Origin of the sequence: Aestuariivirga litoralis, assembly GCF_015714715.1 — a bacterium.
Lineage (GTDB): Bacteria > Pseudomonadota > Alphaproteobacteria > Rhizobiales > Aestuariivirgaceae > Aestuariivirga > Aestuariivirga litoralis_A.
Genome location: NZ_WAHS01000002.1, coordinates 673,458 through 727,759, shown reverse-complemented (window position 1 = coordinate 727,759; position 54,302 = coordinate 673,458). Strand labels below are relative to the sequence as shown.

The 54,302-nt window shown below is 58.4% G+C and carries 61 protein-coding genes and 1 riboswitch (2 of these 62 cut by a window edge); of the genes, 45 read left to right on the top strand and 16 right to left on the bottom strand.

Annotated features, from left to right (window positions below):
- The 4 genes in view from rpsP to rplS are tightly spaced (at most 56 nt apart) and all read left to right on the top strand, a layout consistent with a single transcriptional unit that may run on beyond the window.
- Positions 1-368, top strand: the 3' portion of a protein-coding gene (rpsP, locus tag F8B91_RS15295; RefSeq protein ID WP_196504709.1) for a 30S ribosomal protein S16. It extends 61 nt beyond the left edge of the window; only the last 368 of its 429 coding nucleotides appear in the window; the start codon falls outside the window, past its left edge; the stop codon is at positions 366-368.
- Positions 265-861 (top strand): ribosome maturation factor RimM, encoded by a 597-nt coding sequence (gene rimM / locus F8B91_RS15290; protein ID WP_196504708.1) that lies wholly within the window; start codon positions 265-267, stop codon positions 859-861. The genes rpsP and rimM overlap by 104 nt, the downstream gene beginning before the upstream one ends.
- Positions 858-1,550 carry a tRNA (guanosine(37)-N1)-methyltransferase TrmD gene (trmD, locus tag F8B91_RS15285; RefSeq protein ID WP_196504707.1) on the top strand — a complete coding sequence of 231 codons (693 nt, stop codon included), beginning with the start codon at positions 858-860 and terminating at the stop codon, positions 1,548-1,550. Before rimM ends, trmD begins: the two co-directional genes overlap by 4 nt.
- 56 nt (positions 1,551-1,606) lie before the next feature.
- Positions 1,607-2,212, top strand: a complete 606-nt coding sequence (rplS, locus tag F8B91_RS17105; RefSeq protein WP_196504706.1) for a 50S ribosomal protein L19 — start codon at positions 1,607-1,609, stop codon at positions 2,210-2,212.
- 53 nt (positions 2,213-2,265) lie between these two features.
- Here rplS and F8B91_RS15275 read toward each other — a convergent pair whose 3' ends face one another.
- Positions 2,266-2,940 carry a heavy-metal-associated domain-containing protein gene (locus tag F8B91_RS15275; RefSeq protein WP_196504705.1) on the bottom strand — a complete coding sequence of 225 codons (675 nt, stop codon included), beginning with the start codon at positions 2,938-2,940 and terminating at the stop codon, positions 2,266-2,268.
- A 227-nt stretch (positions 2,941-3,167) separates the two neighbouring features.
- On the opposite strand from F8B91_RS15275, the gene leuC reads away from it, so the two are divergent.
- Both leuC and F8B91_RS15265 read left to right on the top strand, forming a co-directional pair.
- Positions 3,168-4,574, top strand: coding sequence for a 3-isopropylmalate dehydratase large subunit (gene leuC, locus F8B91_RS15270; protein ID WP_196504704.1), 1,407 nt, complete (start codon positions 3,168-3,170; stop codon positions 4,572-4,574).
- 212 nt (positions 4,575-4,786) lie between these two features.
- Positions 4,787-4,942 carry a hypothetical protein gene (locus F8B91_RS15265; RefSeq protein WP_196504703.1) on the top strand — a complete coding sequence of 52 codons (156 nt, stop codon included), beginning with the start codon at positions 4,787-4,789 and terminating at the stop codon, positions 4,940-4,942.
- Positions 4,943-5,038: 96 nt separating this feature from the next.
- Here the strand turns inward: F8B91_RS15265 and F8B91_RS15260 are convergent, their stop codons facing one another.
- Positions 5,039-5,329: a hypothetical protein gene (locus F8B91_RS15260; RefSeq protein ID WP_196504702.1), complete on the bottom strand. Its 291-nt coding sequence runs from the start codon at positions 5,327-5,329 to the stop codon at positions 5,039-5,041.
- Between the two features lie 166 nt (positions 5,330-5,495).
- Here F8B91_RS15260 and argC point away from each other — a divergent pair, with 166 nt between their 5' ends.
- The 6 genes from argC to F8B91_RS15230 are packed head-to-tail and all read left to right on the top strand — an operon-like array spanning position 5,496 to position 10,808.
- Positions 5,496-6,455: an N-acetyl-gamma-glutamyl-phosphate reductase gene (gene argC, locus F8B91_RS15255; protein WP_196504701.1), complete on the top strand. Its 960-nt coding sequence runs from the start codon at positions 5,496-5,498 to the stop codon at positions 6,453-6,455.
- A gap of 11 nt (positions 6,456-6,466) precedes the next feature.
- The gene (gene leuD, locus F8B91_RS15250) at positions 6,467-7,072 is read left to right on the top strand and encodes a 3-isopropylmalate dehydratase small subunit (RefSeq protein ID WP_196504700.1); all 606 of its coding nucleotides are present in this window, start codon (positions 6,467-6,469) and stop codon (positions 7,070-7,072) included.
- Positions 7,073-8,023 (top strand): AEC family transporter, encoded by a 951-nt coding sequence (locus tag F8B91_RS17100; RefSeq protein WP_196504699.1) that lies wholly within the window; start codon positions 7,073-7,075, stop codon positions 8,021-8,023. It begins immediately after the preceding gene.
- Positions 8,023-9,189 carry an NAD(P)/FAD-dependent oxidoreductase gene (locus tag F8B91_RS15240; RefSeq protein ID WP_196504698.1) on the top strand — a complete coding sequence of 389 codons (1,167 nt, stop codon included), beginning with the start codon at positions 8,023-8,025 and terminating at the stop codon, positions 9,187-9,189. Before F8B91_RS17100 ends, F8B91_RS15240 begins: the two co-directional genes overlap by 1 nt.
- Positions 9,189-10,115, top strand: coding sequence for a bifunctional 5,10-methylenetetrahydrofolate dehydrogenase/5,10-methenyltetrahydrofolate cyclohydrolase (locus F8B91_RS15235; RefSeq protein WP_196504697.1), 927 nt, complete (start codon positions 9,189-9,191; stop codon positions 10,113-10,115). The genes F8B91_RS15240 and F8B91_RS15235 overlap by 1 nt, the downstream gene beginning before the upstream one ends.
- Positions 10,116-10,118: 3 nt before the next feature.
- A complete protein-coding gene (locus tag F8B91_RS15230; RefSeq protein ID WP_196504696.1) occupies positions 10,119-10,808 on the top strand; it encodes a DUF429 domain-containing protein in 690 nt (229 codons plus the stop codon).
- On the opposite strand, the gene htpG is transcribed toward F8B91_RS15230, so the two are convergent.
- On the bottom strand, positions 10,805-12,673 hold the full coding sequence (gene htpG, locus F8B91_RS15225) for a molecular chaperone HtpG (protein WP_196504695.1): 1,869 nt from the start codon (positions 12,671-12,673) through the stop codon (positions 10,805-10,807). The two genes, F8B91_RS15230 and htpG, sit on opposite strands and share 4 nt — an antisense overlap.
- Before the next feature lie 346 nt (positions 12,674-13,019).
- On the opposite strand from htpG, the gene F8B91_RS15220 reads away from it, so the two are divergent.
- The gene (locus F8B91_RS15220; RefSeq protein WP_246715283.1) at positions 13,020-13,367 is read left to right on the top strand and encodes a DUF2794 domain-containing protein; all 348 of its coding nucleotides are present in this window, start codon (positions 13,020-13,022) and stop codon (positions 13,365-13,367) included.
- 85 nt (positions 13,368-13,452) lie between these two features.
- On the opposite strand, the gene F8B91_RS15215 is transcribed toward F8B91_RS15220, so the two are convergent.
- The 4 genes from F8B91_RS15215 to F8B91_RS15200 form a co-directional block, all read right to left on the bottom strand.
- Positions 13,453-14,181 carry a Bax inhibitor-1/YccA family protein gene (locus F8B91_RS15215; protein ID WP_196504694.1) on the bottom strand — a complete coding sequence of 243 codons (729 nt, stop codon included), beginning with the start codon at positions 14,179-14,181 and terminating at the stop codon, positions 13,453-13,455.
- 51 nt (positions 14,182-14,232) lie between these two features.
- The gene (locus F8B91_RS15210; protein WP_246715281.1) at positions 14,233-14,490 is read right to left on the bottom strand and encodes a 4a-hydroxytetrahydrobiopterin dehydratase; all 258 of its coding nucleotides are present in this window, start codon (positions 14,488-14,490) and stop codon (positions 14,233-14,235) included.
- Positions 14,483-15,022 carry an RNA 2',3'-cyclic phosphodiesterase gene (gene thpR, locus F8B91_RS15205; protein WP_196504692.1) on the bottom strand — a complete coding sequence of 180 codons (540 nt, stop codon included), beginning with the start codon at positions 15,020-15,022 and terminating at the stop codon, positions 14,483-14,485. Before thpR ends, F8B91_RS15210 begins: the two co-directional genes overlap by 8 nt.
- 96 nt (positions 15,023-15,118) lie before the next feature.
- On the bottom strand, positions 15,119-15,733 hold the full coding sequence (locus F8B91_RS15200) for an arylesterase (RefSeq protein ID WP_196504691.1): 615 nt from the start codon (positions 15,731-15,733) through the stop codon (positions 15,119-15,121).
- A 35-nt stretch (positions 15,734-15,768) separates the two neighbouring features.
- Here F8B91_RS15200 and F8B91_RS15195 point away from each other — a divergent pair, with 35 nt between their 5' ends.
- The 13 genes from F8B91_RS15195 to F8B91_RS15135 all read left to right on the top strand — a co-directional run bounded on the left by F8B91_RS15195 (position 15,769) and on the right by F8B91_RS15135 (position 28,231).
- Positions 15,769-16,446 carry an ABC transporter ATP-binding protein gene (locus tag F8B91_RS15195; RefSeq protein WP_196504690.1) on the top strand — a complete coding sequence of 226 codons (678 nt, stop codon included), beginning with the start codon at positions 15,769-15,771 and terminating at the stop codon, positions 16,444-16,446.
- Positions 16,443-18,935: an ABC transporter permease gene (locus F8B91_RS15190; protein WP_196504689.1), complete on the top strand. Its 2,493-nt coding sequence runs from the start codon at positions 16,443-16,445 to the stop codon at positions 18,933-18,935. Before F8B91_RS15195 ends, F8B91_RS15190 begins: the two co-directional genes overlap by 4 nt.
- A gap of 9 nt (positions 18,936-18,944) precedes the next feature.
- The gene (locus F8B91_RS15185) at positions 18,945-19,532 is read left to right on the top strand and encodes a cob(I)yrinic acid a,c-diamide adenosyltransferase (RefSeq protein WP_196504688.1); all 588 of its coding nucleotides are present in this window, start codon (positions 18,945-18,947) and stop codon (positions 19,530-19,532) included.
- Positions 19,533-20,138: a LysE/ArgO family amino acid transporter gene (locus F8B91_RS15180; protein ID WP_196504687.1), complete on the top strand. Its 606-nt coding sequence runs from the start codon at positions 19,533-19,535 to the stop codon at positions 20,136-20,138.
- A 90-nt stretch (positions 20,139-20,228) separates the two neighbouring features.
- Positions 20,229-20,975 carry an electron transfer flavoprotein subunit beta/FixA family protein gene (locus F8B91_RS15175; protein WP_196504686.1) on the top strand — a complete coding sequence of 249 codons (747 nt, stop codon included), beginning with the start codon at positions 20,229-20,231 and terminating at the stop codon, positions 20,973-20,975.
- Positions 20,975-21,901: an electron transfer flavoprotein subunit alpha/FixB family protein gene (locus F8B91_RS15170; RefSeq protein WP_196504685.1), complete on the top strand. Its 927-nt coding sequence runs from the start codon at positions 20,975-20,977 to the stop codon at positions 21,899-21,901. The genes F8B91_RS15175 and F8B91_RS15170 overlap by 1 nt, the downstream gene beginning before the upstream one ends.
- A 69-nt stretch (positions 21,902-21,970) precedes the next feature.
- Entirely contained in the window at positions 21,971-22,375 is a 405-nt protein-coding gene (locus tag F8B91_RS15165) for a DUF3224 domain-containing protein (RefSeq protein WP_196504684.1), read from the top strand.
- 76 nt (positions 22,376-22,451) lie between these two features.
- Entirely contained in the window at positions 22,452-23,330 is an 879-nt protein-coding gene (locus F8B91_RS15160) for a 3-hydroxybutyryl-CoA dehydrogenase (protein ID WP_196504683.1), read from the top strand.
- Positions 23,331-23,369: 39 nt separating this feature from the next.
- Complete coding sequence (gene dapF / locus F8B91_RS15155; protein WP_196504682.1) at positions 23,370-24,212, top strand: diaminopimelate epimerase; 843 nt, start codon at positions 23,370-23,372, stop codon at positions 24,210-24,212.
- Positions 24,209-25,453 carry a tRNA (N(6)-L-threonylcarbamoyladenosine(37)-C(2))-methylthiotransferase MtaB gene (gene mtaB / locus F8B91_RS15150; protein ID WP_196504681.1) on the top strand — a complete coding sequence of 415 codons (1,245 nt, stop codon included), beginning with the start codon at positions 24,209-24,211 and terminating at the stop codon, positions 25,451-25,453. Before dapF ends, mtaB begins: the two co-directional genes overlap by 4 nt.
- Positions 25,453-26,856, top strand: a complete 1,404-nt coding sequence (gene ftsY, locus F8B91_RS15145) for a signal recognition particle-docking protein FtsY (protein ID WP_196504680.1) — start codon at positions 25,453-25,455, stop codon at positions 26,854-26,856. The genes mtaB and ftsY overlap by 1 nt, the downstream gene beginning before the upstream one ends.
- Positions 26,853-27,404 (top strand): inner membrane-spanning protein YciB, encoded by a 552-nt coding sequence (locus F8B91_RS15140; protein WP_196504679.1) that lies wholly within the window; start codon positions 26,853-26,855, stop codon positions 27,402-27,404. Before ftsY ends, F8B91_RS15140 begins: the two co-directional genes overlap by 4 nt.
- Before the next feature lie 308 nt (positions 27,405-27,712).
- Entirely contained in the window at positions 27,713-28,231 is a 519-nt protein-coding gene (locus tag F8B91_RS15135) for a MarR family winged helix-turn-helix transcriptional regulator (RefSeq protein WP_196504678.1), read from the top strand.
- A 29-nt stretch (positions 28,232-28,260) separates the two neighbouring features.
- Here F8B91_RS15135 and ccmD read toward each other — a convergent pair whose 3' ends face one another.
- From ccmD to F8B91_RS15105, 6 genes are all read right to left on the bottom strand, one after another.
- Entirely contained in the window at positions 28,261-28,398 is a 138-nt protein-coding gene (gene ccmD, locus F8B91_RS15130) for a heme exporter protein CcmD (protein WP_196504677.1), read from the bottom strand.
- Entirely contained in the window at positions 28,398-29,120 is a 723-nt protein-coding gene (locus F8B91_RS15125) for a heme ABC transporter permease (RefSeq protein WP_196504676.1), read from the bottom strand. Before F8B91_RS15125 ends, ccmD begins: the two co-directional genes overlap by 1 nt.
- Before the next feature lie 21 nt (positions 29,121-29,141).
- Positions 29,142-29,810: a heme exporter protein CcmB gene (gene ccmB / locus F8B91_RS15120; protein WP_196504675.1), complete on the bottom strand. Its 669-nt coding sequence runs from the start codon at positions 29,808-29,810 to the stop codon at positions 29,142-29,144.
- Positions 29,810-30,412: a heme ABC exporter ATP-binding protein CcmA gene (gene ccmA, locus F8B91_RS15115; protein ID WP_432432044.1), complete on the bottom strand. Its 603-nt coding sequence runs from the start codon at positions 30,410-30,412 to the stop codon at positions 29,810-29,812. The genes ccmB and ccmA overlap by 1 nt, the downstream gene beginning before the upstream one ends.
- A 110-nt stretch (positions 30,413-30,522) precedes the next feature.
- Complete coding sequence (phbB, locus tag F8B91_RS15110; protein ID WP_196504674.1) at positions 30,523-31,248, bottom strand: acetoacetyl-CoA reductase; 726 nt, start codon at positions 31,246-31,248, stop codon at positions 30,523-30,525.
- Between the two features lie 115 nt (positions 31,249-31,363).
- Positions 31,364-32,545 (bottom strand): acetyl-CoA C-acetyltransferase, encoded by a 1,182-nt coding sequence (locus F8B91_RS15105; RefSeq protein WP_196504673.1) that lies wholly within the window; start codon positions 32,543-32,545, stop codon positions 31,364-31,366.
- Between the two features lie 128 nt (positions 32,546-32,673).
- Between F8B91_RS15105 and phaR the strand changes: the two genes are divergently transcribed.
- Positions 32,674-33,291, top strand: a complete 618-nt coding sequence (gene phaR / locus F8B91_RS15100; RefSeq protein ID WP_196504672.1) for a polyhydroxyalkanoate synthesis repressor PhaR — start codon at positions 32,674-32,676, stop codon at positions 33,289-33,291.
- A 5-nt stretch (positions 33,292-33,296) separates the two neighbouring features.
- Here the strand turns inward: phaR and F8B91_RS15095 are convergent, their stop codons facing one another.
- Positions 33,297-35,360, bottom strand: a complete 2,064-nt coding sequence (locus tag F8B91_RS15095) for a GGDEF and EAL domain-containing protein (RefSeq protein WP_196504671.1) — start codon at positions 35,358-35,360, stop codon at positions 33,297-33,299.
- 393 nt (positions 35,361-35,753) lie between these two features.
- Between F8B91_RS15095 and F8B91_RS15090 the strand changes: the two genes are divergently transcribed.
- From F8B91_RS15090 to F8B91_RS15055, 8 genes are all read left to right on the top strand, one after another.
- Positions 35,754-35,903, top strand: coding sequence for a DUF1127 domain-containing protein (locus F8B91_RS15090; RefSeq protein WP_196504670.1), 150 nt, complete (start codon positions 35,754-35,756; stop codon positions 35,901-35,903).
- Between the two features lie 4 nt (positions 35,904-35,907).
- Positions 35,908-36,048 carry a hypothetical protein gene (locus tag F8B91_RS15085; protein ID WP_196504669.1) on the top strand — a complete coding sequence of 47 codons (141 nt, stop codon included), beginning with the start codon at positions 35,908-35,910 and terminating at the stop codon, positions 36,046-36,048.
- Positions 36,049-36,234: 186 nt separating this feature from the next.
- A complete protein-coding gene (locus F8B91_RS15080; protein ID WP_196505000.1) occupies positions 36,235-36,777 on the top strand; it encodes a F0F1 ATP synthase subunit delta in 543 nt (180 codons plus the stop codon).
- 1 nt (position 36,778) lies between these two features.
- A complete protein-coding gene (atpA, locus tag F8B91_RS15075) occupies positions 36,779-38,308 on the top strand; it encodes a F0F1 ATP synthase subunit alpha (protein WP_196504668.1) in 1,530 nt (509 codons plus the stop codon).
- 16 nt (positions 38,309-38,324) lie between these two features.
- Positions 38,325-39,203 carry a F0F1 ATP synthase subunit gamma gene (locus tag F8B91_RS15070; protein WP_196504667.1) on the top strand — a complete coding sequence of 293 codons (879 nt, stop codon included), beginning with the start codon at positions 38,325-38,327 and terminating at the stop codon, positions 39,201-39,203.
- Positions 39,204-39,229: 26 nt separating this feature from the next.
- Positions 39,230-40,696 (top strand): F0F1 ATP synthase subunit beta, encoded by a 1,467-nt coding sequence (gene atpD / locus F8B91_RS15065; RefSeq protein ID WP_196504666.1) that lies wholly within the window; start codon positions 39,230-39,232, stop codon positions 40,694-40,696.
- A 15-nt stretch (positions 40,697-40,711) separates the two neighbouring features.
- A complete protein-coding gene (locus F8B91_RS15060; protein WP_196504665.1) occupies positions 40,712-41,101 on the top strand; it encodes a F0F1 ATP synthase subunit epsilon in 390 nt (129 codons plus the stop codon).
- 90 nt (positions 41,102-41,191) lie between these two features.
- Positions 41,192-42,406, top strand: a complete 1,215-nt coding sequence (locus tag F8B91_RS15055) for a trans-sulfuration enzyme family protein (protein ID WP_196504664.1) — start codon at positions 41,192-41,194, stop codon at positions 42,404-42,406.
- A gap of 4 nt (positions 42,407-42,410) precedes the next feature.
- Here the strand turns inward: F8B91_RS15055 and F8B91_RS15050 are convergent, their stop codons facing one another.
- Both F8B91_RS15050 and F8B91_RS15045 read right to left on the bottom strand, forming a co-directional pair.
- Entirely contained in the window at positions 42,411-42,779 is a 369-nt protein-coding gene (locus F8B91_RS15050; RefSeq protein ID WP_196504663.1) for a GIY-YIG nuclease family protein, read from the bottom strand.
- Positions 42,780-42,917: 138 nt separating this feature from the next.
- Entirely contained in the window at positions 42,918-44,945 is a 2,028-nt protein-coding gene (locus tag F8B91_RS15045; RefSeq protein WP_196504662.1) for a DEAD/DEAH box helicase, read from the bottom strand.
- Positions 44,946-45,253: 308 nt separating this feature from the next.
- Between F8B91_RS15045 and F8B91_RS15040 the strand changes: the two genes are divergently transcribed.
- From F8B91_RS15040 to F8B91_RS14995, 10 genes are all read left to right on the top strand, one after another.
- Complete coding sequence (locus F8B91_RS15040; RefSeq protein ID WP_196504661.1) at positions 45,254-46,102, top strand: MurR/RpiR family transcriptional regulator; 849 nt, start codon at positions 45,254-45,256, stop codon at positions 46,100-46,102.
- A gap of 57 nt (positions 46,103-46,159) precedes the next feature.
- Positions 46,160-48,073, top strand: coding sequence for a bifunctional 5-dehydro-2-deoxygluconokinase/5-dehydro-2-deoxyphosphogluconate aldolase (locus F8B91_RS15035; RefSeq protein ID WP_196504660.1), 1,914 nt, complete (start codon positions 46,160-46,162; stop codon positions 48,071-48,073).
- Positions 48,073-48,870: a 5-deoxy-glucuronate isomerase gene (gene iolB, locus F8B91_RS15030; RefSeq protein WP_196504659.1), complete on the top strand. Its 798-nt coding sequence runs from the start codon at positions 48,073-48,075 to the stop codon at positions 48,868-48,870. The genes F8B91_RS15035 and iolB overlap by 1 nt, the downstream gene beginning before the upstream one ends.
- Positions 48,871-48,970: 100 nt before the next feature.
- Positions 48,971-49,378: a hypothetical protein gene (locus F8B91_RS15025; RefSeq protein WP_196504658.1), complete on the top strand. Its 408-nt coding sequence runs from the start codon at positions 48,971-48,973 to the stop codon at positions 49,376-49,378.
- A 73-nt stretch (positions 49,379-49,451) separates the two neighbouring features.
- Positions 49,452-49,648, top strand: a riboswitch (cobalamin riboswitch).
- Between the two features lie 111 nt (positions 49,649-49,759).
- Positions 49,760-50,998, top strand: coding sequence for an aromatic ring-hydroxylating oxygenase subunit alpha (locus F8B91_RS15020; RefSeq protein WP_196504657.1), 1,239 nt, complete (start codon positions 49,760-49,762; stop codon positions 50,996-50,998).
- On the top strand, positions 50,998-52,074 hold the full coding sequence (locus F8B91_RS15015; protein WP_196504656.1) for a hybrid-cluster NAD(P)-dependent oxidoreductase: 1,077 nt from the start codon (positions 50,998-51,000) through the stop codon (positions 52,072-52,074). The genes F8B91_RS15020 and F8B91_RS15015 overlap by 1 nt, the downstream gene beginning before the upstream one ends.
- A 40-nt stretch (positions 52,075-52,114) precedes the next feature.
- Positions 52,115-52,546, top strand: a complete 432-nt coding sequence (locus F8B91_RS15010; RefSeq protein ID WP_196504655.1) for a VOC family protein — start codon at positions 52,115-52,117, stop codon at positions 52,544-52,546.
- 116 nt (positions 52,547-52,662) lie between these two features.
- Complete coding sequence (locus F8B91_RS15005; RefSeq protein WP_196504654.1) at positions 52,663-52,962, top strand: ArsR/SmtB family transcription factor; 300 nt, start codon at positions 52,663-52,665, stop codon at positions 52,960-52,962.
- Positions 52,962-53,570 carry a GNAT family N-acetyltransferase gene (locus F8B91_RS15000; RefSeq protein WP_196504653.1) on the top strand — a complete coding sequence of 203 codons (609 nt, stop codon included), beginning with the start codon at positions 52,962-52,964 and terminating at the stop codon, positions 53,568-53,570. The genes F8B91_RS15005 and F8B91_RS15000 overlap by 1 nt, the downstream gene beginning before the upstream one ends.
- Positions 53,571-53,637: 67 nt before the next feature.
- Positions 53,638-54,302, top strand: partial view of a metalloprotease gene (locus F8B91_RS14995; RefSeq protein ID WP_196504652.1) — the 5' portion only. 538 nt of this gene lie beyond the right edge of the window; the window shows 665 of its 1,203 coding nt (coding positions 1-665); the start codon lies at positions 53,638-53,640; its stop codon lies beyond the right edge, outside the window.

Below are 54,302 nucleotides of genomic sequence, written 5' to 3'. Positions count from 1 at the left end.
TGGTTGCCGCTGCGACTTCGCCGCGTGATGGCAAGTTCATCGACATCATTGGCGCTTTCAACCCGATGCTGCCGAAGGATTCGGCTGAGCGCGTGAAGCTCGACACCGCCAAGGCCGCTGAATGGCTGAAGAAGGGCGCACAGCCGACCGACCGCGTGCTGCGCTTCCTCGACAAGAACGGCGTTGCCAAGCGCGATGCCCGCAACAATCCGAACAAGGCCAAGCCGGGCAAGAAGCGCACCGAGCGCGAAAAGGCTGCTGCTGATGCCGCTGCCAAGGTTGCCGCTGCTGCTGAAGCCGCACAGGCCGCTGCGGCTGCAGCTGCTGCAGCTCCGGCCGAAGCTCCGGCTGAAACGCCTGCCGCTTAAGACGAAGGTGGCTGGTGACAACATGATTCACGTTGCCACCATTGTTGCGGCCCATGGCATCAAGGGCGAAGTGAAGGTCAAAAGCTTCACGTCTGACCCAAAGGCTTTTTCATCCTACGGCCCTTTGCAATCCGCAGAGGGCCGTGTGTTTGAGATCACCAAGGCCAAGTTCGCCAAGGATGAATTCATCTGTACACTAAAGAATGTTCCGGATCGCAATGCGGCCGAGGCGCTCCGGGGTACGGAGCTGTTCATCGCGCGGGAGAAATTGCCGGCGCTGAAGGAGGGTGAAGTCTATCTCTCCGACGTGCAGGGCAAGGAAGTTGTTGCAGGCGAGCACCGATTGGGCCGCATCACCGGTTTCCAGAATTTCGGCGCGGGTGAGTTGATGGAACTTGAGGGAGGGATGCTGATCCCGGTGTCCTTCATTGATTCCGTTGCCGATAATGTGACGCTGAATTTGCCTGATGGTTATCTGAGCGACGAAGAATGAGCTTCCACGCTTCCATATTGACGCTGTTTCCGGACATGTTTCCGGGCACGCTGGCGCATTCGCTGGCGGGTTCGGCGTTGAAGGATGGCAAGTGGTCCTTTGATGCCGTTGATATCCGCTCCTTCGCCACTGACAAACACCGCACGGTGGATGACCATGTGGCGGGTGGCGGGGCTGGCATGGTGCTGAAGCCCGATATTCTGGCCAAGGCCATTGATGGCACGTCCCACAAGGGCCCGCGCCTGCTGATGTCGCCCCGCGGTGCGCCGCTCACCCAAAGCTTTGTGCGGGAACTGGCCCAGGGCGAGGGTTGCATGATCATCTGTGGGCGTTTTGAGGGGATTGACCAGCGGGTAATCGACGCTAGGAGCCTGCAAGAGGTTTCGGTAGGCGATTATGTGCTCTCCGGCGGTGAACCAGCCGCACTCGTCATGCTGGATGCCATTGTGCGGCTTCTGCCGGGCGTGATGGGCCATGACCAATCCCATGCCGAGGAAAGCTTCGAGGACGGGCTTCTGGAGCACCCGCATTACACCAAGCCCCGCCTATGGGAAGGGCTTGAAACGCCTGAGATTTTAGGCTCTGGCGATCACAAGGCCATAGCCGCATGGAAGCATGCCCAGCGCGAAGCCCTCACCAAGGCCCGAAGACCTGACCTTTATGACAAATACACGAAGCGCAAAGGTTGACTTTTCCACACCTTTGCAGTTTAAGCCCCACAACTCTGAGATTTAGGACATTTCCCATGAATATTATCCAGCAGCTTGAAAAAGAGCAGATGGCCGTTGTTGCCGCCAAGCGCCAGCTTCCCGATTTCGCCCCGGGCGATACGGTGATCGTCAATGTGAAGGTTGTTGAAGGCGAGCGTTCGCGCATCCAGGCCTATGAAGGCCTGGTGATTTCGCGCAGCGGTGGCGGCCTCAATGAAAGCTTCACGGTGCGCAAGCTGTCTTACGGCGAAGGCGTGGAACGTGTGTTCCCGATGTATTCGCCGCTGGTTGATTCTGTGAAGCTGGTTCGCCGTGGCAAAGTGCGCCGCGCCAAGCTCTATTACCTCAAGGGCCTCACCGGCAAAGCTGCCCGCATCGTCGAGAAGCAGGATAGCGGTCCGATCGCCGTTGAAGAAGTGCATCACAAGGCTGCTGTTGCTGCCGATGACGTGTCGCGCATCAATTCGATCGGCCCGAAGGTCAAGGAACAGCTGGCTGCCGAGGGCATCACCTCGACCAACCAGATCGCCGAAATGAGCGACGAGCAGATTTTCGCCCTCGACGAAAAGCTCGGCCTCAAGGGCAAGAGCAAGAAGGAAAGCTGGATCGAGCAGGCCAAGAAGCTGGCTGCTGCGAAGTAAGCTTTTCCAATTTGGAATTCAGAAGGCCGGTCCTAGTGACCGGCCTTTTTGTTTCAGACCGCCAGCATCCATACCGCCATGGCGGCCATCCCTAAGCTTTCCACGATGGTGACGACGGACATGGGCAGCTGGAACACAGTGCCCAGGCAGGCGCATTGGATGGTCTGCTTGTTGAGGTTGGCCTGGATCACGCCGATGGCACCGATGAGGCTCAAAGCGAGTGCCACCCACAGCATGGCCGGGATTTGGAAGCGGAACAGGAAGGCAAAGCCCAATGCGGTTTCCACAAAGGGATAGGCCATGCCCCAGGGCTTGAACGCCTTGGCGATCACATCATAGCGGGCATAGGCATTGGCGAAGGCCGGCACATCGAGCAGCTTGAAGGCGCCGAAGACAACGAAAAAGCCACCCATGAAGTTCAGCATCCAGCCGGGGCCTGCCGCAGCGCCCAAAGCGATCAGGCCGACGATGAGCAGCAAGGGATAATAGGTTTTGATCCAGGTTGGGGCCGCGGCCTCGACCGCTTGTGTATTGGCTTCCGCGCTGACGCGGTATTTTCCAACTGCGGCCAAAGCCGCGTTCAAGGCCTGCTCACCCACCGGCTCATCCAACACGGCGCGAGGCGGCTCAAGCGTCACCGTGGCCGAAGGGGCCAGAGACTTGAGGGTCGCTTCAACTTTGCGGGCACAGCCCGCACAGGTCATTCCGGTGATCGCAAAAGTGTTCATGACTGGAATTTAAGAACAGCACCTGCGACTTGCAACAGGGGGAGGCGGGTTGCCGCCCAATATGTTCTCAGTGCATGGCTTGCCTCCGCTCCGGGCGGGCGAATGCCAGACCTGCGCAGCGTAGGCTTTGACTCAGGCGTCGTAATCGCTAAATACGCCGCAAAAGCCCTTTAAGGCCGCCCTATCTGTCAGTGAAAGACGAGGGGCGGTGAGAGACGAGAAGAGACATGGCAAAAGCACGCACGCTCTATGACAAGATCTGGGATGACCATGTGGTCCATCAGGCCGAAGACGGCACGTGCCTTTTGTATATTGACCGCCACCTTGTGCATGAAGTGACGAGCCCCCAGGCTTTTGAAGGCCTGCGCATGACGGGGCGCACCGTGCGCCATCCGGAAAAGACGCTGGCGGTTGTCGATCACAACGTGCCGACCACTGACCGTTCCAAGGGCATTGCCGAGCCAGAAAGCCGCATCCAGGTGGAAACCCTGGCGCAGAATGCCAAGGATTTCGGCGTTCCCTATTTCAATGAGCTCGACAAGCGCCAGGGCATTGTGCACGTCGTGGGGCCTGAGCAAGGCTTCACGCTGCCAGGCACCACCATTGTGTGCGGCGACAGCCACACCTCAACTCATGGCGCCTTCGGGGCTTTGGCGCATGGCATCGGCACGTCGGAAGTGGAGCACGTGCTCGCTACCCAGACGCTGATCCAGAAGAAGGCCAAGAACATGCTGGTGCGGGTGGATGGCAAGCTGGCGCCACACTCGACCGCCAAGGACATCATCCTGGCGATCATCGGCAAGATCGGCACGGCCGGCGGCACCGGCCATGTGATCGAATTTGCTGGTGAAGCCATTCGCGACCTTTCGATGGAAGGCCGCATGACCGTTTGCAACATGACGATTGAAGGCGGCGCGCGCGCTGGTTTGATTGCGCCCGACGAGAAGGCCTTTGCCTATCTCAAGGGCCGACCCATGGCGCCGCAGGGCGCGGCCTGGGATGAAGCTGTGGCCTATTGGAAGAACCTGCAGACGGATGAAGGCGCGCATTATGACAGCGTGATCACGCTTGACGCTGCAAACCTGCCGCCGATTGTCTCCTGGGGCACATCTCCGGAAGACGTGGCTTCCATTGATGGCACGGTACCGAACCCGGATCTGATCGAGGAAGAAGGCAAGCGCCAGTCGAAGTGGCGTGCGCTGGAGTATATGGATCTGAAGCCGGGCCAGAAGATCACCGACATTGGCCTCGACGTTGTGTGGATCGGCTCCTGCACCAATGGCCGCATCGAAGACATGCGTGCTGTCGCCGAAGTGGTGAAGGGCAAGAAGGTTTCCGACAAGCTGGCCTATGCGATGATCGTTCCGGGCTCTGGGCTGGTCAAAGAACAAGCGGAAGCCGAGGGCCTCGACAAGATTTTCAAGGCCGCTGGTTTTGAATGGCGTGAGCCGGGCTGCTCCATGTGCCTGGCGATGAATCCGGACCAGTTGAAGCCGGGCCAGCGCGCAGCCTCAACCTCGAATCGCAATTTCGAAGGCCGCCAGGGCTATAAGGGGCGCACACATCTTGTGAGCCCGCAAATGGCTGCGGCGGCGGCTATTGCCGGGCATTTCGTTGATATCCGCTCGAACTGAGCGAACGAATCAAGTGTTGCAACTTAAGATATAAAGTGCTGAGCAGATTGAAAGCGTGTGCGCAAATTTTGCATGGCGGAACAGCGACATTTAACTTGTTAAGGTTTTAGGGCTTCATTAAGGCAACCTTCACGTTAATGAAGCGATTCTGGGTTTAACGCCTATGATCGCAAGACTGGGGAATGGCCTTCGAGGCCGGGGAGACGACCATAATGAATTCTGTATCTGTAAAGGCTGACGCCAAGTTTCTGCGCCGCGTTATGTTCGCACTGGTTGGCCTGACTCTGATCAGCGGTGCGGTTGCCGGTTTCACCACGGTGCAAGCCATGAATAATGGCGGGATAAGCTGCGCCCAAGGCTGCAACTAAGCGCCTTTCATCAATTAAAAAAAACAAAAGCCCAGCGTCACGCTGGGCTTTTGCTTTGCAGGGGACCCTCTTTGGGAGAAGTCCTTCAGGGATTGCTTAGTAGCAAGACCAAACCTTCTTGAAGGTCTTGTACTTGAAGGTGTGGTTGTAGTTCCACTTCCACACTTTCACGATCTTCGGGCCGCAATCATCGCCGTCCCAGCCGGCATTGTAGTAGCCATGGTGATGGCCGTAGCCGTAGCCATAACCGTCATTGATGCTGATGCCGAAGTTGGGCTGGCCACCGGCGCCTACGCCGAAATAGAGGCCGTCAGCCTTGGCGGCGGTTGCGGAAAAGCCGATGGCCAGGGTGGCAGCGGCGGTGAGAGCAATCAGGGTCTTTTTCATGATGTTATTCCTTTGGTTGGGTTGAGCGTTTCAGTTTGTTTGTCGTTGGTGTTGTGCACCGTTGATGTCACCCTTCTACGTGTGCATGGCTGAACCCACTCTGAGGCAGGCATTCATTTTCGGTTCAGGTTGAAAACCCCGGCCCAGAGGCTTAAGAGCCCCGGTCATGAGCCAGAAAACCACCATCTTCATCGACGGCGAGGCCGGAACCACCGGGTTGCAGATCCGTGACCGGCTGAAGGCACGCACTGATATTGAATTGGTGTCGATCGCCGCCGACAAGCGCAAGGATGCGCAGGCGCGGGCTGATCTGCTGAACGGCGTGGATGTGGCCATTCTCTGCCTGCCCGATGACGCGGCGATTGAAGCGGTGTCGCTGATCAAGCCATCGTCGAAAACGCGGGTGATCGACGCTTCAACCGCATTCCGGATCAACCCGGATTGGGCTTATGGTTTTCCGGAAATGGACAAGGCGCAAGGCGCCAAGATTTCTAAGGCCAAGCGCGTGGCTAATCCCGGCTGCTGGCCGCAGGGGTTGATCGCTTTGGTGAAGCCGCTGCTCGATGCCGGGCTGATGCCGAAGACCTATCCTGTCTCCTATCACGGCGTGTCGGGCTATACCGGCGGTGGCAAGAAGATGATCGAGGATTATGTGGCCAAGGGTGAATCTGCGCCGCAGTATTTTCCCTACGGGCTGACTTTCCATCACAAGCACCTGCCGGAGATGAAGGCCTATACCGGGCTCTCGCGTGATGTGCTGTTTGAGCCCAGTGTGGGCCGTTTCGCACAAGGCATGCTGACCTCGGTGCCGCTGTTTACCGATTTGCTTTCGCGCAAAACGTCCGCTGCGGAAATTCACGGCTTGCTGGCCAAGCATTTTGATGGCGCACGCTTCATTGAAGTTGCTCCACTGCAGCACATCGCGAGTGCAGCCGATGTTGAGCCGGAAGTACTGAACAACACCAACCGCATGCGCCTGCATGTTTTCGCCAATGAAGCGATTGGCCAGGTGCTGCTGATGGCGATCTATGACAATCTCGGCAAGGGCGCTTCGGGTGCCGCCGTGCAAAATCTCAATCTGATGATCGGCGCGGACGAAGCATCCGCTGTTGATCTGGCTGCGTAAGGAAAAGACCGATGCAAAAGTTTGAAGTGCTGACCGGTGTGGCTGCGCCACTGAACATCGTCAATGTCGATACCGACATGATCATCCCGAAGCAGTTCCTGAAAACGATCAAGCGCACGGGATTAGGCAAGTCGCTGTTCTTTGAAATGCGCTTCACGCAAGAGGGCAAGGAATTGCCGGACTTCGTGTTGAACAAGCCGGCTTATCGCAAGGCCGAGATTTTGGTGGCGGGTGATAATTTCGGCTGCGGGTCGAGCCGCGAGCACGCGCCGTGGGCGCTGCTGGATTTCGGGATTCGCTGTGTGATCTCCACCAGCTTTGCCGATATTTTCTACAACAATTGCTTCAAGAACGGCATCCTGCCGATCAAGGTTTCGCCTGATGATCTGAAGAAGCTGATGGATGACGCCTCGCGCGGCGCCAATGCCACGCTGACCGTCGATCTGCCGAACCAGGAAATCCGCGGCCCCGATGGCGGCAGTGTGAAGTTCGATCTCGATGCCTTCCGCAAGCATTGCCTGCTGAACGGCCTCGATGACATCGGCCTCACCATGGAAAAGGCATCCAGCATTGATGCCTATGAGAGCAAGCTGGGCGCTGCACGCCCCTGGGCTTAAGTGCCCACCGCGATCCTCACGACTGTCATTCCCGTCTTCGGCATGATCGTGCTGGGTTACGGTTTTGCGCGCATCAATGTGATCGATGCGGGTGCCGTGCGCGGGCTTTCGCTGTTCGTGTTCAATGCGGCGCTGCCGGCCTTCCTGTTCCAGAGCACGGCGACGATGGACATGGCGGATGTGGCACCGTGGAGCATGTGGTTTGCCTTTTTCGGCGGGGCCGCCATCACTTTCTTTCTCACCTGGATCGTGGCGCGCAAGATCGAGGGACTGAACCAGTCGGGCAGTGCGGTGATGTGCACGGCGGCGATCTACGGCAATCTTGGCCTGCTCGGCGTGCCGCTGGCGCTTCAGCATTTTGGCGATTCAGTCGGCGTGCCGCTGGCCCTGATCCTGTCGGTGCATGCGCCGCTGATGTGGACTCTGGCCACCGTCCACCGTGAGATGGCGCGCAATGCCTCCAACCTCAATTGGCGCGCGCTGGGCTGGGAGCTGACCAAAAGCCTTGGCACCAATGCCATCGTCCTGGCGCTGATCTTTGGTGGCCTCTACCGCGCGCTGGGCCTCAGCCTGCCGCCCATACCGATGAAGATGTTGCAGATGCTGACTGATTCTTCGGTGCCAACCTCGCTCATCGCCCTTGGCGCGTCGCTTGCCGCCTATTCGCTGCGCGGCTCATGGGGCGGCATGTTCCTGCTGATCGCCATGAAAATGGTGGTCATGCCGCTCGCCGTGTTTGTGCTGGCGCATTATGTGTTTCCGCTGCCGCCGCTTTACGCCAAGATTGCCGTGCTGTTTGCCGCCATGCCAGCCGGGGCCAATGCCTTTCTTTTCGCACAACGTTACGATGAGGCAGTGCCAGCGGTTTCGGGCGCAGTTGCATTGGGCACGGGGCTTGCCGCCATCACGGCTTCTGTGCTGCTCTATCTTGCTGATGCCGGAGTGATTTGATGACAAACTATGACGTGGTGATTGTGGGCGGGGGCATTGTGGGTTCTTCCACAGCGTATTTCCTGCGCAAGAACGGGTTCAAGGGATCGATCGCCGTCATTGAGAAAGACCCGACCTATGCCAAGGCCTGCACACCCTTGTCCTGGGGCGGCATCCGCAAGCAATTCTCCAATGCGGAGAATGTTCATCTTTCGACTTTCGGGCTCAACCTCATCCGCAATCTGAAATCAGAATTCGGGCCTGAGTCTGACATCAGCTTCCGTGAGACGGGCTATCTGGTGCTGGCCAGTGAGGCTTCGGTGTCGGTGCTGGAAGAGAATGCCAAGCTGCAGAATTCTTTGGGCGCGGATACGGTGCTGCTGTCGCAAAGCGAACTGACCGCGAAATATCCCTATGCGCAGTTTGAGGGCATCGCCATGGGCTCCTTGGGCCGCACGGGTGAGGGCTGGTTTGATCCCTACGGATTACTCACGCTGATCCGCAAAGGCGCGATTGCCAAGAATGTCACTTATCTGGCTGATGAAGTCGTGGCGATTGATGCGGGCAGGGAGGCCAAATCCGTGACTCTTCAAGCCGGCGGCAAAATTGGTGCCGGCGTTGTCGTTAATGCCGGTGGCGCATCGGGCGGTGCCATTGCTGCGATGGTGGGTTTCGATCTCCCCGTCTCTGCCGCCAAGCGTTACGTCTATATCGTCGATTGCCCCAAGGCGCCGGAGGAATTCCGTAAAGGACCTGCCTGGTTCAATACTGATGGCGTCTATTGGCGGCCCGAAGGGCGCAACTTCCTGTTCGGCTTTACGCCCGGAGAGGACGAAGAACCGAAGCCAGACTGGGAGATGGAGCATCACTGGTTCGAAGAACGCCTGTGGCCCTCGGCTGCCGAACGCATTCCGGTGTTTGAAGAAGCGAAGGTCGTGAGTTCATATGTCGGCCACTATGACTACAATTGGTTTGACCAGAATGGCATTATCGGCCGCCATCCCAGCCTGCCCAATTTCTATTTCGGCAATGGATTTTCCGGCCATGGCATCCAGCAGGGCCCGGCCACCGGCAATGCCATTTCAGAGCTCATTATCCATGGTGAGTACAAGACAATCGATCTGAAGCGTTTGGGTGTAGAGCGCATTGCTGCCAACCAACCGCTTTTCGAGAAGAACATTTTCTAATGACATCTGCCCATGCTGCGCTGCTGGGGAAACCAGTCGCGGATGATATTTATGCTGAAGTGAAAAACGGTGTTGTAGCCTTGCAGGAGCAAGGCTGGAACCCGAAGCTGGTGTCGATCAGCATCGGCAATGTGTCTGCCGTGCAGCTTTATGTGCGCAACCAGGCCAAGGGTGCGGCGCGTGCTGGGATTGCCTTTGAAGAGCGCAATCTGCCGGAGACAATTTCGCGCATCGAAATGCTGGGACTGCTTCAGGCGCTGAACACTGATCCGCGCGTCACCGGCATCATCATACAGCGCCCGGTGCCTGCGCATCTGGCGATCCGCGAATTGCAAGCCGCCGTGCATCCGCTGAAGGATGTGGAGGGCATGCATCCCGCATCCATTGGCAATATTGTTTACAAGGACGTGGCTCTGGCACCCTGCACAGCGGCAGCTTCGGTGGAGCTGCTGCGCCGTACGGGGCTGAAGCTTGAAGGCCTGAACGCTGTTGTGATCGGTCATTCCGAAATCGTTGGCAAACCGATTGCGTTTTTGCTGCTGGCTGAGGGTGCGACTGTCACTGTGTGCCATCACCTCACGCGCAATCTCGCAGTTCATTCGCGCGCCGCTGATGCGGTGTTTGTGGCGGTGGGCCGCCCGCGCTTCATCAAGGCCGACATGATCAAGCCGGGTGCAGCTGTGATCGATATCGGCATCAACCAGATTGAAGAAGACGGCAAGTTCATCACGGTGGGTGATGTGGATTACGGCGCCTGCGCGGAAGTGGCGGGCTGGATCACCCCGGTGCCTGGTGGAGTAGGGCCGGTGACAGTCTCGATCCTGATGCGCAACGCGCTGCGTGCCGCGCAAACGCAGCAGAAATTCTATGCCCAGCAGTTTGGTGGAGCTGACCTGGCGGCGCTTTCGGCTTTAGCGAGAGGCTGAGGTTTGTCCCACGTCATCGGGGTTGATGGCGCGAGGGGCGGTTGGATCGCGGCCATCTGGGATGGCGAAGCGCTCACCACGAGATTGTTTGCGCATTTCGCAGAGGTGCTGGAACTCGATACATCGGTGATTGCCGTGGACATGCCCATAGGATTGCCGCCATTGCACCGGCGCAAGGCTGAGCGCGAAGCACGGGCGAAGTTGACGGGCCGCAAGTCGAGCATCTTTGCCATCCCGTCGCGCGCTGCGATTTATCAGGAGAGTTACGCGGCGGCGTGTGTGGAGAATCTCAAACATTCAGATCCGCCGCGCAAACTTTCGAAACAGACCTTCCATCTGTTTCCCAAGATGAGAGAAGTGGACGGCTTGATGATGCCAGCGCTTCAGGCCTTGGTGCATGAAACGCATCCCGAACTGGCCTTTTGTGCGATGAATGTCTTCGCGGCACTTCGGCATTCCAAGAAGACGCCGGAAGGTGAAGCGGAACGCATGGCTTTGCTTCAAGCGCAAGGATTGCCCGCCTTGCAGCCGCATCATTTCGATTTTCCGCGCAAAGACGTGAAACGTGATGATGTGATCGATGCCTGTGCTGCAGCGTGGTCCGCGTGGCGCATTCTTGAAAGAAAGGCGCTGCGCTTTCCCGATGTGGAAGAACGCGACGCGCTCGGGTTGCTGATGCGGATCGAAGTCTAAGAGAACGCCTTCGCCATCATTGCGTCCAGGCGCTTGGCGAAGCTGGCGGGGTCGGCGACCTGTTCGCCTTCCAGTACGAAGGCCTGGTCAAGCAGCAGGTGCGCCGCGTCTTCGACGGCGCTTGCACCCTTGGTCTTCACCGCAGTGGCCAAGGCTTTGACCAATCCATTGCCGGGATTGATTTCGAGCACGGGGGCAGAGACTGACACGCCGGAATCCTTTTGGCGCGAGAGCAGCTTTTCCAGCGTGCGGTCCATCTGGCCATCATTGATGATGCAGCAGGCTGAATCCGTCAGGCGCTTCGAGGTGCGCACATCGGAAACGCGGGTGCCCAGTGCCTGCTTGACTGCGGCGATGAGCGCTGCGGTTTCGGGTGTGTCGGCGGTCTCTTCCTTTTTTTCGTCGATTGGCTTGATCAGATCGAGATCGGCTGCACCCTGTGCCACCGATTTGAAGGGCTTGCCCTCAAAGCCCATGGCGGTGCGCACCCAGAAGGCATCGACCGGATCGGTGAACAGCAGTACTTCAATGTCGCGCGATTTATAGCCTTCCAGCTGCGGGCTTGATGCGGCCTTGGCGGCGTCTTCCGCTGTCAGATAATAGATCGCCGTCTGGTTTTCCTTCAGGCCGCCGATATAGTCCTTCAGCGTGATGGCGGTGCGCTTGGTGGTGTTGAAGCGCGCCACTTCGAACAAGGCGTCACGGCGCTCCCAATCTTCATAGAGGCCTTCCTTGATTACCGGGCCAAACACGTCCCACACCTTGGCAAAGGCGGCGGAATCATTCTCGCCTAGCTTCTTCAACTCCTGCAGCACGCGGTTGGTCACGGCCTTGCGGATGGCGGCCACATCCGGGTTGTTCTGCAGCATTTCGCGGCTGAGATTGAGCGGCATGTCGGATGAATCAATCACCCCGCGCACGAAGCGCAGGTAAGGCGGCAGCAAGGCTGCATCATCAGCGATGAAGACGCGTTTCACGTAGAGCTTCTGCTTGCCCTTGCGTTCGGGATCATAGAGATCAAACGGCCGATCGCCCGGCACGTAAAGCAGCACATTATATTCCTGCTTGCCTTCGGCGCGGTAATGGATGGTGAGGGCCGGCGCTTCGGCGCTGTGGCTGAGCGCGCCGAAAAATTCTTTGTGCTGCTCTGGCTTCACCTTGCCCTTGGGCTGCATCCAGATGGCAGAGGCGGAGTTGATCTGCTTCGGCTCGCCATCTTCGCCCGCCAACATGATCGGATGGGTGATGTGATCTGAATAGGTTTTGACGACCTCTTCGATCTTCCAGGCTTCGAGATAGTCGCTCGCGTCATCGCGCAGATGCAGAACAATCTTGGTGCCGCGCGCCTGGCCCTCGGCTTCATCCACCGTGAAGGTACCTTCGCCGTTGGAGCGCCAGACATTGCACGCCTTGGCACCGGCCTTGCGGGAGAAGACCTCCACTTCTCCGGCCACCATGAAGGCCGCATAGAAACCCACGCCAAACTGGCCGATCAGTTGCGGCGCGTCCTTGTCTTTGGATTTTCCTTGCGCCTTGGCTACGAAATTCTGCGTGCCGGATCTGGCGATCGTTCCCAGATTGTCGGTGAGCTCTTTCGCACTCATGCCCACGCCTGAGTCGGCAATGGTCAGCGTCTTGGCTTTCTTGTCGGGTGTAATGGTGATTTCGAGCTTGGGGTCCTGTTCCAGCAGATCCGGTTTGGCGATGGCTTCATAGCGCAGCTTGTCGAGCGCATCGGATGCGTTGGAAATCAACTCGCGCAAAAACACATCACGGTCGGAATAGACCGAATGCACCATCATGTGCAGCAGCTTGCCGACTTCGGCCTGGAATTCCTGCGGTTTCGATTTGCCGTCTTTGCTCATTGAGTCGCTTCCCTGTTGCCGCGCATATTGGAAATGCAGGCTTGGCCGTCAAGGGGTTGGGCATAGAGCAAAAAAAAGGGCGGTTGCAACTGGCAACCGCCTTAGGGGACCTAACAGACTCACATAAGCAAATCTTGCTCGGTACAGGGGAGCCCGGCCGATCTAGGGGCTTTGAGGGGCTGGGGGGCTTCACAAAGCAATCGACCGGGCTGTCGAGGCAACACATGCTTTGTGGACCTGTATCGTGTCCAAGACTTGATTGAATTAAGGCGAAACTGGGGAATTTCTCCCCTTGCGAAAATCACTTCTGCGCCTCATGTTACATGCACATGACAGTCGAGGTGCGATGAGCAGCGAGAGTCCTGAAATTCTGCGTTTTCCGCAGAAATCGCAAAGGCCGGTGGTATTCGACCGGCGTGAGCTTGGCCTGATCATGAGTCTCTATGGGCGCAATGTGGCGGATGGCGAGTGGCGTGACTACGCCATGGATTTTGGCCGGGAAGCGGCGCGGTTTGATATTCATCGCCGTGCTTCGGAACAGCCGCTTTATTCGATCATCAAGAATCCGGAGCTGGCCGCCAAGGGCGGCCAGTTTTGCGTGATCGCACCCGGCGGGCTCATCATGCGCCGCGGGAATGATTTGGCTCAGGTGCTGCGCGTGCTGGAGAAGAAACAGAAATACGAAGTGGTTTGATCGTCCTCTCCCGCTGCCCGGGCGAAGAAGCTAAAATAAAAAACGCCACCGTTTCCGGTGGCGTTTTGATTTCTGTATCTAAGCTTTAGCGGCGGTCGCCCATCAGGCGAAGCAGGCTGAGGAACAGGTTGATGAAGTCGAGATAGAGGTTCAACGCGCCCATGATCGCCTTGCGGCCCATCATTGTGCCGTCGTCACCGGCATAATACATGTCCTTGATCTTCTGCGTGTCGTAAGCAGTGAGGCCCGTGAAGACCAGCACGCCGACAACCGAGAGCGCGAAGCTCATGGCGCTGCTCTGCAGGAAGATGTTGACCAGCGAGGCAATGATCAGGCCGATCAGGCCCATGAACAGGAAGCTGCCAAAGCCCGTCAGGTCACGCTTGGTGGTGTAACCATAGAGGCTGACCGCGCCGAATGTGCCGGCTGTCACCATGAACACCTGTGCCAGCGAAGCACCGGTATAGACCAGCGCCAAGGGCGTGAAACCAACGCCCACCAGGGCGGCATAGGCCCAGAAGGTGAGTTGGGCAGCGCCAACGCTCATCTTGTTGATGCGGAAGGACAAGAAAAACACCATGGCCAAAGGTGCCAGCAACAGCACCCACATCAGCGGGCCCTTGAACAGGGTCAGGCCCAGCGGGGTGAGCTGGCCGTTCTGAACGGCAACACTATAGGTGCCAAGTGCAGCCGCGCCGGTCAGTGCAAGGCCGCCCGCCATGTAATTGTAAACCTTGAGCATATAGGACCTGAGACCCAGGTCCAGACCGGCAGTTGTGGTACCGGATTGTGGGAAACCACGATAGTCAGCCATTGAAAACTCCTCTTAATGGTCAAGGGAATATGGTGTGGCCGATTTCAACAATCAAGCGGCTAGGCGATTCATTTCTTGTGAAAGTCTAATGTCCAGCTCCGACACCCCGCCTTTGGAGTGGGTGGTGAGGGTGACATCTACCCTGGAATAGACGTTGAACCATTCCGGATGGTGGTCCATTTTTTCCGCAACCAGTGCAACGCGTGTCATAAAACCAAAGGCAGCGTTGAAGCTTTTGAACTTGAATGATTTGAAAATGGCATCGCGGCCTTCGACGCGCACCCAGCCTTCGGGCAGTTCCTCAGGCATAGGCTGCCCCATAGGACTCTTCCACCGCATAGGGACCGCCGCCGCGCGAGGGCTTCGATGAGAACAACACGAAATGTTCGACCATGAAGGGGCGCGAGCGATAGAGCGCATGGCTTTCGATGAAGCTGCGGAGTGCCCTTGGATCAGGATCGCGCAGGCGCGCCAGCGTGACATGCGGGATGAATTTGCGGCCTTCTGGTTGGAGACCCAGTGACTGGCAGATGCGTTCCTGCGCCAGCTGCAGGCGCATCAGTTCGGGGTTTTCCTCGATGCGGGCGATGATGGCATGAGGCTTGTTGCCGCCGAAAACGTCGATGCTCTTAATCGCAACCTGGAAGGGGCGGATCGCCGCTTCATCCAAAGCCATGGTCACTTCGCGGCCCAGCGCGTCGTCAATGTCACCGATGAAGCGCAAAGTGATGTGAAAATTCTCACGGTCAATCCAGCGTGCGCCTTCGATACCGCCTTGCATGAAATTGAGGTCGAGGGAAATGTCGGAGGGAAGTTCAAGCCCCGTAAACAAGCGCATCATTCTGCAGCCCTCCGTCATTCAGCGCAGAATAAACGTGCAAGCTTGCACGAAGTTCAATCGCTGTAGCCCCGAATCAGACTTTATATGAGCCACGATTTATGGCAACTTGGCAACAAGTTGCTCCACCAAAGGCAACAACTTCGGCACGATCAAAGCCACGCCCTTGTCATTGGGGTGAATGCCGTCCTGCTGGTTCAAATCCGCCTGCGCTGCCACGCCATCCAGATAAAACCGATAAAGCAACGCGCCATAATCGCTGGCGAGCTTCGGGTAAATCGCATCGAATTTGGTTTGATAATCCGCACCAAGATTGGGCGGCGCCTTCATGCCGAGAATGAGCACAGGAAGATTTTTCGCCTTGGCCTTATCCATCACTGAACGCAGCGCCACATCAACCTGCTCGGGCGGCAGGCCGCGCAGTGCATCATTGGCGCCGAGTTCGAGAATGATCGCCTTCACATCATCAGTCAGCGCCCAGTCGAGGCGGGCGGCACCTTGCGCCGCCGTATCACCGGACACGCCAGCATTGATGATGGTGATATCCTTGCCGTCTTTCTTCAGCGCAGCTTGCAGCACATCCGGCATCGCGTGGCCGGGCTCCAAACCGTAGCCTGCTGTGAGGCTGTCGCCCAAGGCGAGTATGGTGGTGGCCGAAGCGGGCAGGGCGATCAGCATCCAACCAAAAAGAAATATGAAAATCAGGCGCATCATCCCTATATCTGGCCTCAACCTTCTGGATGCAAGAGATGCCTGCCGCACTGACGCTTGAAAATGTTTTCCTCACTTTGAATTCCCATGCCGGACCGGTTGAAATCCTCAAAGGTGTTTCCTTTTCTGCCAAGCCCGGCGAAGCCATCGGCATTATCGGGCCTTCGGGCTCCGGCAAGACCTCACTATTGATGGTGGCATCCGGGCTTGAGGCCGCGACCAAGGGTAAGGTGGAGGCAGCGGGAATTGATCTCACCGGAAAATCCGAATCGGCGCTGGCGCAATTCCGCCGCGACAAGATCGGGATAATCTTCCAGTCGTTTCATTTGATCCCCACGATGACGGCGCTGGAAAATGTTGCCGTGCCTTTGGAGTTCAAAGGTGTGGGCGATGCGTTTGACCGGGCCGCCGCCGCGTTGAAGCGTGTCGGCCTGGGCCACCGGCTTGAACATTATCCCAGCCAGCTTTCCGGTGGCGAGCAACAGCGCGTGGCGATTGCGCGCGCCGTGGCGGCAGGCGCGCAGATTTTGCTGGCGGATGAACCTACCGGCAATCTCGATCAGGAAACCGGCTCTGCGATCATCGAGCTGCTGTTCGAACTGAAGGACAAGGAGAAAGCCACGCTACTGCTGGTCACCCATGACCGGGCCTTGGCCAAACGCTGCGGGCGCATTCTGGAAGTGCGCGACGGTCTGGTGAAAGAGAGCAAGCATTGAAGTTGTGGTTCAAGCTGGCGCTGCGCAACCTGCGATCAGGTTTGCGCGGTTTCTGGATCTTGCTGTCCTGCCTCACGCTGGGCGTGGCGGCGATTGCGATGATCGGGTCGCTTGCGTCATCCGTGTCGCGGGGCTTGAGCGAACAGGGGCAAGTGCTGCTCGGCGGCGACATTGCCTTCTCTTTGGTTCAGCGCGAAGCAAAGCCGGAGGAACTGGCCTTTCTGTCCAGCAAGGGCCAGGTGGGCGAGACGGCCAATATGCGCGCCATGGCGCAGGGTGGCGGTGCTTCCACGCTGGTGGAATTGAAGGCGGTGGCGGAGAGCTATCCGCTTTACGGGTCGTTGCAGCTGGAACCTGCGGTCAAGCTGGACGCGTCTTCCGTTGCCGTTGATCCTCTTCTTCTGTCACGGCTGCATTTGAAACTGGGCAATGAAGTGAAACTCGGCGCGGCCCGTTTCAAAATCGCAGCCACGATCACCACCGAGCCGGACCGGATTGCATCCGGCATCATCTTCGGGCCGCGGCTGATGATGACGCGCGCGGCGCTGGACAGTGCGGGGCTCATTCAGCCAGGTAGTTTGGTCACTTATGCTTACACTGTGAAGCTGCCGCAGCCATCCACATTGAGTGCGGGCAAAGCAGTCGAAAAAGAAGCGCAGGCGAAATTTCCGGAAGCCGGCTGGCGCGTGCGCACCACCGACAAGGCGGCACAGGGTGCCGATGAATTTGTGGGACGGCTTTCGACCTTCATGACGCTCGTGTCGATTGCCGCATTGGTGATCGGCGGAGCTGGCATTGCCAATGCGGTTTCGGCCTTCATCTCGCGGCGGCGCGAGACGATTGCCATTCTCAAATGCCTGGGCGTGCCCAACCGCGATGTCATGGCGATTTCGCTGATCGAGATTTTGCTGGTGAGCGTGCTGGGTCTGGCGCTGGCTTTGGCGCTGGGGGCGGCCACGCCCTGGCTGGTTCATACGCTTCTGGGGTCGCTGATCCCACTGCCGCTCTCGCTGGCGTTTGATCCGCAGCCGCTGATTTTTGCGGCGGTGCTGGGGCTTCTGGTTACGGTGGCGTTCTCGCTGTGGCCGCTGTCGCGGATCGCGGCGATCAAGGGGGCCGCCTTGTTTCGCGCGCAGGGTGTGGAGCCGCAGGGCCTGCCGCCGCGCACCACCATGGCGGTCAGTTTCGTGCTGCTGTTGGTGGCTTCGGCGATCACGCTGTTCTCGTTTGATGAGAAGCGGGTGACGGCGGCGTTCATCGGCGGACTGGCGGCGAGCTTTGTGGTTCTGGTGCTGCTGTCGCTGGCGGTGGTGAAGCTGGTCGGCATGTTGCCGAAGCCGAAAGGCCTGTTGCTGCGCCAGGCGCTGGCCAGTCTCAATCGTCCCGGAGCGGCGAGCACATCTGTCATCATGGCCTTGGGGCTAGGGCTATCGCTGTTCGTGACGCTGGCTCTGACTGACCAAACGATCAGCCGCGAGCTTTCAGCCAATCTTCCCAAAAATGCACCAGCGTTTTTCTTTATTGATGTGCAGGGCAATGAGTTTGATGCGTTCAAAACCAAACTGGCCGCGCAGCCGGGCATCGCCGACATTTCCAACTCGCCCATGTTGCGCGGGCGTATTTCCAAAGTGAAGGGTGTTCCGGCTGATGAGGTGAAATCGAAACCCGATGGCGCCTGGGCCTTGAAGGGTGACCGGGGTTTGACCTTCTCTGATGATCTGCCCAAGGGTTCCACTCTGGTTTCGGGCAAATGGTGGGCCAAGGACTATGCGGGACCGCCGCTGGTTTCGATGAGCGATGATATTGCCGATTCCATCGGCGTGACGCTGGGCGACAAGATCACCGTCAACGTGCTGGGCCGCGACGTGGAAGCCACGGTTGCCTCCACCCGCAAGGTGAACTGGAAATCGATGGCGATCAACTTTGTGCTTGTGTTCAACCGGGCCGCGTTGGAAGGCGCACCGCATTCCGAAGTGGTGACCGCCGAAATGAAAGGTGGCGACGAGGGGCAGGTTCTGAATGCCATGGCTGAGGCCTTTCCTTCCGTCACTTCGGTGCGGGTGAAGGACGCTTTGCAGACGGTGGGTGATCTGTTGGGCAAGATGCTGGCTGCAGTGCGCGGTGCCAATGTGATTTCGCTGCTTACCGGTGTGCTGGTGCTGGCCGGCGCTTTGGCGGCGGGGCTTTCGATGCGCAGCTATGAGGCTGTGGTGCTCAAAACCTATGGCGCCACGCGCGGGCAGCTGTTGGGCGCTTTCATCATTGAATATGGATTGCTGGGTCTGGTCTCGGCTGTCTTCGGCATTGTGGTGGGCGGTATTGCTTCGTGGTTCCTGGCGCGGTTTGCGCTCGACATGCCGTTCCAATTTTCACCGCTGACGGCGCTGGTCACGGCGGCACTGGCGATGGTGATTACGATTGCAGCGGGCCTCATCGTCACGGTGCGGGCCCTTTCGGCCAAGCCTAGCTTCTATCTCAGGAACGAGTAAAAGCGGTTCATGGTTGTTCTCAATCGCATTTATACCCGCACCGGCGACAAGGGCGAGACGGCTTTAGGCTCAGGCGAGCGCGTGTCCAAGGCCTCGCTGCGCATCGCCGCTTACGGCACCGTCGATGAAACCAATGCCTGTGTCGGCGTGGCGCGGCTTTCGACCACCCGCGATGATCTGATGAAGCTCGATCTGATGCTGATGCGCATCCAGAACGAATTGTTCGATCTGGGCGCTGATCTCTGCGTGCCGGACCGGGGCGAGAAGCTGGATTATGAGCCGTTGCGCATCCTGCCCAAGCAATATGAGCGGCTGGAAAAAGAGATCGATGAGCTGAATGCCGATCTTTCTCCGCTGCGGTCGTTTGTGCTGCCTGCTGGCCATGCGGCAGCGGCGCAATTGCATATGTGCCGCACGGTGTGTCGCCGAGCTGAACGCTTGATCGTTGAGCTTGCTGCGCAGGACAATGAGCCGGTGAGCGAGGGCGCCATTGCCTATATCAACCGGCTTTCGGATTTCTTCTTCGTCGCCTCCCGCTGGGTGAATGCCAAGGCCGGCAACGGCGATGTGCTTTGGGTGCCGGGGAAGACGCGCTAGATGCTCCAAGCTTTCCTGGCAGGCCTCGCCCTGGGCGGCGGGCTCATTGTGGCGATTGGGCCGCAGAATGCCTTTGTGATCCGGCAGGGCATCCTCAATTCCTATGTGTTCTGGATGTGCCTGCTTTGCTCGGTGTCTGATGCCATCCTGATCTGGGGCGGCACTTTTGGGCTGGGCACGTTGCTGGCTTTGCTGCCGCAATTGCTGACGGTGATGCGTTATGGCGGTGCACTGTTCCTGCTGTGGTATGGTATCAAGGCGCTCCTGCGGGCGTTGCATCCCCATGCCCTGGAAGAAAGCCCTGAAAAAGTGCGCAGCCTGGCTTCGGCTTTGGCGCTTTGCGCTGCCTTCACCTGGCTCAATCCGCATGTCTATCTTGATACCGTGGTACTGGCGGGTTCCATTGCCAATGCGCGGCCTGCGGGTGAGCAGGCGCCGTTTGCGCTGGGCGCCTCGCTGGCGTCGTTCATCTGGTTCTTCGCCATCGGCTATGGGGCAAAGGCCTTACGTCAACCGCTTTCCCAGCCTTCTGTCTGGCGGGGCATTGATTTTGCCATTGCGGCCATCATGTTCTGGCTGGCGGTGAAACTGTTGATCGGCGGTTGACGGAATCAGGCCGCTCCATGCCGCACTGGCATTTGACTTCGCAGGTGCACAAGCCCTAGAAGCCGTCAAATTCCAACAGAGGACTGTTCAATGAAGGTTCTGGTCGCGGTCAAGCGCGTCGTTGATTACAACGTCAAAATTCGTGTGAAGGCGGATGGTTCGGGTGTCGAGCTGGCCAATGTCAAAATGTCGATGAACCCGTTCGATGAAATCGGCGTCGAAGAGGCGATCCGCCTGAAGGAAGCTGGCAAGGCCACGGAAGTGGTGGTGGTTTCCATCGGCCCGGCCCAGACGCAGGAAACCCTGCGCACGGCACTCGCCATGGGTGCTGACCGTGCCATCCTTGTGAAGCATGACGAATATGTCGAGCCGCTGGGCGTGGCCAAGATTCTCAAGGGCGTTGTCGAGGCCGAGAAGCCGGAAATCGTAATCACCGGCAAGCAGGCCATCGATGACGACTGCAACCAGACAGGCCAGATGCTGGCTGCGCTGCTGGGCTGGCCGCAGGCGGCTTTCTGCTCGAAGATCGAACTCGGTTCCGGCGATGCCACGATCACCCGCGAAATCGATGGTGGCTTGCAGACGCTGAAAGTAAAGACGCCGCTGATCGTGACGACGGATTTGCGCCTGAACCAGCCGCGCTATGCTTCGCTGCCGAACATCATGAAGGCCAAGAAAAAGCCGCTCGATGAAAAGACCCCGGCGGATTACGGCGCTGACGTGAAGCCCCGCCTGAAGGTGGTGAAGACCGAAGACCCGCCAAAGCGCGCTTCTGGCGTGAAGGTGAAATCGGTCGCTGAACTCGTTTCGAAACTCAAAGAAGCAGGAGCAATCTGATGGCTGTTCTTCTCATTGCTGAACATGACAATGCGACCCTCAAGGACGCAACCCACAAGGCGCTGAGTGCTGCTGCCAAGATGGGCGGCGACGTGCATGTGCTGGTGGCTGGCCACAAGGCTGATGCTGCCGCTGCTGCCGCTGCAAAGCTGGCTGGGGTGAAGAAGGTTCTTCACATCGATACGCCTGATCTGGAGCGCCCGCTGGCGGAAGCCATGGCTGCCAATATTGTGGCGCTGGCTGGCGCTTATGATCACATCGTTGCGCCCGCTACTGGCAACGGCAAGAATTTCATGCCGCGCGCTGCCGCTTTGCTTGACGTGATGCAGGTTTCGGATATTTCTGACGTGGTCTCGCCCGACACTTTCGTGCGCCTGATCTATGCTGGCAATGCCGTGCAGACCGTGCAGAGCACCGATGCGAAGAAGGTCATCACCGTGCGCACCGCGTCGTTCCCGGCTGCTGCCGAGGGTGGTTCTGCTGCGATTGAGAAAGTCGCTGCTGCGGCCAATCCGGGGCTTTCGTCTTACGTTTCGGAAAACCTCACGCAGTCGGATCGTCCTGAGCTGACCTCGGCCAAGATCATCGTATCGGGTGGGCGTGGCATGCAGTCGGGCGAGAACTTCAAGATGCTTGAAGCTGTCGCCAAGAAGCTCAACGCCGCCGTCGGCGCCTCGCGCGCTGCTGTCGATGCGGGTTATGTGCCGAATGACTATCAGGTCGGCCAGACCGGCAAGGTAGTTGCGCCCGATCTTTACATCGCTGTGGGTATCTCGGGTGCGATCCAGCATCTCGCCGGCATGAAGGATTCCAAAACCATCGTCGCCATCAACAAGGATGACGAGGCGCCGATCTTCCAGGTGGCGGATTATGGCCTGGTGGCCGATCTGTTCACTGCGGTGCCGGAACTTGAAAAGGCTCTCTGAGTTTTAGATACAGACTTGCTGCAAGGGGCGGAGCGGAATAGCTTCGCCCTTTCTTTTTGAGGTCACCCCATGCGCTATTCCGGCACGTTCAAAGTTCAGAATTTCAAGCCCAGGGATCTCAAGCCCATGCCCGAAGTGACGACCGCGTTGCCAGTCGGTGTGACCACTTTCGACAAGACTTATGAGGGCGAGATCGAAGGCCGGTCATCGACCATCTTTGTCGCCGCGTATGATCCCGCCAAGGGTGGCACTTATATTGCGATGGAAAGTTTCGAGGGCGCGCTGTCTGGGAAGAAGGGTGCGTTCAATTTCTGGCACGCAGCGACGACCAGCGGCAAGGACCGCTCGGGCGAAAATTTCAACATCGTTCCGGGAAGTGGGACGGGTGCTCTGGCCGGGATCAACGGTTCAGGCAGCATCGTAATTGATGCAGATGGCACGCACCGGGTGTTCTTCGAAGCAGAGGGCGTCTGAACCCCATTAACTGTGTCATTTTGCGCCTGCGAAATGGGCTTGAGTTGCGCACCTCAAGGGCATAGTTTCGCCGCCCATGACAAAAATCGTAAAAGTCGGCGTGATCGGTGCCGGGCAAATGGGCGCTGGCATCGCGCAGGTCTGCGCCTCGTCGGGCTATGATGTGCTGCTGAACGACCAAACGGCCGAGCGCGTGCATGCCGGCATCAAAAGTGTCGCCATGAATTTTGACCGCCGCATCAAATCCGGCAAGGCCACCGAAGAGCAGAAGGTTGCAGCACTCGGCAAGATCAAGTCGGCGCCCGATCTGGCAGCCTTCAAGGATTGCGATCTGGTGATCGAGGCGGCTACCGAGAAGGAAGCTGTGAAGAAGCAGATTCTGGAAAATGTCGCGGCACATCTGAAACCGGATTGCATCATCGGCACCAACACATCTTCGCTTTCGATTACGCGGCTCGCAGCCTCCACTGGTAGGCCGGAAAAATTCATGGGCATACATTTCATGAATCCGGTGCCGATGATGGAACTGGTCGAACTGATCCGCGGCATTGCCACTAATGAGGCGGTGTTCCAGCAGGTGAATGAATTTGTGGGCTCGCTGGGCAAGACGATTGCCGTGTCGGAAGATTTCCCGGCCTTCATCGTCAACCGCATTCTGCTGCCGATGATCAATGAAGCGATCTACACGCTGTATGAGGGCGTGGGCAGTGTTGAGGCCATCGACAAGGCGATGAAGCTGGGTGCGCATCACCCGATGGGACCCTTGGAGCTGGCCGATTTCATCGGGCTGGATACGTGCCTCTCGATCATGCAGGTGTTGCATGAGGGCTTGTCGGATTCGAAATACCGGCCGTGCCCGCTGCTGGTCAAATATGTCGAGGCCGGCTGGCTGGGCCGCAAGGTGAAACGTGGATTCTACGACTATTCCGGCGAAACCCCGGTGCCGACGCGCTGATCTAGCTTTCCACCCCTAAACTCCCATATAAGGCCGCATATGAGCCTCCCTTTCCGGAAAATGAACGGTCTCGGCAATGATTTTGTCGTGCTTGATGCGCGGGCGAAGCCGCTTGCCATTTCGGAAGCACAGGCGCGCGCCATCGCTGACCGCAAGACTGGCATTGGTTGCGACCAGTTAATCGTGCTGGAGCGTTCGCCCGTGGCCGATGTGCGGATGCGCATCTGGAATGCCGAAGGTGGTGAAGTGCCGAGTTGCGGCAATGCCTCGCGCTGCATCGCTGACTTGGTGTTCGACGAGAAGCAAGCTGAGATTGCCACTATCGAAACCAAGGGTGGCATGCTGACGGCGAAAAAGGCCGGCACGCATCTGGTCACCATTGATCAGGGTAAGCCGAAATTTGGCTGGAAGGATATTCCGCTTTCTGAAGCGTTCCCTGATACGCGCCATATCGAATTGCAGATTGGCCCAATCGACAAGCCACTGCTGCATTCGCCGTCAGTGGTGAATGTGGGCAATCCGCATTGCATCTTCTGGGTGGATGATCTCGACGTGGTGGATTTCGCCAAGGTCGGCCCGATGATTGAAAATCATCCGATGTTCCCCGAGCGCGCCAATATCTCGCTGGCAAAAGTGGTGGCGCGCGATCATGTTCTCCTGAAAGTGTGGGAGCGTGGTGCGGGCCTCACGCAGGCTTGCGGTACGGCGGCGTGTGCCACGATGGCGGCGGGGCACCGGATCAAGATCATCGATGCGAAGTGCAAGATCACCTTGCCGGGCGGTGATCTGTTGATGGCCGTGAATGAAGACAACGGCCACATCCTGATGACGGGGCCGGCGGCGCTGGATTTTGAAGGCACGCTGCCGGAAGGGCTGTTGTGAAGGAAGCCCAGCTCCACACGTTCGGCTGCCGCCTCAACACATTTGAGAGCGAGATCATGCGCGGCCATGCCGAAAAGGCCGGCCTGAAAGACGTGATCATTTTCAATACCTGCGCGGTGACGGCGGAAGCGACGCGGCAGGCACGGCAGGCGATCCGCAAGGCCGCCAAGGAAAATCCCGGCGCGCAGATCATCGTGACGGGCTGTGCGGCGCAGACGGAAGCGGAAACTTTCGCCGCTATGCCGGAAGTAACGCGCATTCTGGGCAATGAAGAAAAGCTGCAGGCCTCGGCCTGGCTGCCTGCCACCAACCGCCCACGCGTTGATGTATCCGACATCATGCAGGTGAAGGAAACGCGGCCACCGGTGATTGACCGGTTGACCGGGCGCACGCGCGCTTTTGTTCAGGTGCAAAATGGCTGCGACCATCGCTGCACCTTCTGCATCATTCCGTTCGGCCGCGGCAATTCACGCTCGGTGCCGATTGCCGATGCGGTTGAGCAGGTGCGCAGGTTGGCGGCGGAAGGTCACAATGAGATTGTGCTGTCCGGCGTGGACCTGACGAGCTGGGGTGCTGACCTTGAAGGTGCGCCGAAGCTGGGGCGGTTGCTTTCAACGATGTTGCGCCAAGTTCCTGAGTTGAAACGCCTGCGCTTGTCGTCGATTGATTCCATCGAAGCGGATGAAGAACTGATTGAAGTGATCGCAGGCGAGGCACGGATCATGCCGCATCTGCATCTTTCGCTGCAGAGCGGCGACAACATGATTTTGAAGCGCATGAAGCGCCGCCATAACCGCGAGCATACGATTGCGTTCTGCGAAGACTTGCGTTCGAAGCGCAGCGATATGGTGTTCGGGGCGGACATTATTGCCGGTTTCCCAACCGAGACGGACGAGATGTTCGAAAACTCGCTTCGCATCGTGGATGAATGCGCGCTGACCTTCCTGCATGTGTTCCCTTATTCGCCACGGCCCGGCACGCCAGCGGCCAAGATGCCGCCCGTGGACCGCGAGATCGTAAAGCGTCGCGCCGCCTTGCTGCGCGCCAAGGGTGAAGCGCGGCTGCAGGCTTTTCTCGCCGCTGAAGTGGGTGCCACGCGCGACATTCTGGTGGAAACGCCATCGATCGGCCGCACGCCCCATTTTGCATTGGCGAAGTTTGAAACCGCCATGGTGCCGGGTGCGGTGATCAAGGCCAAGGTGGTTTCCGTCTCGGCGTCCCATCTGATGGTGGGGATGTAATGGCCGGCTTCTTCAAGAAACTGTTCAACCGGATCACCGGCAAGCCGGATGAAGCTCCGCCGCCGGCAGAACAAGCCGCGCTGCCCGCGCCCGAACCTGAAGTGGAAGTAATTGTTGCGCCTGAACCGGCGCCTGCTGAACCCGAAGTAAGGGAGAAGGCTCCGGCCAAACCGAAGGCACCCTCCAAGAAAGAGCCTCCTGCAAAAAAGGAGCCGCCGCCGAAGAAAACGTCTTCACCGAAAAAGGCCGAGCCGGAAAAAGAAGAAGCAAAAAAGGCTCCTGCCAAGAAGGCGGAGCCTGAAAAACCTGCGCCCAGGACGAAGAAGGCTGAGCCGGAAAAGCCGGTAGCAAAAGCCAAGAAGCCTCAACTTGCGCCAGAGCCTGTTGTTGAAGAGCCGATTGTTGAAATTGCGCCGGTTATCGTTGAGCCACCACCACCTCCGCCTCCCGCACCTGTGCCTGCCGTTGTGGAAGCGCCGCAGCGCAGTGGCTGGTTCTCGCGCCTCAAGGATGGCCTGTCGAAATCCTCCAAGGGGATTTCCGGTTCCATCACTGCGATCTTCACCAAGCGGAAGCTCGACAAGGAAACGCTGCAGGATCTGGAAGACACGCTCATTCAAGCCGATCTGGGCCTTGCTGTCGCCGAGCGCATCATCGCGCGGGTTTCAGATGGTCGCTATGACAAGGAAGTTGATCCGGAAGAAGTGAAGCAGATTCTCGCCTCCGAAGTGGCCAAGGTTTTGAAGCCCGTTGAAGTGCCGTTCAATTTCGGGGCGGAGAAGCCATTCGTCATCATGGTCGTCGGGGTGAATGGCTCGGGCAAGACCACCACGATCGGCAAGCTGGGGTCAATCGCAGCGGCGGAAGGATTCAAGGTGATGTTTGCCGCCGGTGATACATTCCGCGCTGCAGCCATTGAGCAACTCACCGTTTGGGGCCAGCGCATCGGTGCTGAGACTATCTCGCGCCCGACCGGGGCTGATGCGGCGGGCCTGGCTTTTGATGCACTGAAGCAGGCGCAGGATTCGAAGACCGATATTCTGTTCATCGACACCGCCGGCCGCCTGCAGAACAAGGCGCATCTGATGGATGAGCTGGACAAGCTGGTGCGCGTCATCAAGAAGCTCGATGCGGGCGCACCGCATGCGGTGTTGCTCGTGCTGGATGCGACGACTGGGCAGAACGCCTTGGCCCAGGCCGAAGTGTTCACCAAGGTGGCCGGCGTGACGGGCCTGATCATGACCAAGCTTGATGGCACGGCGCGCGGCGGCATCCTCGTTGCCATTGCCGAGAAATTCAAACTTCCCATTCATGCCGTGGGCGTGGGCGAGCAGATCGACGATCTGCAACCCTTCGATGCCGAGGGTTTTGCGCGGGCGATTGCCGGATTGGACGAAAAATGACTGATGTAAAAATCTCACAGGGCCAGAAACTGGCGCTGGACCTTGGGCCACTGCTGGCCTTCTTTGTGGCCAATTGGCAACTCGGGCTGCTGTGGGCCACGGCTGTGCTGATGGCTGCAACCTTCGTGTCGCTGGCGATCAGCTATTACCTGACGCGCAAGATCAACAAGTTTGCTTTGGTGGGTGCGGTGTTTGTGGGCCTGTTCGGCGCCATCACGCTTTATCTGCAGGACCCGTGGTATCTGAAACTGAAGGTGACGCTGATTGAAGGCTTCTTCGCTTTCATCCTGCTGGCCGGGCTTTACTTCAAGCGCATCTTCTTGAAAGACATGATGGGTTCGGCGATTGAGATGCCGGATGATGCATGGCGCACACTGACCATCCGCTGGGCTGTCTTCTTCGCGGCGATGGGCATCGTCAATATCGTCATATGGAATTTCTTCAGCACTGAAGTGTGGGTGGCCTTCAAGGCTTTCGGCCTGTTGATCTGCACGCTGGTTTTTGCGCTTGCGAATGCGCCGTTCATGGCGAAATACATCAAGGACTGATGCGCTGCACGCTCTGGCAGCTTTGAATCATTCAAAACTGATCAGTTTTTTGAGCGATCAGATTTATTCCGCAGGCTGATGATCTGTATACGGTCGAATCAGAATTCACCTCTTGTCAAGACTTGCATTCGTTTAAAAATTGTCACTAGCTGATGTCTCTTGGTTGAAGAAATTTGCACTTGCGGCGTGCAACGCCAATCGCTAGGAGTTCAGCGCGCTGCTGATGGATGTCTTTCCAATTGGAGCTAACCGCTTCAAGAGTGCGCAACTCCAAAACGAAAGAGGCACAGCACCGCGCTGGAAATGTGATGTCGGTACAAAAAGAAATAAAGCCGTTCGCACGTTCCTTCTCACACCTGCTCAAGCGGGCGGTGCAGTACTCTGTGCATCTCTATATGGAAGAAGTGGGCAAGAGCGGGCTGACGCACCGTCAGTTCACTGTTCTCGCCGCCGTCGATAGTTTTGAAGGCAAGAGCCAGACAGAGCTGGTGAAAGTCACCGGCATTGACCGTTCGACTTTGGCTGACGTGGTGGCGCGCCTGATGGCGCAGGGCTATCTGCAACGCAAGCGCTCCAAGGAAGATGCGCGCACCAATGCCATCCGCCTCACGCCTGTCGGCAAGAAGATGCTGCGCGGCTGCCAATCAGGCGCCGAAGATATTGACCGCAAGTTGCTGGCGCATTTTGCAGGGCCGGATCGCAAGGTGGTTCTGGAATGCCTGGCTGGTCTTGGTGCCGAGATGGACAAGATCGACGCCAATACGCCGGAGCCTGAAAATGCGGCGGGCAATGGCAAGGTCAAACTGAAGCGCAAGCCTGTCGTTTAGGCCGCTCAAACTCACTTCCGCTTTTTGAATTAGTTCTTCTGGTTTTTGAGTGCGCGGGCGCGTTGCCTATCCAACCCAACCACGCCTATGACGAGTGCGACAAGGCAAATGCCTGAAATGGCATAGGCGGCAATCACAAAACCTGAATTGTGGGCCAGCCAGTCCATCAGCTTTCCCGGATTTCAGACAGGCGCAGATTGCGTAGCTTGCGCGCTGCGATCTCGCTGCGCATCGAGACCAGCAGCAAGGTGATGAACAACGCCGTGTAAGCCAGCGCCATGACCAGCAGCACCCAGAGCATGGATTTGTCAATCGATGGGCCATCCATGCGCAGCACCGAGGCCGGCTGGTGCAAGGTGTTCCACCATTCCACCGAGAATTTGATGATGGGCAGAATGATCGAACCAACCAGCGCCACGATGCGGGCAATGGTGGCAGCCAGATGCGGGTCTTCAATCGCCTGCCAGATGGCGATGTATCCCAGATAGAGCAGCATCAGGATGAAGAATGATGTCAGTCTTGCATCCCACACCCACCACGCACCCCACATGGGCTTGCCCCAGATCGATCCGGTGGCCAGCGCCAGGAAACAGAAGACGGCGCCGAGAGGTGCAGCGGATTTTGCGGCGGTATCGGCCAGCGGGTGGCGGAAGATCAGCGCCGTGGCGCTGGCCAGCGCCATGAAGCCGTATGCGAACATAGCGATCCAGGCGGCGGGCACATGCAGATACATGATGCGTACGGTTTCGCCCTGCTGGTAATCGGCAGGGCTGGTGACCAGCGCGCCATAAAGTCCGCCGGCGAACAGCACAGCGGTCAGCGCCCAGGCGAAGGGGATCAGCGCATTGGCCAGTTTCAGGAACAGAGCCGGGTTGGCAAATTTCTGCATGGTTCAAATATAGCCCATCATTCAGCGCAAGTAAGCCTTCAGTGCTGCTGCCGATGCCACAGGGGTGACAACCAGGCACAGGAGCGTGATGGCGATGAGAATGAGCAGCGAAGGCCACGCACTCTGCGGGCCTATTGTGGCGGCGGAGACTGAAATGCCGAAGACCAACACAGGAATGTAAAGGGGGAGAATCAGAAGTGCCGTCAGCAGGCCACCACGCCGCAAGCCTGCGGTGATTGCACCGCCCAGACCGGCCAACAGGGACAAAGCGAGCGAGCCAGTGATCATCGCGGCCCAGAGAATGGGAAGCTGGTTCACATCGAGATTCAGCATCAGACCCAGTGGCGGCGCAATCAATGCGAGGGGCAGCGAGACGGAAAGCCAGTGGGTGAGGGCCTTGGTGAGGACCACGAGTTCAAAGGGCAAGGCCGTCATGGTCATCAGGTCAAGCGAGCCATCCTCGAAATCCTGCTGGAAGATGCGGTCAGCGGTGAGCAGCACGGCCAGCAGCAACGAGAGCCACATCAGGCCAGCGGCCAGGCGGGCCAGCAGATTGAGATCGGGGCCAACGGCCAGTGGCACCAATACAACCACGGCCAGCATGAAGCTCAAGGCCGCACCGAGGCCGCCGCCTTGCTTGCGGGCGAGGGTGAGGTCGCGCTTCACCAGCGCCATAAGCTGGCGGCGCATCAGGTTGCGGCCCCTAGTTCGAGGCTGCGAATGCCGGGCAGGCCTAATGCAGCATGAGTGGCGGCGATGATCAGACCGCCTTGCGCCAGATGCGAAGTCATTTCGCGGCGCAGATCAGTGAGTGCAGTCTGGTCAAGGCCGACTGTGGGTTCATCCAGCAGCCAGAGCGGGCGCTTCACCGCGACAAGGCGCGAGAGGGCCAGTCGACGGCGCTGACCTTCGGAGAGAAGGCGGGCTTCGTCGTCGGCGAGGCGGTCGAGGCGAAAAGATTTGAGATCGCTGAATGCTTCGCCGCTGAGAAAGGTGGACCAGAATGCGAGATTTTCTTGCACGCTAAGCGCGGATTTGGTGGCTTCCTGATGGCCAATGTAATGAGCGTGTTCTCCGACGGTATCGGGAATGACGGATGTAAGAGTGAAAGTTCCCTTGGAGTACTTATTCAACCCCGCCAGCAATCTCAGCAGCGATGACTTGCCCGAACCATTGGGCCCGCGCAGCTCGAGCGCCTCGCCGCTTTTCACACTAAAATCCAGATCGCGGAAAACTTCTCTGCCGCCGCGTTCGCAAGCCAAGGACCTGGCTTCAAGCACCAAGTCCCACATTAGCGCGTATCCCGGCAAGCCGCTCGCGGCTTGCCGAAAAGGATTCGCGCCACTTTAAAATGGCGCATGCCCCGACCGCCAAACCGCATCACACTTTGGCGGGGCATGCGTTACACCATGTATTGGCCGCCATTGGCGGTCAGCGTGGAACCGGTGATGAAGCCGGCTTCATCGGCGGCGAGGAAGGCCACGCAGCGTGCGATTTCCTCAGGCTCGCCGATGCGGCCCACGGGGATATGCGGCAGGATGCGCTCATTCATCACTTTTTCCGGCACGGCCTTCACCATTTCGGTGCCGATATAGCCGGGGCAAATGGCATTAACGGTGATGCCCTTGGCCGCACCTTCTTGCGCCAGTGATTTCACAAAGCCGATCTCGCCGGCCTTGGCGGCAGCGTAATTCGCCTGGCCCATCTGGCCCTTTTGGCCGTTGATCGACGAGATGCAGATGATGCGGCCGAAATTGCGGTCACGCATGCCGCCCCAGACTGGCTGCGTCATGTTGAACAGTGCGTTGAGATTGGTGTTCAGCACTTCCTGCCATTGGCCCAATGTCATCTTGTGGAACATGGCATCGCGGGTGATGCCGGCATTGTTGACGAGGATATCAACAGGGCCGAGATCGGTTTCAATCTCTTTCAGCGTCACTGTGCAAATCTGCGGATGGGTCACATCGCATTTGTATGTCTTGATGCCTGTCTCGGCAGTGAAGGCGGATGCGGCTGCATCATTGCCCGCGTAAATAGCGGCTACTTTGCAGCCCTTGGCTTTCAGCTCTTTGGAAATGGCTGCACCGATACCTCGGCTTCCGCCCGTGACGACTGCAACACGGCTCATGACATTCTCCCAGATTTTGTTTTTATGGGAAGATCATGCCGCAGGGGCGAAATTGGGGCAACTGGTTTGGTGGCGCGCCTCCCCCATTGGGGGAGGGTGGTGCCGGGCGGAAAGTTTACCGCTCCACGCACATGGCAACGCCCATGCCGCCGCCGATGCAGAGCGTGGCGAGGCCCTTCTTGCCGCCGGAGCGCTTCAGTTCATAGAGCAAGGTGTTGAGGATGCGGGCGCCCGATGCGCCGATGGGATGTCCGATGGCGATGGCACCACCATTGACGTTCACCTTTGCAATGTCCCAGCCCATGTCCTTGTTCACGGCGCAAGCTTGTGCGGCGAAGGCTTCATTGGCTTCGATCACATCGAGGTCGGCGGCATTCCAGCCAGCCTTCTTGAGTGCGGCGCGCGAGGCGGGGATCGGGCCTGAGCCCATGACGGCAGGATCAACACCTACTGTGGCGAAAGAGGCGATGCGGGCCAAAGGTGTCAAACCGCGCTTGGCGGCTTCCGCCGCACTCATCAGCACCACCATGGCGGCACCATCATTGATGCCTGAGGCATTGGCGGCGGTAACCGTGCCTTCCTTGTTGAAGGCGGGGCGCAATTTGGCGATGCTTTCAGCGGTCACGCCCTTCTTGATATATTCGTCGGTGTCCATGACGATATCGCCTTTCTTGGAGGCGATGGTGACGGGGGTGATCTCGTCCTTGAACTTGCCTGCGGCTTGCGCGGCTTCGGCCTTGTTCTGCGACTTCGCCGCGAATTCATCCTGCTGGTCGCGGGTGATTTGCCATTGCTTGGCGACGTTCTCGGCAGTCATGCCCATGTGGTAGCCGTTGAAGGCATCCCACAGTCCGTCCTTGATCATGGTGTCGATCAGGTTCCAATCGCCCATTTTCACGCCATCACGCAGGTGTGCCGCATGGGCTGACTTGCTCATCGATTCCTGGCCACCGGCCACCACGATCGCGGCATCACCAGTGATGATCTGCTGGGCGCCGATGGCGACTGAGCGCAAGCCCGAACCGCAGACCTGGTTGATCAACCAGGCTGGGGCTTCCTTCGGGATGCCGGCGGCGATTGAGGCTTGGCGAGCCGGGTTCTGGCCTTGGGCTGCGGTGAGCACCTGGCCGAGGATCACTTCGTTCACTTCAGCGGATTCGACCTTGGCGCGCTCCAGTGCGGCCTTGATGGCGATGGTGCCCAGCTGGGCACCAGTGAGGGACGACAAGCCCCCATTGAAAGACCCGACAGGGGTTCTTGCGGCTGAAACGATGACGATATCGGTATTGGCACTCATAATTTGGTCTCCAAAGGGGCTATTGGCTAAAGTTTAGACCCTTCGTGAGTGCAATTGCGAGATTTTTTTGCACTTGCAAATGTGCACTGCACGGCGCAACTTTAAAAGGTCATCAGGGAGAGTTGGCAGTGAGTGAAGATCAGTCGCAGGGAACGGGTGCCAAACAGGCTACCGTGATCAAAAAATACGCCAATCGGCGTCTCTATAATACGGCCACCAGCACTTATGTCACCCTCGATGACCTCTCCCAGATGGTCAAAAACAGCCAGGATTTCCTGGTTTATGACGCCAAAACGGGCGAAGACATCACCCATTCGGTTCTGACCCAGATCATTTTCGAAGAAGAGAACAAGGGCTCGCAGAACCTGCTGCCGGTCAATTTCCTGCGGCAACTGATCAAGTTCTATGGCGACCAGATGCAGGGTGTGGTGCCGGGCTATCTGGACTTCTCGCTCGACAATCTGGTCAAGGACCAAGACAAGATCCGCAAGCAGATGCTCGACCAGATGGGCATGGGGGGCATCGCTGAGCCCTTCAAAGGCATGGAAGATCAGGCCAAGCGCAACATGGCGATGTTCAATGAAGCCGTGAAGATGTTCAATCCCTTCGCCAATGTGATGGGTGGTGCACCCAATCCGGTGCCACCCAAGCCTGAGGCTGCTCCTGCCGCTTCAAGCGATGATCTGGCCACGCTGAAAGAGCAGATGGCCGCCATGCAGCGGAAGCTGGATACGATTTCGAAGTAAAGGCCTTAAGCGGCGTGCTGGTCGCTGTCTTCTTCGTCGCGTGAAGCATCAGCTACAGGTGCCGCGGCGCTGAATTCCAGACCGCGCAAGGCATCGCGCAGCTTTTCGATACTGTCATCCAGCGCTGAGAAATCGAGCATGGTTTCATCCAGCGCAGGTGCTGCTGGGGCTTCCAATGTTATCTCTGGTTCAGGCGCCAACACTGGCAATGCGACCATGGGCGTGGGCTCTGGCGTGGCGGCGAAGGCCGTCGGTGCTACATCCAGCAAGGGCGCGATTTCGATCTCTTCTTCGGCCGTCTCGCTGAAGTCGAATGCCGTTGTTACCGGCGGGGCCGCCACCACAATTTCCGGGCCCACAGCGCGGGCGGGGCGGATGATGAAGGGTTCTTGGGCGGCGGGGCGCACGGCGGAGGCCCAGCTGGGCGTCAAAGTTGCTTCGCTGACGAAATGGCCCTGCAGATAATCAACGCCCCATTCGGTCAGTGCTTCGACGTCGTCCTTGCGGTCCACCCATTCGGCCACTGATTTCAGATTAAAGCGATGCGAAAGATCAATCAGGCTGCGGACCATATATTCATTGTCCGGGTTCTCGCGCAGATTGGTGCAGAAGGAGCCATCAAATTTCAACATGGTGACGGGCAATTCGCGCAAGCTGCGGAACGAGGTATAGCCCGAGCCGAAGTCGTCAATGGCCACACCGCAGCCGGCCTCACGCAGGGTTTCCACGAAGCGTCGCGTCGAAGCGAGATGGCTGAGCGCCACCGTTTCAGTGATTTCAACCGTCAGACGCTCGGCCATTTTGGGTTCGGCACGCATGGCATCGAGAATTTGGTCGTACCAATGCGGGTCGGTGGCGGTGGTGCCAGAAATGTTCATGGTCAGCATCGCGTCGGGTTGCTGCTGCAAAGTCTGCATGATGAGCTGCAGCACCGCGCGGTCCACCAGGCGTACGATGCCTAGGCGTTCCGCCACCGGGATCAGATGCGATGCGGTGATCAGCTCGCCGGTTTCCTGATCGCGCATGCGCAGCAGCGCTTCGTGATAGGCTGTTTTGCCGGTCTTGGTATCGACGATGGGCTGGAAGGCCAGCTTGAAACGCTCTTCCTTCAGGCAGGTCACGATTTCGGTGGCGCAACGCGAATTGATTTCGCGCTCGGCGTTGCGGCGTTCGGAGGGGCGGAAAATGATATAGCCATCGGCGGGCAGTTTCTGGGCTTCGCTCAAGGCTTCTTCCGCAAAGGATGTGGCGGAACTTGCAGTGGCAGCATATTTCGGCAAGGTGACGGCGCCGATTGACAGCGTGGCCCAGACTGGACCACGGCCCGTTTCAATCACACTATCGCGGATCGCTTCAAGATAGCGGCTGAGGGCTATTTCCAGCTCTTCTTCCTTGCAGTCATTGAGGATGATGCCGAATTTGCCTCCGGAATAACGGGCGATGCCGTCGCCACCGCGCATCACCTGGCGCAGTTTGCGGCCCACGGCGACAATCACTTCGTCGGCGATTTCGAAGCCATAGGCTTCATTGACCAGTGCCAGATTGGAAATGGCGGCAATGGCGAAGGCGCATTGCGTGCTGGCCTTGGTGGCGACAGCAATGGCTTCGCCCAGGGCTTCGGTCATGCGGCCACGGTTCATCATGCCGGTTTGCGGATCGCAATTGCCCATGAAATTCAGATGCTGTTCGCGGCGGTGGCGCTCATCGACGCGGCGCACCGTGCCGAAAACCACTTTAGGATTGCCATCCAGGCCTGCCTGCCAGCGGCCGGCATCCTCGATCCATACGGAGACAGGGTTGTTTCTGCCCTGGCTCTTGAACATATATTCAATCTGGAAGGGAACGCCGCGGCCATCGTCGCGGGCCTTGGAATTCATCACCGTTTCATAGCGGGTGGTGACGTTTTCAACGTCCAGGAGGCTGGCAAAGCGCTTTCCGGTGGAAACGAAGGAAGAGGGGCAACCCAGCACCTCGGCCACATTGGGGCTCCAGATGATTTCATCGGTTTCGACAATCCAGCGATAGGCGGCTTCGCCAGCGGCCTTCAACGCCAGGTCCAAATCACCCATTTCGGGCTGTTCACTGACTGATTCTCTTGCGGATTCGACCTGTTGAGGCGCCGCTGGCGTCAAATTGAAGTCAAATGCCTGGTCGTCATGCGTATTGGCCAAAGTCGAGATCCCCACTCTTTTTCCAATCTATGGGCAGAGCGGTTAATTTTGGGGCAAGCGGTATGCTTAATGCAGGTTAAGGGTTTAGGCCGCTTTGTGACCTCAACTGCTCAACATTGTGGCAGTGCAACATAAATATTAAGCATTGTTACAACTTTATAAACGCATGAATTATTTAATGTATTACGAGCCATGCAAATTTTGCAGTACTCTTTTTGCTGCGTTGCACTATATGTTGCTGCGTAAGCGAAAGACATATTCCCCCGGAAGGGGAAACAAGGAGTACCAAAGATGTTTGAAGTTCTTAAATCCCGTATCACCACCTGGAAGCGTTACAGCCGTACCGTCACTGAGTTGCAAGCTCTGACGAACCGCGAACTGGCCGACCTCGGCATCGCACGCGCTGACATCCATCGTGTTGCCCGCGACGCGGCCCGCTAATTCCATGCTGACCCGCTTCCTCCGCAACAAGAAGCCGGGATCTGCCACAAGACAGGCAAAGCCAGTCTATATCCGCCTGTCCGACGCCGATCTGGCCGACATGGGTATCAAACGCTATCAGCTCGAAAATTTCATTTCGAAGTGAAATAGATCGAGCAAACAGGCCCGCCGCAGCTCCTCCCGCGGCGGGCCTTTTTTGTTTGCGCGCGCAGCCCGCCAAATTTACGATGAAACGCCGCTAAAAGCGCATGGACAGCCCTGTTTTGGTGTGATAGCAGGCGCACGCGTTAATACTTACAAACAAGAAAGTTTGCTCGTGGCGGCACAACTCATGACGAGCGGGGTGGCGGGGCGCTATGCCAGCGCGCTGTTCGACCTTGCGAAAGAAGAAAAGGCGGTTCCCGCCGTTGCCTCGGCCCTTGCGGGCCTTGCCAAATCAATTTCTGAATCAGCTGACCTGAAGCGGCTGTTTTCATCCCCCGTTTTCAAGTCTGAAGACCAGATGGCGGCCATTGAAGCGCTCAGTGCCAAGGGCGGCATGTCGGGTCTGGCGCTCAATTTCGTGAAACTGCTGTGCGAGAATCGCCGTTTGACCGCTTTGCCGGGTGCAATTGACGCATTCCAGGCTCTGGTGGCTGAAGACAAGGGCGAAGTGGTGGCTGATGTCACCTCGGCTGAAAAGCTCACCGCTGCCCAGCTCAAGGATCTCGCTGCTGCACTGAAAGCCCGGGTGGGCAAGGATGTGCAGCTGGTGGCCAAGACCGATGCTTCGCTGCTCGGTGGCCTGACAGTCAAGATTGGCTCGACGCTGATCGACAATTCGCTCAAAACAAAACTTCAAAATCTCAAAGTTGCAATGAAGGGAAACGGCTGACATGGATATTCGCGCCGCCGAAATTTCGTCCATCCTCAAGAAGCAGATCAAGGATTTCGGCAAGGATGCCGATGTTGCTGAAATCGGCCAGGTTCTCTCCGTCGGTGACGGCATTGCCCGCGTGCACGGCCTCGACAATGTGCAGGCCGGCGAAATGGTGGAATTCCCCGGTGGCATCCGCGGCATGGCCCTCAACCTCGAAACCGACAATGTCGGTTGCGTGATTTTCGGCGCCGACCGTGACATCAAGGAAGGCGATCTCGTCAAGCGCACCGGCGCCATCGTGGAAATCCCCGTCGGCAAGGAACTCCTCGGCCGCGTGATCGATCCGCTGGGCAACCCGCTCGACGGCAAGGGCCCGATCAAGTCGAAGAAAATGTCGCGTGTGGACGTGAAGGCCCCCGGCATCATTCCGCGCAAGTCAGTGAATGAGCCGATGGCCACTGGCCTCAAGGCCATTGACGCTTTGATCCCCGTTGGCCGTGGCCAGCGCGAACTGGTGATCGGTGACCGCCAGACCGGCAAGACCGCGATCATCCTCGACACCATTCTGAACCAGAAGCCGATCCACATTGCTGGCCCGGAAAAAGACAAGCTCTATTGCGTTTATGTCGCTTGCGGCCAGAAGCGCTCTACGGTTGCCCAGTTCGTGAAGGTTCTGGAAGACAATGGCGCGCTGGAATATTCTGTCATCATCGCCGCTACTGCTTCCGATCCGGCCCCGCTGCAATATCTGGCACCGTTTGCCGGTTGCGCCGTCGGCGAATATTTCCGCGACAATGGCATGCATGCGCTGATCGCCTATGACGATCTTTCCAAGCAGGCCGTGGCTTACCGCCAGATGTCGCTGCTGCTGCGCCGCCCGCCGGGCCGCGAAGCCTATCCGGGCGACGTGTTCTATCTCCACTCTCGTTTGCTGGAACGCGCTGCCAAGCTCAACGACTCGCTGGGCGGCGGTTCGCTGACCGCGCTGCCGGTCATTGAAACCCAGGGCAACGACGTGTCGGCCTTCATTCCGACCAACGTGATCTCGATCACTGACGGCCAGATCTTCCTTGAAACCGATCTGTTCTATCAGGGCATCCGCCCGGCTGTGAACGTCGGCCTTTCCGTGTCGCGCGTGGGTTCTGCTGCGCAGACCAAGGCGATGAAGCAGGTGGCTGGCAAGATCAAGGGCGAGCTCGCTCAGTACCGCGAAATGGCGGCCTTCGCCCAGTTCGGTTCGGACCTTGATGCGGCGACGCAGAAGATGCTCAACCGTGGTGCGCGCCTGACGGAGCTGCTGAAGCAGGGCCAGTTCTCGCCGCTGAAAATGGAAGAGCAGGTTGTCTCGATCTATGCCGGCGTGAACGGCTATCTCGACGGCATTCCGGTTGCCAAGATCAAGAGCTTCGAAGAAGGCCTGCTGCGCCTGATGCGCGACAAGCATGCCGGCGTGATGGATGCCATCCGTTCGGAGAAGGCGATTTCGGACAAGACAATGCCGCTGCTCAAGGCCGCGGTTGAAGCCTACACCAAGTCGTTCGCTTAAACTTTAAGGGGCCGCAATGGCTAGTCTCAAAGACCTGCGCAATCGCATCGCCTCCGTAAAGGCGACACGCAAGATCACCAAGGCCATGCAGATGGTGGCCGCGGCGAAATTGCGCCGCGCCCAGGAAGCAGCTGTGGCCGCGCGTCCCTTCTCGGTGCGCATGGCTTCGGTTCTCTCCAATCTGGCATCGGCTGTGGCCGGCAAGGCTGGCGCGCCTGCATTGCTCGCCGGCACCGGCAAGGACCAGGTGCATCTGCTGATCATCGCAACGGCTGAACGCGGGTTGTGCGGCGGTTTCAATACATCGATCGTGCGCTTGGCGCGCGAACATGCCGAACGTTTGCTCGCAACCGGCAAGACGGTGAAGATTCTCACTGTCGGCAAGAAGGGCAATGACTCGCTCAAGCGCGCCTACGGCAAATACATTATCGATGCAGTGGATTTCCGCGGCGTGAAGCAACTCGGTTTCGAGAATGCTGAAGGCGTTGCACGCAAAGTGATCGAGCTGTTCAACGCCGGTGAATTCGACGTCGCCACATTGTTCTTCTCGGAATTCAAATCGGTGATATCGCAGAAGCCCACGGCCTTGCAGCTGATCCCGGCCCAGGTTGATACCGGTGCTGCGCCTGATCTGGGCGGCGCCGTCTATGACGTGGAACCCGAAGAAGAAGTCATCCTGGCTGATCTTCTGCCGCGCAATATCGGCATCCAGATTTTCCGCGCGCTGCTCGAAAACGCAGCGTCTGAACAAGGTGCACGCATGAGCGCGATGGATAATGCCACGCGCAATGCCGGTGACATGATCAACAAGCTGTCGATCAAGTATAACCGCCAGCGCCAGGCGCAGATCACCAAGGAACTCATCGAAATCATTTCCGGCGCGGAAGCGCTGTAACATTATCGCAGGTAAGGACAGACGTCATGGCCAAGAAAGCAACATCCACCAATTCCAAACTTGCTGGTGCAACGGGTCGCGTTGTGCAAGTCACGGGCGCCGTCGTTGACGTGGCCTTTGACGGCGGCCTGCCGCAGATTTTGAACGCGCTTGAAACCATGAATGGTGAAAACCGCCTGGTGCTCGAAGTGGCCCAGCATCTGGGTGAAAACACCGTGCGCACCATCGCCATGGACTCGACCGAAGGTCTGGTCCGCGGCCAGGCTGTGCGCGACACGGAATCCTCGATCACGGTTCCCGTTGGTATTGAAACGCTCGGCCGCATCATGAACGTCATCGGTGAGCCGATTGACGAAGCTGGCCCGATCAAGACGACCAAGCGCCGCCCGATCCATGCGCCGGCTCCGGAATTCGTGGACCAGTCCACCACCGCTGAAATTCTTGTCACCGGCATCAAGGTGGTTGACCTTCTCGCGCCTTACGCCAAGGGCGGCAAGATCGGCCTGTTCGGTGGTGCCGGCGTGGGCAAGACCGTGCTCATTCAGGAGCTGATCAACAACATCGCCAAGACGCATGGTGGCTATTCGGTGTTTGCCGGCGTAGGTGAGCGCACCCGCGAGGGTAACGATCTCTATCACGAGTTCATCGAGTCAAAAGTGAATGCCGATCCGCATGATCCGAAGTCGGACGTGCAGTCGAAATGCGCTCTGGTATTCGGCCAGATGAATGAACCGCCGGGTGCGCGTATGCGCGTGGCTCTGTCAGGCCTCACGGTTGCTGAAAACTTCCGCGATGAAGGCCAGGACGTGCTTCTGTTCGTCGACAACATTTTCCGCTTCACCCAAGCCGGTTCTGAAGTGTCGGCGCTCTTGGGCCGCATTCCGTCCGCCGTGGGCTATCAGCCGACGCTGGCCACCGACATGGGCGCCCTGCAAGAGCGCATCACCACCACCAACAAGGGTTCGATCACCTCGGTGCAGGCCATTTACGTGCCCGCCGACGACTTGACCGACCCGGCCCCTGCCACATCCTTCGCGCATTTGGACGCAACGACAACGCTGTCGCGCTCGATTGCCGAAAAGGGCATCTATCCGGCGGTTGACCCGCTCGACTCGACCTCGCGCATGCTGTCACCGGCCATCGTCGGTGAAGAGCACTACGCCGTGGCCCGCCAGGTGCAGTCGATCCTGCAGCGCTACAAGGCGCTTCAGGACATCATCGCCATTCTCGGCATGGACGAACTTTCCGAAGAAGACAAACTGGCCGTGTCGCGCGCCCGCAAGATCGAGCGCTTCATGAGCCAGCCCTTCGACGTGGCTGCGGTGTTCACCGGCTCGCCCGGCGTGCAGGTCAAGCTCGAAGATACGATCAAGGGCTTCAAGGGCCTCTGCAACGGTGACTATGACCACCTGCCGGAAGTGGCCTTCTACATGGTGGGCACCATCGAGCAGGCCGTCGAAAAGGCCCGCAAGCTGGCCGCCGACGCAGCGTAAGCGAAAGACAGAACGATGGCGCTTCACTTCGAACTCGTTTCACCGGCCAAGTTGCTCTTCTCGGGCGACGTGGACAGCGTGCAGCTGCCCGGCACGGAAGGTGAAATGACCATCCTGCCGCAACATGCGCCGCTGCTCACGTCATTGCGCCCCGGCGTGGTGACGGTGACGGCAGCTTCTGGTTCGCAGCGTATTTTCGTGCGTGGCGGTTTTGCCGAAGTGAACCCGCAGGGCCTCACGGTGCTGGCCGAACGCGCCATTCCGACAGCAGAACTTGATGCTGCCGCCTTGGCCAAGCAGATCAAGGACGCCGAGGAAGACGTCGCCGATGCCACCGAAGCCGAAGCCAAGCGCGTGGCCCAGGAAAATCTCGATCACCTGAAGGCGCTGCAGAGCGTTCTGTAACAAGCCATACAATTTGATCCTGAAGAACCAGCTCCACAAGGCTGGTTTTTTGTTTTGTGCCATCGCAAGCTGGCGGGCAGGGAGTGAGACATGACCAAGAAGAACACTTTGGGGCCGCTGAGCTTTGCCACCACAGCCGTACATGCGGGCGAATTTGTTGATCCTGTTACTCGCGCGTCATCGCCCAATCTGGTCATGTCAGCCACTTTCGCGCCGGAGAAGCTCACGGGTTTTTCGGCGCGCGATCAGGATGAAAGCACTGAAGGCTTTGTCTATGCGCGCGTGGGCAGCCCTACAGTGCGGCAGCTGGAAGAGAAAGTAGCGGCGCTAGAAGGCGGCGAGACGGCGCTGTGTTTTGCGTCCGGCGTGGGTGCCGGCCATGCGCTGATTTGCGGGCGGCTTTCGGCGGGCGATCATCTGTTGATGCCGGAAAGCAATTATGTGGGCATTGCCGAATTGGCGCGCGATACGCTGCCGCGCTTTGGCATTGAAGCCTCTTACGTTGATACTTCCGATGTGGAAGCCGTGACCGCTGCGATCCGGCCCAATACGCGGATGCTGTGGATCGAGTCACCCTCCAATCCATCGATGATGCTCAGTGACATTGCGGCACTGTCGGCGCTGGCTCGTGCCAAGGGCGTGCGCGATGTGGTGGTGGATTCGACCTATTGCACGCCGCTGGCCACGCGGCCTTTGGAACTCGGCGCGGATTTCGTGATGCATTCGCTGACCAAATATATCGGCGGGCATGGCGATGCGATGGGTGGCTGCGTGATCGGCCGCAAGGCTGACATGGCGGCGCTCAATCTCGAAGCCATGGTGCATTTCGGCGGCATCATGTCGCCGTTCAATGCCTGGCTGATTTTGCGCGGTGCGGCCACGCTGCCCTTGCGCATGGCGGCGCATGAGAAGGCTGCGCTCTTTTTGGCGCAAAAACTGGAAGCGCATCCGGCGGTGAAGAATGTACTGTATCCGGGTCTGCCATCGCATCCACAACACGACCTGGCCAAGCGACAGATGAAGAATTTTTCCGGCATGATGACGTTCCAGACGCATGAAGCGGGCCCTGCCATCGCGCAGCGTATGATTGATACGCTGGAGATCACGCACTATGCCGTCTCGCTCGGTCATCACCGCAGCCTGATCTGTTGGATCGGCACGGATGACATCGAGAAATCAACCTTCCGGCATGGCCCGGAGGCGGCGGCGCGTTACCGCGCGCTGGCAGGCGATGGCGTGTTTCGGCTGTCGGTTGGCATTGAGGATGGCGAAGATCTCTGGGCTGATCTGGTGCGGTGTTTGTGATCACCTAACTTTCCCCAAGAACCGTCACCCCCTGCGAAGGCAGGGGCCCAGCTTTGAGCGCAACAAGTGTGCCGATGGGATCGATCTTTTCGTGCAAGTCGTGCCATTCCGGGTTCATCTCCTCAATGATCCGGATTTTCCAATCACGTTTCCATTTCTTGAGTTGTTTCTCGCGGCGGATGGCATCTTCCATCATGTGATGGTGCTCGTACCAGACGAGATGATGCACGTTATGTTCTGCCGTGAAGCCGTCAAAGGCACTATTCTTGTGCTCTGAGATGCGGTTCCACAGCGCACTCGTCACCCCGATATAGATGGTGCCGCGATAACGATTGGCTGTGATGTAAACAGCGGGCTGCTTTTCTTCGGACATGCAGGGAAGCTAAAGTGGCTTCGTAGGTTGTCAAGAAGCTGGGCCCCTGCCTTCGCAGGGGTGACGGAATGGGGTGGTAGCTTGGGCACAAAAAAGCCCGCGATTGCTCGCGGGCTTCTGTTGTTGAATCTCTAGGCCTTAGCCTTCAGCGCGGTTCGGGCGCTTGAAGCTGCCGCCTGAGGGGCGGCCGAAACCGCCGGGCTTGCCGCCACCGGAACCGCTGCGCGGCTTGCCGCCGGCGAAATTGCCACGGGGCTTGTCACCGAAATTGCCGCGCGGGCGATCACCTGCGCCGGCATCTCTCGGTTTGTCGCCAAAGTTTCCGCGCGGCTTGTCGCCTAAGCTGCGCTCACCGCGGGGCTTGTCGCTGAAATTACGGTCGCCACGGGGTTTGTCGCCAAAATTGCCGCGCGGCTTGTCACCAGCGAAATTGCCACGGGGCTTGTCACCAAAATTGCCACGCGGCTTGTCACCAGCCTTACGCTCATCGCGTGCACGGTCACCAGCAAATTCGCCGCCTTGGTTGCTCCATGGCTTTTCAGTGCCATGAGCGCGCCTTTCACCGCCTTCGGTGCGGGGGCCACGCGGCTTGTCACCGAAGCTGCGGTCGCGGGTCTTGCCGCCACGGTTGGCACCGTTTTCCGAACGCTTGTTGAACCAGGGCTGGTGCGGGCGTTCGTTTGAAACGTGCTCCTTGGCCTTGGGCTTCTGATACATCACGGTGGGTTCGCCCTGCATCGGCGTCCAATCGGTGCGCTTGTTGGCAGTGGCGATCTTTTCGTCGTGAACGTGGCGTGCAGGCGCTGCCGTTTCGGCGTGGGCCTGAACCGGTGCGTCCATACGGTCACCCGGTGCGGCGCGTCCGGCATTCGGCTTCACGGCAAAGCCGGGTTGGCCACGGTGGGCTCTGCCGCCGTTGGATTTCTCGCGGGCCGGGCGGTCCCCCATATTGCGGGGTTCACGCGCGCCGGCCTTTGGTGCCATGGCACGGCCATTGGGGCGCGTGCTGGTCTCGCGGCCCTGCGGCACTTCCTGCTTGCCGAGCGGATGGGTGGTCACCGGGATCGACATGCGGATGGTGCGCTCAATGTCGCGCAGCAATGAACGTTCATCACCGGCGCACAAAGCGATGGCTTGGCCTTCAGCGCCTGCACGGGCGGTGCGGCCGATGCGATGCACGTAGGATTCCGGCACATGCGGCAGATCGAAATTGATGACGTGCGACACGCCATCGACGTCGATGCCACGGGCGGCAATGTCCGTCGCCACGAGGACGAGGATCTTGCCGCTCTTGAAGCCTGCCAGCGCCTTTTCGCGGTTGGGCTGGCTCTTGTTGCCGTGAATGGCGGCGGCGGTGTAGTTGGCTTGAGCCAGACCACGCACAACCTTGTCGGCGCCATGCTTGGTGCGGGTGAACACCAAGGTGCGCGTCATGTTGTTGTCCTTCAGCAGGTCGTTCAACACGGCCATCTTGCCGGGCTGATCGACATGGATCACGGACTGGTTCACACGCTCAGCGGTGGTCGCCACGGGGGCGATTTCAACGCGCACTGGATTGTTCAGCAGGCCAGAAGCCAGGCCAGCGATTTCCTTCGGCATGGTGGCCGAGAAGAACAGGTTCTGACGGGTCTTCGGTATCAAAGCGGTGATCTTGCGGATGGCGTGGATGAAGCCGAGGTCCAGCATCTGGTCCACTTCGTCGAGAACCAGGATTTCAACCTTGCCGAGCGAAATGGCGCGGCGCTCGATCAGGTCGACGAGGCGGCCGGGGGTGGCAACGAGAATGTCCACACCGTTGCGGCACATTTCAACCTGCTTGCCGATCGACGTCCCGCCGAAAACGACAGCGCGCGACGACTTCATGTATTTGCCATAGGTCTTGAAGCTTTCGCCGATTTGGGCGGCAAGCTCACGGGTTGGCGACAGAATGAGCACGCGGCAGGTGCCGCGGGCCACACGGTCTTCATGGCGCGACAGGCGCTCGAGGATCGGCAGCGCGAAAGCAGCGGTCTTGCCGGTGCCGGTCTGGGCGATGCCCAGCAAATCGCGGCCTTCAAGCAATGAAGGAATGGATTTTGCCTGGATGGGGGTTGGGGTGGTGTAGCCTTCCTGGTTGAGCGCATCGAGCAGCTTCTGGGAAAGGCCAAGGTCGGTAAATTGAGTCACAGAGGACCCTTTCAAACGGAACATAAGGGATTTGGCTCCGCCGCTGTTCCTGAACAGGCGAAGTTGACGATCCCACGTGAAAGGAAAGTTGGGGCGCTCTTACTGGCCCATGAACTTATCGAGTTCTTCATGGGCGCCTGGCCTGACTGGTAGCTAAAAAGCTCCTCACGTCGTCGTTTGGGCCGGCAGCGATAGCGGTCACATAGGCATGTTGCAGTGCAATGTCAATTCCAATCGGGGTTAACCGACTGTGGAATGAATATTCCATCCCGCTTGGCTTGTTCCAGCAAACATGCTTTTTTCATTCCATGAGTGTGACCGATGCCCCGCGCGATTTTGAAGCTTTGCGTTCCATGATCATGGAACGCGCGCAAAACCTGCCCAAAAGGCTGGCGCAAGTGGCTGTTTATGCGCTGGATAATCCAGATGAAGTGGCCTTCGGTACGGCCGCTTCAATTGCCGAGGCGGCGGATGTGCAGCCTTCCACGCTGGTGCGATTCGCCCAGAGCCTAGGCTTCAACGGCTTTTCTGATTTGCAGGATGTGTTCCGTTCGCGCCTGCGCGAGCGGGTGATTTCCTATGAAGAACGCCTGTCGCATCTGCGCGCCGATAGCAAGGCGCACAAGGCGGCCATGCTGTTTCAGGGTTTTGCGGAGGCTTCGGAGAAATCCATTCAGGATTTGCGCAACCGGCTGGATGGCGAGCGGCTGGAACAGGCGATCCGCCAATTGGCCAAGGCTGATCGGATTTACATTATCGGTCAGCGCCGGTCTTTCCCGATCACCTCCTATATGGCCTATGCGTTTGGCAAGCTGGGCATCAAGAACCAGCTCATCAGCGGAGCTGCGGGTCTGGCAGCTGAAGAAGTGGGCTTTGCCACGGCGCAGGATGCTTTGTTGGCGGTGAGTTTCACGCCCTATGCGGCTGAAACGTTGCGTTTGGCGCAGGCGGCGGGCAATCGTGGCGTGCCGGTGGTGACGATTACGGATTCAGCCTTTTCGCCCTTGGTGCCGGCTTCGAAGATCTGGTTCGAAGTGACGGAAAGTCATTTCGAGGGCTTCCGCTCAATGGCCGCCACCATGACCTTGGCCATGGCGCTGACCGTGGGCGTGGCGGAACGGCGCGGAAAGACCGATGGAATGAATGTTCTATATTGACTTCCAGTTGGAATTATTGTTTCAAGGGACGATCATTCCAGGAAGAAACAGAACGCCATGACCGCCACACTCCCGCTTGATGTCATCACCATGGGCCGCAGCTCGGTTGACCTTTATGGCCAGCAGATCGGCGCGCGGCTGGAAGATGTGGGCTCCTTCGCCAAATCGGTCGGTGGTTCGCCCACCAATATCGCCATCGGTACATCGCGACTAGGATTGAAGACCGGCCTCATCACCCGCGTGGGCGATGAGCAGATGGGGCGTTTCATCCTTGAGCAGCTGGCCCGCGAGGGTGTCGAGACCAAGGGTGTGGTCACCGACAAGCAGCGGCTGACCTCGCTGGTTCTGCTCTCGGTTGAGAATGATAAAACTTTTCCGCTGATTTTCTACCGCGACAATTGTGCGGATTCGGCTTTGAACGAAGATGATGTGGATGAGACCTTTGTGCTTTCCGCTCGTGCGCTGCTGGTGACCGGCACGCATTTCGCCCGCGCCAACACTGATGCCGCCCAACGCAAGGCGATGAAGATTGCCAAGGCCCATGGCCGCCGCGTGATCATTGACATTGATTATCGCCCGAACCTCTGGGGCCTCGCCGGCCATGCGGCGGGTGAGGAACGCTATATCAAGTCCGACAAGGTGACGGCGCATATCCAGAGCATTTTAGCTGATTGCGACCTGATCATCGGCACCGAAGAGGAAGTGGCGATTGCCGGCGGCACCGAAGACACGCTGGAAGCCTTGCGCCGGATCCGTGCGATTTCCAAGGGCGTGATCGTGTTGAAGCGCGGGCCGATGGGTTGCGTGGTTTACCCGGACGCCATTCCGGCTTCGCTGGATGATGGTTTGGTGGGCAAGGGCTTCCCGATTGAAGTCTATAATGTGCTGGGTGCGGGCGATGCCTTTATGTCGGGCTTCCTGCGCGGCTGGCTGAAAGATGAGCCTTATGAAACCTGCGCCACCTGGGCCAATGCCTGCGGCGCGTTTGCCGTGTCGCGTCTGCTGTGCTCGCCGGAATATGTGACCTGGACGGAGCTGCAATATTTCCTCAAACATGGGTCGAAAACGCGGGCCCTGCGCAAGGATGAGGATATCAGCCATATCCATCGCGCCACTACGCGGCGGGAACTGCCGGATCAGATTCTTTCGTTTGCGATTGATCACCGCAAGCAGCTGGAAGACCTGGCTGATAAGGCCGGTGCGTCGCGCGACAAGATTGCGCCGTTCAAGCGGCTGGCGATGAAGGCCATCGGCAAAGTGTCTGGCGGAGCACCGGGTTACGGCACGCTGCTCGATGATACCTATGGCCGCGAGGCGATGTTTGATGCGGCGAAGCTTGGCCTTTGGGTCGGGCGACCTTTGGAAGTGCCGGGCTCGCGTCCTCTGAGATTTGAATTCTCACAGGATGTGGGATCGCGGCTGGTGGAATGGCCGGTCACGCATTGCATCAAGTGCCTCGCCTTCTATCACCCGGATGATGAGCCGGAATTGAAGCACAAGCAGGCCGCCAAATTGCGCGGGCTCTATGACGCCGCGACCAAAGTGGGCCGCGAATTGCTGGTGGAGATCATTGCATCAAAGCATGGCCCGATGGACAAGAATACCATCGCGCGCGCGATGACTGAGCTTTATGCTTTGGGCATCAAGCCTGATTGGTGGAAGCTGGAGCCGCAGGCTGATCCCGCCGCCTGGGATGAAATCGGCAAGGTGATCGACCGCGAAGACCCGCTGTGCCGTGGCATTGTGCTTCTGGGGCTGGAAGCGCCGGAAGAGGAACTGGCCAAGGGTTTTGCGGCTGTGTCCAAGGCCAAGCATGTGAAGGGTTTCGCCGTGGGCCGGACGATTTTCGCGGGACCGGCGGAGCAATGGCTGGCGGGCAAGATCAATGATGAGGCCGCCGTCGATCAGATGGCCGCGAAATTTGCATCGCTGGTCAAGATTTGGAATGATGCGCGCGGGAGCAAAAACTGATGCCAAAGCTACTCGTTAAAGCGAAAAAGAAAACCGGTAAGGTGATCGAGGTCACGCCGAAATCGGCCAAGTGGAAATATGTCGGCCATGATGTATGGAAGCTGGCCGCGGGCAAATCGGCCAAAGGTGAAGAAGCCAAGCGCGAGACCTGCATCGTCTTCACCTCGGGCAAGGGCCGGGTGACGATCGATGGCAAGGATTATGGTGTGCTGGGCGAGCGCAATTCGGTGTTCGAAGGCAAGCCCTGGGCGATCTACATTCCGCCAAAGGCCAAATGGTCGGTGAAGGCCGAGAATGATCTGGTCATCAATATCTGCACCGCGCCCGCTAAAGGCGGCATGCCTATTAAGGTGATCAAGCCGGATGATCTCGAAATCATCACGCGCGGCAAGGGCTCCAACACCCGCTATGTCTGCAACATCATGCCGGAATGGGATGGCTCGGCGGAAAGCCTGCTGGTGGTTGAAGTGATCACGCCCAATGGCTGCACTTCATCCTATCCCAGCCACAAGCATGACAAGGACAACATTCCGCAGGAAAGCCTGCTGGAAGAAACGTATTATCACCGCCTGAACCCACCGCAGGGCTTTGCCTTCCAGCGCGTCTATACCGATGACCGCAAGCTGGATGAGGCGATGGCGGTGGAAGATGGAGACGTTGTGATGGTGCCGAAGGGCTACCATCCCTGTGCCGCCATCCATGGCTATGACCTTTATTACCTCAATGTGATGGCCGGCCCGAAGCGCGTGTGGAAGTTCTACAACGCGCCGGAACATGAGTGGTTGCTCAAAGCTTAGGCAAATCCCTCGCTTTTTAACGGTTTTGCAACCTGACAGGCGCACTCTTTCATTCCTGTGAGTGAGTGTGCGCCTGCGTTTGAGGCGCGGGGTGAGTGCGATGAGAGATCAATTTCCCTTGGCAACTGGCTTTATCATTTCCTGCCCAGTCTCGGATAAGACGGGTTCTCCGGTGCGTGAGATCCGCAGCCGGGGCAATATTCCTCTGGTGCTGCAAGAAGATGTGCTGATCGAACTGAAACGCTCTGACTTGTTGGAGAGCTGGCGCTCGGCCTGCAATATAGGCCGTCAGAAAGCCCAGGCGCTGATGGCTTCTGCGGCCAATCGCATTGCCGGTGCGCTGGAAGATGAAGACACCTGCGACATTGGTGCACTGGCTGAAGACATGACGGCGTTTTTCCTGCTTGCCGTGCGCGAAAAGGGCATGGATGTGGCGCAGGCCGCGCGCTCCTGCACGCTGGCCTGGCGCGAAGATACGGCCGAGCATCTTTCGGTCAGCCGCTACTAACAAAGCCACTCGCATTCTCGCGCGGATTTCATTCCGCATGTCGCTTTTATCCGTGCCGTCGCAAAATCACATGTTAGCTTTCACCGCGTAAGGTGCCGCTGGAGACAGCGGAGAATTGGGAAGTTGGCTTAAACCAACGCTGCCCCCGCAACGGTAGGCGAGAGAAAAGGCTGCAATTGATGCCACTGGGTTTAACCTGGGAAGGCGCTGCGGCTGATCCTGGGAGGAGCTCGCTAAAGCCCGGAAACCAGCCTTGCATATAGTCGAACCGCGGCGGGCGGTGTTTCGATGCGCGTGCCAGGTTCATCACCCAGCCCCGCATTAGTCCGTCGTAATATTTATTCCACCCATGCGGGGAAGCATGGAACTTGCGAGGACGTTATGTTGAACACCCACGATATCCAGGCGCAGCTTTCCGCCCGCAAGCGCAATTTTTCGCTGTCGCGCGAACTCTACTCTGATCCCGGTGTGCTGGAGGCGGACCTTCAGCACATCTTCTACAAGGAGTGGCTGTTTGCTGTTCCGGCCTGCGAGCTGGCCAAGCCCGGCGCTTATGCCACGATGCAAGTGGGTGCCTATCCCGTCGTCATCATTCGCGGCAGTGACAACCGCATCCGCGCCTTTCACAATGTGTGCCGCCACCGTGGCCAGCGTCTGTGTTCGCATGCCACGGGTTCCACGCAAAAGCTGGTCTGCCCCTATCATCAGTGGACTTATGATCTCGACGGCAAGCTGCTCTATGCGCGTGAAATGGGCGAAGGTTTTGATGCTGCGGCTTACGGCCTGAAGAAAGTTCACTGCATCGACATGGCGGGCGTGGTTTATATCTGCCTCGCCGATATTCCGCCGCCGATTGCCGAGCTGGCTCAAACCGCGATGAAGTATCTCGCGCCCTCAGCACTTCAAGATGCCAAGGTGGCGTTCAGCTCCACCATTATCGAGAAGGGCAATTGGAAGCTGGTCATCGAGAACAACCGCGAATGCTATCACTGCTCCGGCTCGCATCCGTCTTTGTGCCGCACCTTCTCGGATAACCCGAAGATCGGCGCGATGGATGGGCCGGATTCGGCCTCGCCGGAAATCATGGCGCATTGGCAGCGTTGCGATGCGGCGGGCCTGCCGTCACGCTTTGTGCATCAGGCCAAGATGCAATGGCGTCTGGCGCGCGTGCCGCTGCTGGGCAATGCCGAAAGCTATACGATGAGCACCAAGGCCGCCGTGACCAAGCGCATGGGCACGATGCCCTTCAATGATGCCGGTAGCCTGCTGATGTATCACTATCCAAATACCTGGAATCATTTTCTGGCCGACCAGGCCATCGTGTTCCGCATATTGCCGATCAGCGCCACCGAAACCGAAGTGACCACCAAATGGCTGGTGCACAAGGATGCGGTTGAAGGCGTGGATTACGATCTCGAGAACCTCACAGAGGTCTGGATGAACACCAATGATGAGGACCGCCAAGTGGTGGAAGAAAACCAGAAGGGCATTCTCTCGCCCGCCTATGAGCCCGGTCCCTATTCGACCATCCAGGAAGAGGGCGTCATTCAGTTTGTGGATTGGTATTGCAACATCATGCAGGATCGCCTCGCGCCGCGCCCGGCACTGGCGGCTGAATAATGGCACAGCGGCAACTCAACTGGTCAGCCACGCCGTGGGATGATTCTGAGCTTCTCGAATGCGCGATGGTCATTCCAGAAGACGCCAATACCGCAACCTTTGGCCTGCGCGCGCCTTCGGGTGCGTGGTTTGACTATATACCCGGACAATTCATTACGCTGGAGCTGCCGGTGCCTGGCGGCACAGTGCAGCGCACCTATACGATTTCATCTTCGCCCTCGCGCCCCGTTTCGATCTCGGTCACCGTGCGGGCGCAGAAAAATTCGGTTGGCGGCCGTTGGATGCTGGATCATCTGAAGCCGGGGATGAAGATCAAGGCCTATGGGCCCAGCGGCATTTTCAGCTCGCACAAGCATCCAGCCAAGAAGCAGCTGTTCATTTCGGCAGGGTCGGGCATCACGCCGATGATGTCGATGACGACTTGGGCTTGGGACTCAAGTGAAATGCCCGACATTGTGTTCGTGCATGCGGCGAAGCGCCCATCGGAAATCATTTTCCGCGAGCGGCTTGAACAGCTGGCCAACCGTGTGCCGGGCATTCAGCTGCGTTTTACCGTGGAAGAATCCGATGCCTTCCGCTCCTGGCATGGCTATCGTGGACGCCTGTCGCAAATCATGCTGGGCCTGATGGCGCCGGACTATCTGGAGCGTGAAGTGTTCTGCTGCGGGCCCGAACCCTTCATGCAGGGCGTGCGCGACATGCTGAACGCGCTGGGTTTTGACATGGCGCATTATCACCAGGAAAGCTTCGGCGCACCGGTGCGCACTGAGGCCGATCAGCCGCTGATCCATGATGTGAAGCCGGCCGACAGCGTGATGGTGAAAGTGAATTTCGCCAAGAGCGGAAAGATCGCCGATTGCCGCGAGACGGAAAGCATTCTCTCGGTGGCGAAGCGTTCGGGCCTCAATATTCCATCTGGCTGCAATTTCGGCCTGTGCGGCACTTGCAAGATCAAGAAGACCGAAGGCGATGTGCATATGGTGCATAATGGCGGCATCAGCGATGAGGAGATCGCGGATGGTTTCATCCTGGCCTGCTGTTCGAAGCCGATGGGCCGGGTGGTGCTGGAGGTCTAAGGGGGCTTGTTCGGCTGCGTGCCGGAGCTAAGCTCCTTTCATGACCGAGCAGGACAACCCACCCTCCGCCATGGCCTATGGTGCAGCCCTTCAGGGGCTGGGCATCAACATCATCGTGCGCGACATTGACCGGGCGCATTTTTTCGTGACCGAGATTCTAAGTGCGGAGACACGGTTCCGTACCGACAAATTTGCCGCCATGCGCCTGTGCGGCGACGATTTCATGCTGCATGTGGACGATACTTACCGGAACAATCCATTGATCGGCAGTTTGACGGCGGACAGCCCGCGCGGCGTAGGCGTCGAGCTGCGTGCCTATGCGGTGAACCCGGACCAGGCAGAAGCGCGGGCGCGGGCGTTAGGCTTTACCGTTCTGGCGGGCAGCATGGACAAGCCGCATGGCATGCGTGAATGCATGATCCTGGATGATGACGGGTATGTTTGGATTCCGTCCCTGCCGCAGTCTGGTTGACGAAACGCGTTCCGTCATCTTTCCGTCTCCGGATATTCACCAAAATATAGTTTCGCGCTGGTTTCCCTGCACCCGGATGTTATGAACGGTTCGACATTTCAAGAGTTGGGGAAATCTTGGACAGAAAAATCACAAATCTGGCCGGCGTTTTTGGGTCGCTGGGGCAGGGGACAAGACTGGAAATCCTGAGGTTGCTGGCACCCGTTTCACACGGCAAGGCACCGGCAGGCATGCCCGCTGGGCAAATTGCAGTGGCGCTGGCGGTGAGCCCGCCCACGCTGTCATTCCACCTGAAAGACATGAGCCTGCGCCACTTGCTGCTTCCAAAGCGGCGGGGCCGTGAGATACACTATTCGGCAAACCTGCCGCTGATCCTTTCAGCGCTGGGCGATCTGGTGACCGAACTAGAGGCTTGATGCCCGAACTTGAACTGACCAACGGCTATTATGACCTGCCCAAGGGCAAACTGGTCAACCTCGTCACGTGCCTTGAAATGCTGAACAGGCCGGAGCTTGCACCCGTGGTGTGGCCGGAGGGCTATCATCTGGCCCCGTGCAATGGCGCGGATCTGGCTTCCTACCGTCAGGTGTTCAGGGCCGTCGGCCAGGACCTGATGTGGTTTTCCCGGCTGATCATGCCGGATGAGGCGCTGTCTGCCATTCTCACCAATCCGGCTATTGAATCTTCGGTCCTCATGAAGGGGCCTGATGCGGTGGGCCTGCTGGAGCTGAATTTCGCTGAATTGCCGGATTGCGAATTGGCCTTCTTCGGCCTGGTGCCGGGCGAAGTGGGTTCGGGGCTTGGCCGTCTGCTGATGCAGGAAGGCTTGAACCGGGCGTGGGCGCAGAAGATCAACCGCCTGTGGGTGCATACCTGCCATTATGACCATCCCAAGGCTTTGTCGTTTTATCAGAAGGCCGGGTTTCGGCCTTACAAGACAATGATCGAAGTGCATGATGATCCACGGCTTTCAGGCCATCTGCCGCTTTCGTCCGCCCCGCATGTGCCGCTGGTGAAAAGCTGACCCGTTATTAAGGTTTGCCCTTGTAGATTCAGCTCTCTTCAATGTGGGGGTGCTTATGCTTGGCCTGTTGCAACAGATTGGCCCGGAAATTCCACTGACAATCATTCTGCTTGCCTTGCTGGCGTTTCGCATGCGGGTGCGGCCGCGCACATCGCTGTTTATCAAGACGACGACTGAAAAGCTGTGGCAGCTTCTGGTGCCCTATGACGGCAAGGTGGATCGCTGGGGGCAAGTGACGGCATCATATCGATTTGTGGGTGAGGGCAGCTTCGTGTTCGAAGTCAGCATTCCCGGCCAGAATGGCGTGCCGCGTTTGCATAGCGGGCGCTTTCAAGTGGCGGAAACTGTGCCCCATGAGAGGCTGGTGCTGAAACGCGAGCTTGAAGGCAAATCCGAAAACAATGAGCTTCTGGAAATCCGCTACGACTTTGCTGCCGAAGGTCAGGGTACGCGGTTGAAGACCAGTTATTTGTGGGGCAAGCGGCCTTTCCTTGCGCAGCTTCTGGCGCGGGCTGATTTGTGGGGCGGCGCGTTCCGCCTCAAGGGCCTCGCCGAAACCGGAACGCCGGGCGACAAGGCCTATTGGCTGATTGGCGCTGCGGTGGCTTTGGTGACCGGGCTGTTGAGCCTGGCCACATTTGGATTGCTGCTGGGCTTTAACATTGCCGCTGTTCTAGTGCTGGCGCTGTTCATCCATGAATTTGGCCATCTGCTGGCGTTCCGGATGATGGG

What these genes read in the sequence shown, in the direction of transcription:
- rimM (WP_196504708.1), top strand. Translation starts at nt 265, where the DNA reads ATGCCGCTGCCAAGGTTGCCGCTGCTGCTGAAGCCGCACAGGCCGCTG.
- trmD (WP_196504707.1), top strand. Translation starts at nt 858, where the DNA reads ATGAGCTTCCACGCTTCCATATTGACGCTGTTTCCGGACATGTTTCCG.
- rplS (WP_196504706.1), top strand. Translation starts at nt 1,607, where the DNA reads ATGAATATTATCCAGCAGCTTGAAAAAGAGCAGATGGCCGTTGTTGCC.
- F8B91_RS15275 (WP_196504705.1), bottom strand. Translation starts at nt 2,940, where the DNA reads ATGAACACTTTTGCGATCACCGGAATGACCTGTGCGGGCTGTGCCCGC.
- leuC (WP_196504704.1), top strand. Translation starts at nt 3,168, where the DNA reads ATGGCAAAAGCACGCACGCTCTATGACAAGATCTGGGATGACCATGTG.
- F8B91_RS15265 (WP_196504703.1), top strand. Translation starts at nt 4,787, where the DNA reads ATGAATTCTGTATCTGTAAAGGCTGACGCCAAGTTTCTGCGCCGCGTT.
- F8B91_RS15260 (WP_196504702.1), bottom strand. Translation starts at nt 5,329, where the DNA reads ATGAAAAAGACCCTGATTGCTCTCACCGCCGCTGCCACCCTGGCCATC.
- argC (WP_196504701.1), top strand. Translation starts at nt 5,496, where the DNA reads ATGAGCCAGAAAACCACCATCTTCATCGACGGCGAGGCCGGAACCACC.
- leuD (WP_196504700.1), top strand. Translation starts at nt 6,467, where the DNA reads ATGCAAAAGTTTGAAGTGCTGACCGGTGTGGCTGCGCCACTGAACATC.
- F8B91_RS15240 (WP_196504698.1), top strand. Translation starts at nt 8,023, where the DNA reads ATGACAAACTATGACGTGGTGATTGTGGGCGGGGGCATTGTGGGTTCT.
- F8B91_RS15235 (WP_196504697.1), top strand. Translation starts at nt 9,189, where the DNA reads ATGACATCTGCCCATGCTGCGCTGCTGGGGAAACCAGTCGCGGATGAT.
- htpG (WP_196504695.1), bottom strand. Translation starts at nt 12,673, where the DNA reads ATGAGCAAAGACGGCAAATCGAAACCGCAGGAATTCCAGGCCGAAGTC.
- F8B91_RS15220 (WP_246715283.1), top strand. Translation starts at nt 13,020, where the DNA reads ATGAGCAGCGAGAGTCCTGAAATTCTGCGTTTTCCGCAGAAATCGCAA.
- F8B91_RS15215 (WP_196504694.1), bottom strand. Translation starts at nt 14,181, where the DNA reads ATGGCTGACTATCGTGGTTTCCCACAATCCGGTACCACAACTGCCGGT.
- F8B91_RS15210 (WP_246715281.1), bottom strand. Translation starts at nt 14,490, where the DNA reads ATGCCTGAGGAACTGCCCGAAGGCTGGGTGCGCGTCGAAGGCCGCGAT.
- thpR (WP_196504692.1), bottom strand. Translation starts at nt 15,022, where the DNA reads ATGATGCGCTTGTTTACGGGGCTTGAACTTCCCTCCGACATTTCCCTC.
- F8B91_RS15200 (WP_196504691.1), bottom strand. Translation starts at nt 15,733, where the DNA reads ATGATGCGCCTGATTTTCATATTTCTTTTTGGTTGGATGCTGATCGCC.
- F8B91_RS15195 (WP_196504690.1), top strand. Translation starts at nt 15,769, where the DNA reads ATGCCTGCCGCACTGACGCTTGAAAATGTTTTCCTCACTTTGAATTCC.
- F8B91_RS15185 (WP_196504688.1), top strand. Translation starts at nt 18,945, where the DNA reads ATGGTTGTTCTCAATCGCATTTATACCCGCACCGGCGACAAGGGCGAG.
- F8B91_RS15180 (WP_196504687.1), top strand. Translation starts at nt 19,533, where the DNA reads ATGCTCCAAGCTTTCCTGGCAGGCCTCGCCCTGGGCGGCGGGCTCATT.
- F8B91_RS15175 (WP_196504686.1), top strand. Translation starts at nt 20,229, where the DNA reads ATGAAGGTTCTGGTCGCGGTCAAGCGCGTCGTTGATTACAACGTCAAA.
- F8B91_RS15170 (WP_196504685.1), top strand. Translation starts at nt 20,975, where the DNA reads ATGGCTGTTCTTCTCATTGCTGAACATGACAATGCGACCCTCAAGGAC.
- F8B91_RS15165 (WP_196504684.1), top strand. Translation starts at nt 21,971, where the DNA reads ATGCGCTATTCCGGCACGTTCAAAGTTCAGAATTTCAAGCCCAGGGAT.
- F8B91_RS15160 (WP_196504683.1), top strand. Translation starts at nt 22,452, where the DNA reads ATGACAAAAATCGTAAAAGTCGGCGTGATCGGTGCCGGGCAAATGGGC.
- dapF (WP_196504682.1), top strand. Translation starts at nt 23,370, where the DNA reads ATGAGCCTCCCTTTCCGGAAAATGAACGGTCTCGGCAATGATTTTGTC.
- ftsY (WP_196504680.1), top strand. Translation starts at nt 25,453, where the DNA reads ATGGCCGGCTTCTTCAAGAAACTGTTCAACCGGATCACCGGCAAGCCG.
- F8B91_RS15140 (WP_196504679.1), top strand. Translation starts at nt 26,853, where the DNA reads ATGACTGATGTAAAAATCTCACAGGGCCAGAAACTGGCGCTGGACCTT.
- F8B91_RS15135 (WP_196504678.1), top strand. Translation starts at nt 27,713, where the DNA reads ATGTCGGTACAAAAAGAAATAAAGCCGTTCGCACGTTCCTTCTCACAC.
- ccmD (WP_196504677.1), bottom strand. Translation starts at nt 28,398, where the DNA reads ATGGACTGGCTGGCCCACAATTCAGGTTTTGTGATTGCCGCCTATGCC.
- F8B91_RS15125 (WP_196504676.1), bottom strand. Translation starts at nt 29,120, where the DNA reads ATGCAGAAATTTGCCAACCCGGCTCTGTTCCTGAAACTGGCCAATGCG.
- ccmB (WP_196504675.1), bottom strand. Translation starts at nt 29,810, where the DNA reads ATGCGCCGCCAGCTTATGGCGCTGGTGAAGCGCGACCTCACCCTCGCC.
- ccmA (WP_432432044.1), bottom strand. Translation starts at nt 30,412, where the DNA reads ATGTGGGACTTGGTGCTTGAAGCCAGGTCCTTGGCTTGCGAACGCGGC.
- phbB (WP_196504674.1), bottom strand. Translation starts at nt 31,248, where the DNA reads ATGAGCCGTGTTGCAGTCGTCACGGGCGGAAGCCGAGGTATCGGTGCA.
- F8B91_RS15105 (WP_196504673.1), bottom strand. Translation starts at nt 32,545, where the DNA reads ATGAGTGCCAATACCGATATCGTCATCGTTTCAGCCGCAAGAACCCCT.
- F8B91_RS15095 (WP_196504671.1), bottom strand. Translation starts at nt 35,360, where the DNA reads ATGGGTGATTTGGACCTGGCGTTGAAGGCCGCTGGCGAAGCCGCCTAT.
- F8B91_RS15090 (WP_196504670.1), top strand. Translation starts at nt 35,754, where the DNA reads ATGTTTGAAGTTCTTAAATCCCGTATCACCACCTGGAAGCGTTACAGC.
- F8B91_RS15085 (WP_196504669.1), top strand. Translation starts at nt 35,908, where the DNA reads ATGCTGACCCGCTTCCTCCGCAACAAGAAGCCGGGATCTGCCACAAGA.
- F8B91_RS15080 (WP_196505000.1), top strand. Translation starts at nt 36,235, where the DNA reads ATGACGAGCGGGGTGGCGGGGCGCTATGCCAGCGCGCTGTTCGACCTT.
- atpA (WP_196504668.1), top strand. Translation starts at nt 36,779, where the DNA reads ATGGATATTCGCGCCGCCGAAATTTCGTCCATCCTCAAGAAGCAGATC.
- F8B91_RS15070 (WP_196504667.1), top strand. Translation starts at nt 38,325, where the DNA reads ATGGCTAGTCTCAAAGACCTGCGCAATCGCATCGCCTCCGTAAAGGCG.
- atpD (WP_196504666.1), top strand. Translation starts at nt 39,230, where the DNA reads ATGGCCAAGAAAGCAACATCCACCAATTCCAAACTTGCTGGTGCAACG.
- F8B91_RS15060 (WP_196504665.1), top strand. Translation starts at nt 40,712, where the DNA reads ATGGCGCTTCACTTCGAACTCGTTTCACCGGCCAAGTTGCTCTTCTCG.
- F8B91_RS15055 (WP_196504664.1), top strand. Translation starts at nt 41,192, where the DNA reads ATGACCAAGAAGAACACTTTGGGGCCGCTGAGCTTTGCCACCACAGCC.
- F8B91_RS15050 (WP_196504663.1), bottom strand. Translation starts at nt 42,779, where the DNA reads ATGTCCGAAGAAAAGCAGCCCGCTGTTTACATCACAGCCAATCGTTAT.
- F8B91_RS15040 (WP_196504661.1), top strand. Translation starts at nt 45,254, where the DNA reads ATGAGTGTGACCGATGCCCCGCGCGATTTTGAAGCTTTGCGTTCCATG.
- F8B91_RS15035 (WP_196504660.1), top strand. Translation starts at nt 46,160, where the DNA reads ATGACCGCCACACTCCCGCTTGATGTCATCACCATGGGCCGCAGCTCG.
- iolB (WP_196504659.1), top strand. Translation starts at nt 48,073, where the DNA reads ATGCCAAAGCTACTCGTTAAAGCGAAAAAGAAAACCGGTAAGGTGATC.
- F8B91_RS15025 (WP_196504658.1), top strand. Translation starts at nt 48,971, where the DNA reads ATGAGAGATCAATTTCCCTTGGCAACTGGCTTTATCATTTCCTGCCCA.
- F8B91_RS15020 (WP_196504657.1), top strand. Translation starts at nt 49,760, where the DNA reads ATGTTGAACACCCACGATATCCAGGCGCAGCTTTCCGCCCGCAAGCGC.
- F8B91_RS15015 (WP_196504656.1), top strand. Translation starts at nt 50,998, where the DNA reads ATGGCACAGCGGCAACTCAACTGGTCAGCCACGCCGTGGGATGATTCT.
- F8B91_RS15010 (WP_196504655.1), top strand. Translation starts at nt 52,115, where the DNA reads ATGACCGAGCAGGACAACCCACCCTCCGCCATGGCCTATGGTGCAGCC.
- F8B91_RS15000 (WP_196504653.1), top strand. Translation starts at nt 52,962, where the DNA reads ATGCCCGAACTTGAACTGACCAACGGCTATTATGACCTGCCCAAGGGC.